Annotated in this window: 42 protein-coding genes (1 of these 42 running past the window's edge); 15 read left to right on the top strand and 27 right to left on the bottom strand. The window is 38.5% G+C overall.

The window, feature by feature from the left end:
* The first annotated feature begins 85 nt into the window (after positions 1-85).
* The 6 genes from GSQ74_RS07495 to GSQ74_RS07470 are packed head-to-tail and all read left to right on the top strand — an operon-like array spanning position 86 to position 3,905.
* Complete coding sequence (locus GSQ74_RS07495) at positions 86-706, top strand: hypothetical protein (protein ID WP_158991725.1); 621 nt, start codon at positions 86-88, stop codon at positions 704-706.
* Between the two features lie 17 nt (positions 707-723).
* The gene (locus GSQ74_RS07490; RefSeq protein ID WP_158991723.1) at positions 724-939 is read left to right on the top strand and encodes a PRTRC system protein C; all 216 of its coding nucleotides are present in this window, start codon (positions 724-726) and stop codon (positions 937-939) included.
* A 51-nt stretch (positions 940-990) separates the two neighbouring features.
* Positions 991-2,106, top strand: a complete 1,116-nt coding sequence (locus GSQ74_RS07485; RefSeq protein ID WP_158991721.1) for a hypothetical protein — start codon at positions 991-993, stop codon at positions 2,104-2,106.
* Entirely contained in the window at positions 2,081-2,830 is a 750-nt protein-coding gene (locus GSQ74_RS07480) for a PRTRC system protein B (RefSeq protein WP_158991719.1), read from the top strand. Before GSQ74_RS07485 ends, GSQ74_RS07480 begins: the two co-directional genes overlap by 26 nt.
* The gene (locus GSQ74_RS07475) at positions 2,827-3,648 is read left to right on the top strand and encodes a PRTRC system ThiF family protein (protein ID WP_158991717.1); all 822 of its coding nucleotides are present in this window, start codon (positions 2,827-2,829) and stop codon (positions 3,646-3,648) included. Before GSQ74_RS07480 ends, GSQ74_RS07475 begins: the two co-directional genes overlap by 4 nt.
* 26 nt (positions 3,649-3,674) lie before the next feature.
* The gene (locus GSQ74_RS07470) at positions 3,675-3,905 is read left to right on the top strand and encodes a hypothetical protein (RefSeq protein ID WP_158991715.1); all 231 of its coding nucleotides are present in this window, start codon (positions 3,675-3,677) and stop codon (positions 3,903-3,905) included.
* A gap of 165 nt (positions 3,906-4,070) precedes the next feature.
* Here the strand turns inward: GSQ74_RS07470 and GSQ74_RS07465 are convergent, their stop codons facing one another.
* Positions 4,071-4,802 carry a caspase family protein gene (locus GSQ74_RS07465; protein WP_158991713.1) on the bottom strand — a complete coding sequence of 244 codons (732 nt, stop codon included), beginning with the start codon at positions 4,800-4,802 and terminating at the stop codon, positions 4,071-4,073.
* Positions 4,799-5,590 carry a hypothetical protein gene (locus tag GSQ74_RS07460; RefSeq protein WP_158991711.1) on the bottom strand — a complete coding sequence of 264 codons (792 nt, stop codon included), beginning with the start codon at positions 5,588-5,590 and terminating at the stop codon, positions 4,799-4,801. Before GSQ74_RS07460 ends, GSQ74_RS07465 begins: the two co-directional genes overlap by 4 nt.
* Before the next feature lie 199 nt (positions 5,591-5,789).
* Between GSQ74_RS07460 and GSQ74_RS07455 the strand changes: the two genes are divergently transcribed.
* The 6 genes from GSQ74_RS07455 (at position 5,790) to GSQ74_RS07430 (ending at position 16,998) form a co-directional block, all read left to right on the top strand.
* On the top strand, positions 5,790-10,277 hold the full coding sequence (locus GSQ74_RS07455) for an SMEK domain-containing protein (RefSeq protein WP_256366284.1): 4,488 nt from the start codon (positions 5,790-5,792) through the stop codon (positions 10,275-10,277).
* 284 nt (positions 10,278-10,561) lie between these two features.
* Complete coding sequence (locus tag GSQ74_RS07450) at positions 10,562-11,377, top strand: C1 family peptidase (RefSeq protein WP_158991707.1); 816 nt, start codon at positions 10,562-10,564, stop codon at positions 11,375-11,377.
* A 28-nt stretch (positions 11,378-11,405) separates the two neighbouring features.
* Positions 11,406-12,092: a hypothetical protein gene (locus GSQ74_RS07445; RefSeq protein ID WP_158991705.1), complete on the top strand. Its 687-nt coding sequence runs from the start codon at positions 11,406-11,408 to the stop codon at positions 12,090-12,092.
* 859 nt (positions 12,093-12,951) lie between these two features.
* A complete protein-coding gene (locus GSQ74_RS07440; RefSeq protein ID WP_158991703.1) occupies positions 12,952-14,178 on the top strand; it encodes a hypothetical protein in 1,227 nt (408 codons plus the stop codon).
* Positions 14,179-14,180: 2 nt separating this feature from the next.
* Positions 14,181-15,185, top strand: coding sequence for a hypothetical protein (locus GSQ74_RS07435; protein ID WP_158991701.1), 1,005 nt, complete (start codon positions 14,181-14,183; stop codon positions 15,183-15,185).
* 1 nt (position 15,186) lies between these two features.
* Positions 15,187-16,998: a metallophosphoesterase gene (locus GSQ74_RS07430; RefSeq protein ID WP_158991699.1), complete on the top strand. Its 1,812-nt coding sequence runs from the start codon at positions 15,187-15,189 to the stop codon at positions 16,996-16,998.
* 503 nt (positions 16,999-17,501) lie between these two features.
* On the opposite strand, the gene GSQ74_RS07420 is transcribed toward GSQ74_RS07430, so the two are convergent.
* The 17 genes from GSQ74_RS07420 to GSQ74_RS07345 form a co-directional block, all read right to left on the bottom strand.
* Positions 17,502-18,851: a hypothetical protein gene (locus GSQ74_RS07420; protein WP_158991695.1), complete on the bottom strand. Its 1,350-nt coding sequence runs from the start codon at positions 18,849-18,851 to the stop codon at positions 17,502-17,504.
* A gap of 23 nt (positions 18,852-18,874) precedes the next feature.
* Complete coding sequence (locus GSQ74_RS07415; RefSeq protein WP_216846691.1) at positions 18,875-20,026, bottom strand: abortive infection family protein; 1,152 nt, start codon at positions 20,024-20,026, stop codon at positions 18,875-18,877.
* A 93-nt stretch (positions 20,027-20,119) separates the two neighbouring features.
* The gene (locus tag GSQ74_RS07410; protein ID WP_158991693.1) at positions 20,120-20,308 is read right to left on the bottom strand and encodes a hypothetical protein; all 189 of its coding nucleotides are present in this window, start codon (positions 20,306-20,308) and stop codon (positions 20,120-20,122) included.
* Positions 20,309-20,313: 5 nt separating this feature from the next.
* Positions 20,314-20,583: a hypothetical protein gene (locus GSQ74_RS07405; protein ID WP_158991691.1), complete on the bottom strand. Its 270-nt coding sequence runs from the start codon at positions 20,581-20,583 to the stop codon at positions 20,314-20,316.
* A 10-nt stretch (positions 20,584-20,593) separates the two neighbouring features.
* Entirely contained in the window at positions 20,594-22,999 is a 2,406-nt protein-coding gene (locus tag GSQ74_RS07400) for a hypothetical protein (protein ID WP_158991689.1), read from the bottom strand.
* A complete protein-coding gene (locus tag GSQ74_RS07395; RefSeq protein WP_158991687.1) occupies positions 22,978-24,225 on the bottom strand; it encodes a hypothetical protein in 1,248 nt (415 codons plus the stop codon). The genes GSQ74_RS07400 and GSQ74_RS07395 overlap by 22 nt, the downstream gene beginning before the upstream one ends.
* 459 nt (positions 24,226-24,684) lie before the next feature.
* A complete protein-coding gene (locus GSQ74_RS07390) occupies positions 24,685-25,224 on the bottom strand; it encodes a hypothetical protein (RefSeq protein WP_158991685.1) in 540 nt (179 codons plus the stop codon).
* Between the two features lie 361 nt (positions 25,225-25,585).
* Entirely contained in the window at positions 25,586-26,050 is a 465-nt protein-coding gene (locus GSQ74_RS07385; RefSeq protein WP_158991683.1) for a hypothetical protein, read from the bottom strand.
* A gap of 40 nt (positions 26,051-26,090) precedes the next feature.
* Positions 26,091-26,786: a hypothetical protein gene (locus tag GSQ74_RS07380; RefSeq protein WP_158991681.1), complete on the bottom strand. Its 696-nt coding sequence runs from the start codon at positions 26,784-26,786 to the stop codon at positions 26,091-26,093.
* A complete protein-coding gene (locus GSQ74_RS22865) occupies positions 26,783-26,908 on the bottom strand; it encodes a hypothetical protein (RefSeq protein WP_256366283.1) in 126 nt (41 codons plus the stop codon). Before GSQ74_RS22865 ends, GSQ74_RS07380 begins: the two co-directional genes overlap by 4 nt.
* A 214-nt stretch (positions 26,909-27,122) precedes the next feature.
* On the bottom strand, positions 27,123-28,079 hold the full coding sequence (locus GSQ74_RS07375; RefSeq protein ID WP_158991679.1) for a hypothetical protein: 957 nt from the start codon (positions 28,077-28,079) through the stop codon (positions 27,123-27,125).
* Positions 28,072-28,521, bottom strand: a complete 450-nt coding sequence (locus GSQ74_RS07370) for a hypothetical protein (RefSeq protein WP_158991677.1) — start codon at positions 28,519-28,521, stop codon at positions 28,072-28,074. Before GSQ74_RS07370 ends, GSQ74_RS07375 begins: the two co-directional genes overlap by 8 nt.
* 2 nt (positions 28,522-28,523) lie before the next feature.
* Positions 28,524-28,802 carry a helix-turn-helix domain-containing protein gene (locus GSQ74_RS07365; RefSeq protein ID WP_158991676.1) on the bottom strand — a complete coding sequence of 93 codons (279 nt, stop codon included), beginning with the start codon at positions 28,800-28,802 and terminating at the stop codon, positions 28,524-28,526.
* Between the two features lie 150 nt (positions 28,803-28,952).
* Positions 28,953-29,906 carry a hypothetical protein gene (locus tag GSQ74_RS07360; protein ID WP_158991674.1) on the bottom strand — a complete coding sequence of 318 codons (954 nt, stop codon included), beginning with the start codon at positions 29,904-29,906 and terminating at the stop codon, positions 28,953-28,955.
* 3 nt (positions 29,907-29,909) lie between these two features.
* Positions 29,910-31,256 (bottom strand): site-specific integrase, encoded by a 1,347-nt coding sequence (locus tag GSQ74_RS07355; protein WP_158991672.1) that lies wholly within the window; start codon positions 31,254-31,256, stop codon positions 29,910-29,912.
* Between the two features lie 296 nt (positions 31,257-31,552).
* The gene (locus tag GSQ74_RS07350; RefSeq protein ID WP_158991670.1) at positions 31,553-32,452 is read right to left on the bottom strand and encodes a flavin reductase family protein; all 900 of its coding nucleotides are present in this window, start codon (positions 32,450-32,452) and stop codon (positions 31,553-31,555) included.
* A 266-nt stretch (positions 32,453-32,718) separates the two neighbouring features.
* A complete protein-coding gene (locus tag GSQ74_RS07345) occupies positions 32,719-32,946 on the bottom strand; it encodes a hypothetical protein (protein ID WP_158991668.1) in 228 nt (75 codons plus the stop codon).
* Positions 32,947-33,221: 275 nt separating this feature from the next.
* Between GSQ74_RS07345 and GSQ74_RS07340 the strand changes: the two genes are divergently transcribed.
* Positions 33,222-33,677 carry a DinB family protein gene (locus GSQ74_RS07340; RefSeq protein WP_158991666.1) on the top strand — a complete coding sequence of 152 codons (456 nt, stop codon included), beginning with the start codon at positions 33,222-33,224 and terminating at the stop codon, positions 33,675-33,677.
* 72 nt (positions 33,678-33,749) lie between these two features.
* On the opposite strand, the gene GSQ74_RS07335 is transcribed toward GSQ74_RS07340, so the two are convergent.
* The 6 genes from GSQ74_RS07335 to GSQ74_RS07310 form a co-directional block, all read right to left on the bottom strand.
* Positions 33,750-35,912, bottom strand: coding sequence for an alpha-galactosidase (locus GSQ74_RS07335; RefSeq protein WP_158991664.1), 2,163 nt, complete (start codon positions 35,910-35,912; stop codon positions 33,750-33,752).
* Positions 35,913-36,155: 243 nt separating this feature from the next.
* On the bottom strand, positions 36,156-37,817 hold the full coding sequence (locus GSQ74_RS07330; protein WP_158991662.1) for a RagB/SusD family nutrient uptake outer membrane protein: 1,662 nt from the start codon (positions 37,815-37,817) through the stop codon (positions 36,156-36,158).
* An 11-nt stretch (positions 37,818-37,828) separates the two neighbouring features.
* On the bottom strand, positions 37,829-40,921 hold the full coding sequence (locus tag GSQ74_RS07325) for a TonB-dependent receptor (protein ID WP_158991660.1): 3,093 nt from the start codon (positions 40,919-40,921) through the stop codon (positions 37,829-37,831).
* 327 nt (positions 40,922-41,248) lie between these two features.
* The gene (locus GSQ74_RS07320) at positions 41,249-43,066 is read right to left on the bottom strand and encodes a right-handed parallel beta-helix repeat-containing protein (protein WP_158991658.1); all 1,818 of its coding nucleotides are present in this window, start codon (positions 43,064-43,066) and stop codon (positions 41,249-41,251) included.
* Positions 43,067-43,166: 100 nt separating this feature from the next.
* Positions 43,167-44,603 carry a hypothetical protein gene (locus GSQ74_RS07315; protein WP_158991656.1) on the bottom strand — a complete coding sequence of 479 codons (1,437 nt, stop codon included), beginning with the start codon at positions 44,601-44,603 and terminating at the stop codon, positions 43,167-43,169.
* Positions 44,604-44,625: 22 nt separating this feature from the next.
* Positions 44,626-46,605: a hypothetical protein gene (locus tag GSQ74_RS07310; protein ID WP_216846690.1), complete on the bottom strand. Its 1,980-nt coding sequence runs from the start codon at positions 46,603-46,605 to the stop codon at positions 44,626-44,628.
* A 425-nt stretch (positions 46,606-47,030) separates the two neighbouring features.
* On the opposite strand from GSQ74_RS07310, the gene GSQ74_RS07305 reads away from it, so the two are divergent.
* Positions 47,031-48,047, top strand: a complete 1,017-nt coding sequence (locus tag GSQ74_RS07305; RefSeq protein WP_158991654.1) for a GntR family transcriptional regulator — start codon at positions 47,031-47,033, stop codon at positions 48,045-48,047.
* 3 nt (positions 48,048-48,050) lie between these two features.
* Positions 48,051-49,649, top strand: coding sequence for a solute:sodium symporter family transporter (locus tag GSQ74_RS07300; RefSeq protein ID WP_158991652.1), 1,599 nt, complete (start codon positions 48,051-48,053; stop codon positions 49,647-49,649).
* 183 nt (positions 49,650-49,832) lie between these two features.
* Here the strand turns inward: GSQ74_RS07300 and GSQ74_RS07295 are convergent, their stop codons facing one another.
* Both GSQ74_RS07295 and GSQ74_RS07290 read right to left on the bottom strand, forming a co-directional pair.
* Positions 49,833-52,574, bottom strand: a complete 2,742-nt coding sequence (locus tag GSQ74_RS07295) for a DUF5703 domain-containing protein (RefSeq protein WP_158991650.1) — start codon at positions 52,572-52,574, stop codon at positions 49,833-49,835.
* Positions 52,575-52,658: 84 nt separating this feature from the next.
* On the bottom strand, positions 52,659-52,661 hold the 3' end of the coding sequence (locus tag GSQ74_RS07290) for a tetratricopeptide repeat protein (RefSeq protein WP_158991648.1). 2,073 nt of this gene lie beyond the right edge of the window; the window shows 3 of its 2,076 coding nt (coding positions 2,074-2,076); its start codon lies off the right edge, out of view; it ends in the stop codon at positions 52,659-52,661.

Here is a 52,661-nt window from a genome sequence, read left to right as displayed (position 1 = left end):
ACTGGTCAATTTGACCCGGAATAGGTGGTCAGTTTGCCCCGGAATGCCTGGTCAATTTCCAGCGGAATCACTTTACCCTTTACCTATGAATCTCTGGTCAATTTCAGCGGAATATCCATTTATAGGTAACCTCAACCTCACCATTGGTAAACAGGAAAATGGTGAATTAGCTGTAGCGGTCTTTTTAGCTAATGATAAATTAAGCGACATGGCAGGGAAAGCAGTCCCGCCAATGCTGTTAAAAGGATTAGCCACAGAGTTGGACGAGGGATTTTTTAATGCCATTGCCTCGCCCGTAATGGCGACCAACGTGCTATTCTCCAATATGAATGACTATCAAAAAGGCTTGGATAAGGCGAAAGAACAGTCGAAAATCGAACAGGATAAAAAGACCAAAAACGGCAAAACTAAAACGACAGAGACAACCGATAAGGATAATGCGGACGATGTGGATGAAAATAATGAAACAGAAACGCTTTTCACACAGCCCCTTGACGATAAGTTAAAAAAAGAGGAAAGGAAGCAAGCCTATGATGCTTTAATGAAACAGGTAAGCGAACTCAATCAGCAATGCAAATATGAGGAAGCTATCGCACTTATGCCGACAACCGATGATTATCCCGAAAAATCCGAAGAAATCACCCGCAAACTGGCCGACCTGAACAAGCGAAAAGCGATGTACGATGAATTGAAAAAGGAGTTTTAACCTAAACCATTATTAAAATGATAGTCAACACATTGAGCAGGATATTCCTGCATAAGGAAAACGGGCAGGAAGTCCGTTTAGCCGACCCCGGTAAGGATTACAGCACCGAAGCGGTTTTGAATTTCTATTCCAATACCTACCCTATTCTGACCACAGCCAAAATTATCGGGCCGGAAATCAGGGATGATGAGGTGAGATACCGCTTTGAAACGACAATGGGAACGAAAGGGTAATATGAAAACGCAAAAAAACAGAACCGTAAAAATCACTAAGGAAACCGACCAATGGAAAATACAGCAATTATTCGGCAGCTACGTAGCAAAACTCGACCGTCTGCCCGATGCAGGCGAGGTTCAGCGAAACCCGTTAAGGAGCGCACCGAACGGATTGGTGGCAATGGTTTTCTAAACCACCAGTTTAAGCCGTTTTGGGCTTACAATGGTGACAGGAATGGCGTGGAAAGGGAGTTTTTTAACTCTCTTTCCAACCTCTGCGGGTATTTTGACTTGGCCTTGCCTGATGTGTCCGCCTATGCCTTTCCGCAGAACATCTATAAGTCATGGGAAATGGCCAACGGGCAAATCAAGAAAGCACATAAAAATCTGGACTGTATCATTGGACAGGATGCACAGCATAACTCGACCCTAGCAACCGTTAGCTGCATGGACACCGGGACAACCTTATATTTCATCCCGGTAAGACCCTATTGGCGATGGGCGCAATGCAGTCAGCAACAAACTATTGCAGAATTAGTACTGGTGATTTTTGCTTATCTACATCAGGTTGTCAAAATACCTTTCTATACCGAGGACGATAGTTGCTTGAACGGTCACTATGAAATGATAGAACAGTGGATCAATGATACCTATGGCGAGGAAGATAATGAACAGGAATATCAGGATGAACAGTTGGACGATCTGTACACCTTGAGAAATGCGGGTACGCATATCTACCGCCAATTAATTCACCCTCATTGGTTAGCGCAAATGGAAACGGTTATCCTGAATTACCGCCATACCGATAAATGGGAATTGGAATGGGAACTACTGGCATTAGAGTTTTTACAGCTTTACAGGCAATATCCCAACACCTCGGTGTTTGATAATATCCACCCCGACCTTTTTCATCCCGAAGAAGAGGAACGTATCGGTGCAGAGGAATATATCAGTTTCTATTGGAGTGGCAGGGATAGCATTATCGACACCTTAGACGAAGTAATCAATAACCGTTTTCAGGAAATGACGGTCATGGATGAACCTGTTGCCCTGCAAAAATTCGACCACATACCCACCGAAAAAAATACCGGATTTGATTTTGAAACCCGCCTGTTTGACCTGATAAAAAGGTTAAGCCAGCTTTTAAATGATTATGACAATGAAGAACGTGAGCAGGGAGTTTAATCAGCAATACGTGCCATATAAAGCGTTGTTGATGTACAAATGTGTGGAAGAAGACAATCACACCAACCAATATCAAAACGATACAGAACCACAAATCTATGTGGAGAGTTTTGATATTGGCAAGCAGGGTAAGCCCATTAATGCGCACCCCCTGTCGGTGAAAGAAATGCTCGGTCTGAGCGAGTTATTGCAAAGTACCCAAGAAATCAAAGGCGGCTATTTGAAAAGCAGGGGCATTATGCCAAACAAAGTATTGTATATCAACCCGCAAAACAATGGTCATGCGATATGGTACACCCCACCGCAGGAGGTTAACTTATTCTTTATAGACAGCTTAACCATCCCATCAGGCAAAGCCAAGATACCGGGAATGGTATGGAAAGCGACTAAAGAAAGCATACAGGTATTTGCCATAAAAGGCAAAGCAAAACCTACCGAAAAGACCGTATTGTGCCATGCGCCCTATTTCAATACGTCCAACAATGGCACTGTATGCATGGGAACAGTAACCATTAACATTGACCGCAATACCGCTTTGGAAGATTTTATGGCGCAATGGGAAAGCTATTTCTTCGGTAGTTATTTCAGCCACTCCATCGGTGGGCACAGCAACTCTAAAGTGAATATCGTACAGTTATGGCAGGGACAGGCCGGGACTGGCAAGAACTTCCCGCAGGAAGTATTAGTAAACAATGGCATGAACCTTAAACAACTGATGCAATGAAAATCAAGAAAAATCCAACTCCAAAAACAGCAGTTCATATTATTGAAAAGGAGCTGTTACAGCCTTATAACCCCGTTACCGTAAACCTGATTGGAGCAGGAGGTACAGGTAGCCAGATATTGACCGCTTTGGCAAGGATAAACCACTCCCTTATCGCCCTGAATCATCCCGGCCTCACTGTCAGAGTATTTGATGATGATAAGGTGGAAAGGGCAAACCAAGGCAGGCAACTGTTTGCCTCAGCAGAATTAGGGCAGTATAAAGCCGTAGTTTTCATTAACCGCATCAACCGTTTTTTCGGCACGAATTGGAAAGCAATTCCCGAAAAGTATGATAGTAAGTATCAGGGCAAAGCAGATACAGCTTCCGCCATCATTACCATATCCTGCGTGGACACGGTAAGCGCAAGGTTTGAGATAGGTAAGATATTACATACACAGAACAAAACAAGCGCTCATTACCGTAACCGCCCGCTTTACTGGATGGACTTCGGTAACAGCAAGGATAGCGGTCAGGTTGTACTGTCTACCATTGGTAAAATTAATCAGCCATTATCAACAAAGTATCAGACAGTAGAAAACCTGCCTTTTGTCACTGATGAATTTAAAGAGCTGCTGATTAGCTCAGAAAGTACCGACAACACGCCAAGCTGTTCATTAGCGGATGCCCTTGCCAAACAGGACTTATTTATAAACTCCTCATTGGCGAATCTCGGCGCATCGTTACTTTGGCAGATGTTCCGTGAGGGAATGATATTTAACAGGGGCTTCTTTCTTAACCTTAAAGATTTCAGGACAACACCCTTAAAAGTGGCTTGATAACGTATGCTAAACAAATTCTAACCATGAAAAACGCACTATATTTTATAATTACCTGCCTTGTTTCAACGGGCGCATTAATAGGGGCTTTAAACGGCAAAAATCCATTCCCCGCATTCGGCGTAGCGTTCGGGATATGGGCAATATTCGTTTGGGGCTACAACAGGCGATCCAAACGAAAAGCCGAAATGCGTTACCGGGGAAAACCTTTTGAGGATTATAGGAGGGCAAAACTGCGAAATAACCAGCGTAACTGATTTTTGCTATGTAGTAATAGCAAAGCCGGGCAAATTCCCGGCGGCCCCGGCATACCGGGGCCCTTTTCGCCACCTGCTTTATGTTGTTGTTACAGGTAAAGCAGTTGGCGGTTAATTTTAAAGGTTTCCTTGGAGAAATGGATATTCCTCCCCTGTTAATTATCATTACCCACGGATGCTAACGAATTTTACACCAAAGGGAAAATATAGTCTTCGCCTTTCGGCTATCATTATAGGATTTTGCGTTGTGTAAAAATGATTGGATAAATATTGTTTAGCAAATCCATGTGCCATATTTAAGCGTAATACCAAATCTCGCCGGTCTACTTCCGACCAGATCTCCGCTGCTTTTATCAGTGAAAACAGATAGCCGCCGCCTTGGGCCGTATCTATGGCTGATTCGTCGACATCTGCAGAAAAAAGTATGCTCCAACCGGCTTCCGCGCTCATGACAGCCTGCTCAAATAATTCTCTTGTCGAAGCTCCCGAGCCAAGGAAGGAGGATTCGTCGATGCCTTTTAATATCTCATTATTAAATGAATGAAACCCCCGGCATGCATCCATAATAATAGTTTGCCTTCTAGCACTTGTTTTTAAGTCAAAGAGTAGAATATCCCCTTCAGATACCTCCAGATACTGAGCGCCGGTTTCTGTTCCAGTACATCCATGACCACTGAAAATAATAAATGTATAATCCGCTCCATTAAGAAAATTAGCTATTGCCTCTTTTATCTTTAATGCGGTTGGATTTCTTAGTGATTTAATTTCACTGTCATGCCATCCTCCACCCAGGTCCGTTTGTAAATACCACCGGTAATTTTCGTTATCGGCGATTGTCCCCTCTAAAACACCGCTTTGCGTATTATCGCAATAGATGATTAATGCTCTTCTGATCATTTTTCTTTTGAACCGTCAAATTTTTTAATAATAGATGGCGCTAATCGCTCGCTACAGCCGGAAATCAGGCCTCCGAGTATCATCGCCGAATGGGTGGATTGTATTTTACTGAAGATTGGCAGGATAATCCCTGTCTTAATGCATAGCGCGATAAGCAGCCCCGAAATCATACCAGCCATAATCCGGCTCGCCGCTTCCATATAATGTAAATGTTTACTGGCATTAAAATCGAGATTAGTCTTACCCATTCTGAGTATAACGGATAAAAAAGCGCCTAATACCCCGGCTAGGAAAGACAGCAGGCAAAAAAACAGGGGGTCACCTGTCAACCCAATGAGGAACGGACGAAATAACCATAGGATTAAGCCAGTAACAGCTGCCCCTAAAGCAGCGACTGCGCTCGCATAAAGATACATATACCTCGACTGTTCGATATTCCTGTTAATGATAAATTCCTGGGCATGCTTGATCATTAGCTTGGCGTTCTCAAAGTCTTTTTCAAACGCGCGCACAAGTGATTCCCCGATCTGTCGTTTGAAACTGATGATGATATGTTTTGAGATATCATGACAAGGATAACTTTCGGCATGGGCCATTTCGTTCAGGATATAATTTAACTGTTTTTTTTCCTCCTCGGTTTGAGGCCGCTGGTCAAATTCATCCGTGGTCGACCAGTCAACGTCATATTCATTGTCTAAAAAAACGATGAAATCATTGTCCGCCAATATCAAGTGCCTGATGGGTAAATCGGGCCAGTTCTTTTCGTAAGCCCTTCCGTCTTCCTGCATGCTGTGTTAAGGTTTTGCATATAAATATATAGTTATTTTGATATTTTTGTTGTTTCACCAAAAATATTTGATCATCACCCGGAAATCTCGCTGCGAACTTTCCAATGTGGTACCCAGAAAAATATTTGCTCGAATATTGTTAGTTTTTACCAATAAAATATTACTACATTATTCCCCTAAATCTTAAGCAGCGTAACCAATGAGGTCCACAAGTTTGATTTCCGATATAAGAACATTGCTATTTCTAATGGCCGAGGAAATTCAGGATGCCAATAGCAGTGCCTTGCCCAACGATGCTTTCCAGGCGGAGAGTTTCTTTTGCGAATTACTAAATATGATTTTCGGCTGGGAACTGGCAAAAGCAAAAATAAATCAGGACGGATTTGATCTCTTCGATGCTAAAAATCATTTGCACGTCCAGGTTACTACCACCTTATCCCATCAATTAAAATATAAAAAGGTTATCAAATTTTTAGAGAAACATGCAAGCAGCAAAAAATACTGCACTTTCATTCTGCTATTTGTCTCCAAACGTGTTGACACTGGTATTTTGAAAATCCGGTCAGTTAATGAGACCAACTATGAGGGATTTGATATTCCACGTTTAATAAAGGAAATTATAGATAAAAAGAAGACAGCATTAAAACTGCAACCGATCTATGATATATTAAAGGCAGAAATGGGCTATGATAATTCCACAACAACCAGGAGCATCGCTGAACCGAAACAAAAGATCAGTCCCTTAAATAAAGATAAATTCTACGTTCACAGGGCAGATCTCATAACAGATCTATACACATTTACGCAGAAAGATAATGGCTTAATTACGGGAGGCCCCGGCTTTGGCAAGAGCTTTATCATTGAAGAGTTACAGCGATTATATAACCAGCATAAAATACCATGTTTCATCATTCGGATAAATGAACTGATCCAGGGTAGTAAAGAGGAATTAGCAACTGAACTTGGTACAATTTCCGATTGGTTGCAATCATTGGAAAAGGTAGTTGTGAGTAACAAACATCGGAACCTACTGATCTTTGACGCGTTTGATACCGCAAAAGAAGAAAACGTCCGGCTTGCTATCCTAAAACATATCAAGACCGCCATCGATACATTAAAAGATGGATGGAATATTTGCGTGAGTACCCGGACTTATGATGCCCAAAAATCACAAAAGCTAATTGATCTGTTCCCACAAGCTAATCTAACCAGGGAAATTACCTGCCGGTATATAGAAATCGATGAACTGACCGATAGGGAGATCGAAATAACCCTTTTAAAAAGCAACCGCTTAAACCAGGCCCACGGCAGATGTAACCCCTCACTAAAGAAACTGCTTCATATCCCCTATTTTTTTAGACTTTTTGATCAGTTAATACAAGGTACCGGGAAATTGCCCTTTTCAGTCATTTCAACGGAAGAGCAATTGTTAGCCCTTTATTGGAAAAGGTTCGTAAATAAATCTGAAAAAGAATTATTGCTTAATCAACTCACGAAAGAGCTGGGGAGAAGGGAACTACTAAGCTGCAATAAGTTTGATGTACTAAATAAGGATAACACGGAGGTTTACGAAAGTCTATTGAGCGATGGCGTACTATCTGAAACGTCTTATACCAGGCAAAATATCGGGTTTTCCCATAATATTTTATTAGAATATGCCCTATATGTTTACGTTTTGCCACCCTCACCAAATGAAATGATTTCATTTATCCGGATAAATAAACGTCATCCTTTTATATTTCGCAACAGCTATATTTATTTTTACAGTAACCTTTGGGGGCATTCACGTGAGTTATTTTGGGAACATTATTTTAAAATCAAAGACGAAAACTCTTCTGTGTTTCGATTATTTTACCAAACGATACTCAATTATATATTTAGCAGTTCATTTAGCTCAATCGCAGATTTTCAGCCGGTTCAAAACATCATTGACCCTGACGAAAGATCAATGACTACCAAAAAAATACTGGAAAGCATTCGTTTTATCAGGCCGGAGGATTTGACAAAACAGGACGTTGCTTTAATAGAATTGGCATCAAAAGATTTGCATCAATTCGTAATTTGGGATTTAGGTAATCTTATAGAACATGCTATAAAACGGTTTGCAAATGTTCCTGTACAACTTAACAAATTAGCCGTTGCCTGTTCCAGATATTTAGATTATGTCATCATTTCCAGGAATAATCCGGAGATCAAATTAAATGTGGAGAATAATGGCTTCCATTGGGGAATAAATAATTATTGCAAAACCTTAACCTATCAGAAACAATATAAGCGGCCAATCAAAAAGATCCTTGAAATATTAAAAGAGGAAGATTTTCCAATTAATTTCTTTTACCATCTGGCAAATAATATAAACTACATTGCAGCAAAGGATATCGATTTTGCTCTTCAGGTCTACACAGCAATCTACGAAACTAACGAGAACAGTAAGAAACAAACAAGTCTCGGAAATAACGTGGTCATGCCCTTAAGCAGCAATAGAAAACAAGATTTTAATGGCGTCCATCACGAATTGGAAAGAAGGTACAAACAACTACTTTGTACAAACCCTGCAGCATCTATTGCAGCCGGATTAAGAATTGTCGATGCTATTTTATTGAATAAACACACCTATTGGAAGGAAAGAGAAACCTTTCCTATTGAACTGTTAGACATTCAAACAACGATGGTCTATGATCATTCGGTCTATGATTACAATATCGAAAAAGACTATGGTACTTTAGCACATATAAAAAACATTTTCGCTTATTTCCACCAGCTTATCGAAGACGGGAAAAAGGAGGAAATCTTAAACCTCTTGAAAATTTATATTGCCAATGCCAAATCAACCATTTTATGGGTAAGGCTAACGCGATTTCTGGAAAAGCGGATAGACATTTTTCATGAAACTGCTTTTGAGTTGCTTAATTCTGTGGGTATTTATTGCAGCGATTATACGCTTTATAACGCCGGCGAGCTTTTAAAAGCCGGCTGGAGCCATTTTAACGCCTTCCAAAAAGAAAATATTGAACGCACTATTTTAGCCAGGCCACTTACGGGATACCAGGATGAAAACGATCTGGCGAAAATCAAAGTCCAGGTTTTAAGCTGTATCCCTGAAGGAGAGGCTTTGCTTGAGCAGTCGAAACAGTTACTTAATCAGCATGGGAGGGTTGTAAATAAGCCCCCTTACGATTACAGCATATCACATGGCTATTCAGCCAGGCCGGAGGAATTAATGATCCGAGCCGGTGTTTCAACCGATGTACCGCAGGAAGTTACGGCCTACAACCTGATCATTAAACTTTCAGAATTTAATGAGCCGCATTTATACGCCAATAAAGCGAAGAAGGTAAAGCCACCTTATCCGCCGTATGTACCAATCGCCGAAGAATTAATAGAACTAAAAAATCGTTCCGGCTTCAATGCTACCCTAAATATTAACTGTGATGACGAGATTAGTAAATTCTTCAATGTTATATCATACAAGGTAAATAAAGGCGAGAAAGCATTGATTAAATTAATGGAGGAAACTGCTTTACAATATATTGATGATCCTGCGTATCTAACCGTTTCTGAAGACGGAGATCTTAAAAACGAAAGCACATTTTTTTCCGCATCTCCACGAACATTTTCTACCAGCGTTATCATTAATTTAATGATCCTAAAAAAATCCGATCGGTTAAAAAATAAGCTGGTGGAATTGATCTCGGACCCGACACAAAATGTTCGGTTGAAAGCGATCAGGGGCAGTTTAATTTACATCTGGCATGCTGATCATGAAATATTCTGGCCTATTGTACATGCAAGGTTAAAAATTGAAACCGATGCACTTTGCTATCAGGGCTTGCTAACGTCATTTAACTATGATAATATTTTGTCAGCCGATCTGGAGCTGGCAGAGGAAGCTGTTGGATTTGCCAGTCAGAAAATCAGAGAAAATGAAACAAATGACGACCTTGACCATATTTATGTCAGTCTTCTGCTACGCCTATTTATAAAATTCAAGAGTGAGAAAGCACAAAAATTGCTCTATGAAAATATGCATGTTAAATCAATTTGCAGGCAAATACTAATAGAATGTTTTGAAATTATCGACCCGCATAACAAAGCTTCGGAATTTCGGGCTATCTATTTCCCGGAGGTCTCCACTTTGCTCAAAGACCTGCTGGCGTTAACTTTTTCATCAGTGGAAACAAAATCTCTTAAAGACCCTACGGTAAATGATGAGCTGGAAACAATAGATTTTTTCATCCAGCAGATGTACTTTAGCATCACTAATGGTCGTGGTGAAAATCGGGGAAACCTGATAGATACCAATAAAAAGATCGCTTACTATAAAAAAATCAGACTGCTTATAACCCAAATTATTGATAGCTCAAAAAATTTACAACAAGGTTTTATGGTTGCTCATTCTGGCTACTATATGATGCAATTACTAAATTTCGTTTTACCATTTGAGCCTTCCTACGTACTTTCTTTAGCAAACGATACGGTTTCCTGTGCGGCTTCCAATAATTTCACCTATGATTATACCACCATGACGGAAACAATCAAATTAACCGAACGGGTTTTTGCGGATTATAGAAGCATTTTGAATAAAGATGATAATTTTAATAAGATGCTAACTATACTTGACCATTTTTCCGGTTCCGGATGGATGGAGGCTTTAAATTTGACATGGAAGTTAAAAGACATCTTTTAAAGATGCGGAAGTCCAATAATTCCACATAAATTTTAGTCACCTTAAAATATTTACACCAATATTCGGCGGCATAATTTATACAAATGTCTTATATAAATTATGCGGTGTAAATATCATCCTTAAGATAGACGCGATCCTTATTCACTCCTTTCCTCTGCCTGTTCCATCCAGATCTGGCGACAAATGATCAAACCTACAATAAAGGCTGAAAAATTTACTTTTATTTCAAATAATATTTATATTTAACTATAATTCAGAACCTTATAACCTTATTCACCAATGTCATGAAAAAAATCATATTCATATTATTTAGCTTAATCATAGCAAATAATTCATTCGCTCAACACGCTTTAGGCGCATTACTTTTAACCAGTCAGGAATATGCCGCCTTACCGCATCTTAACTTATCTGCTGTAGGGCTTAAAAAATTACTGGCACCATTGCCACCAGTAATGACGATCACTTCTCCCCCTGTAGGAGATCAGGGAAGTGAAGGGGCTTGCGTCGGATGGGGTGTTGGCTATTCAACGATCAGTTCGCTGTGGGTATATCCAACAACTATTTATAACTCATCAAATGAACTTAGCCCAAGTTATATTTATAACCAGATTAAACAAGGCAATTGTGCCGCAGGCTCGTATGTCAAGGACGCTTTAAATCTAATCGCAAGCCAGGGTGATTGTTCAATAGGAAGTATGCCTTACGTTGATGGGGACTGTAATACCCAGCCAAATTCTAATCAACGCGCCGAAGCACATACTAAAATTGTAGCCGGCTGGTTTGCGCTCGCTCCCACGGATGTAAATGCAATGAAAATAAGTATCTGGAGTAAGACTCCGGTGATAGTCGCATTTAACGTTACGCAGGCCTTTGATACTATGTGGGCGAATGGTGGAATATGGACAACGAATGGCGGCACTGCCAGGGGCGGTCATTGTGTAGCAATTATCGGATATGATGATACAAAAGGCATGTTCAAAGCGCAGAACCAATGGGGAGTATCTGGTGGAGACCATGGATTTTTTTGGGTAACCTACGCTTTGGTACAAAGTGGTTGCTTTCAGGAAGCCTATTCATTCTCAGATGCATTTAAATATTAATATTATTTTCAACCTTACTTCATAAAAGATGAAAACTTTAATTCAATTTATATCCGCTTTTACCTTAATTCTTTGCTTTGGATCATGCGCTATTTTTAAACCTCAACCACCTAAGATAATAGCGCAGATCCCTGTTAAACCTGTTTTCGCTACTATTTTCAGTGACTTTGAGGCTGCGCGGAAAACGATAAGCGATCTATCAGGAAAAAATGCTCCCCATACTATAGAAATCACGGAGGCGGATGTGGCTTTTGATAATACGGTAACCTTTCTAAACCAGGATTACCTGAGTTTATTGATTTTCAAAGTTGGTTATTCTTATACCAAAAAAAAGGACAATACACTAACTTATTCTTTGATGATTACCCCATCATCTACGATTGCCGGAAATCTTTTAGACCTTGCCCAAAGGACATCTGTGGATCGGCAGGCGAAACTGGTTGCAAAACATAAAATTGCCCCGGGTAGCACACCTCCTTCAGATGGTATAGCAGATATGATTGTTCAGGCTGCAAAACAATTTATAGATGTTTATATTAATAATGCAGACGATAAAGTAGAAAAAGACCTAACGGTTAACATCGCTTTTTCCGTAGACCAAAATGGTAGTGTGGAATTTACAGGCCCCATAGGTGAATTTACGCCTGACCTATCTGTATCAAGAGATGTACAAAACACGCAAACGTTAACCTTAAAAATGGTAATAGACAAATAGCATAGTTTTTAATCGCTTTAATCTATTAGGTTGAAAAACCTTCGTGTAATTTTTTATACAGAGGTTTATTTTTTTCAATAATTACTGTAGCGTAATCAGTATTATTTAGATAATGTAGTTTAAGAAATGTTAGATAGTGAATCAGCTGTCCATAGATTTTAATAACTGTCGGCTGTTGTTTTTGCTTGTAAACAAGTTTTGACTATTTTCTTCACATCCATTTACCCAATGTCTTAACATTATATATTTAGCATCGAATTCTCCTCTAAATTTCTCCTTTAGATGGAAATACTCTAACACTTCCGCCAGCGATGCAGATATTTGTTCATCGTTGACTTTATATTCCGGCAAGCACTCTTGAATATAAACTAAATATCTTCAGCAGTAGATAAACCTCTTTTTGCTCATCCGTTGCGATGCTTTTATATAAGCCCCATCAGTACCTGAGACTTGTTTAAAAGCGGTCTTTTTTAATCATCTAAAAAACAGTTCGAGATTTGACCAGTATGGGCTATTAGACTGAAATTTCCAGCATGTTTACCGCGCTGATACCATGCCAATTCTCGGCATTTGAATGGTATCAAAAGATTGTTTCAAGGATGCGAACATTGAATAATAAATGCATTCTTATTTACACACGGCACCAACAATTTATTATTTCAAAATTTGCTGTAACTAAGTGAACAAATCGGCTTCGGATTTCCTGGCAACCCGTTTTCGCAATGCGAAAACATGCTTCCTTAATTATCCACTATTATATATGGTGGCTTAATATTTCTGTAAGTTAATCTGAAATTTCTCATGATCTAGAGTTTATTTGTATATTTATTACTTTATACCTCAACTTATCAATATATCATTGTCCTTAGATAACGCCATAAGATTAACATTAAAAAACGGAGGGGCATTTACCTCTTTTCGATTTTATACGGAGTTTTTGCCTGAGCTGACTATTTTTTATCGTTCAAGGTATAAAGGTGAACCACCATATTTCGTCATTGACAGAAATTTAAAACTAGAACCCTCGGTATTGCCATTGTTAATTGCTTTAGGTGTCTATTTAAAAAATTATCACAAACAAAGTATTTTTCTAGACATTGAAAATGATTTTACGGATAACGATGTTATTCGATTGCTTTTAAGATCTGATTTTTTATATATTATTGGCAATAATACAAATCCTACATTTCCAATTGGAAAACGCATATTTCAATTCGATCAAACTAAAATTGGTGCACTAACAAACAAACAAGATTGGAGATCAGATCATAAAGTTAGAATTTATTCTATGAATGATACTGGCGTAATTGATGTTAATCATATTAAGGGAGAAGAAGCCAAACGCGATTTTTTGATTGAACATTTTTCTTTTGTAGTTGTAGAACATTTTTATAGCTTATTAAGTGAGATGGGCGTATCTGAAAATGCCAAAAATAATCAAGTTGATATTCTTTCTGAGCTTATAACAAACGGTTTATACCATTCCGGATCCGATGCATATGTAATGATGTTTAACAGTCCCTATAAAACAATATGTTCCATTGCGGACAATGGTATTGGGCTACAAGCAACAATAAAAAACAAAGAAGCAAGTGCTTATTATGAGCCATATAGCATTGTTAAGGAATTAACTGGAAAAACAGGGATAAAAGTCTCTGAACAAATTCAAATATGTATTCTATCAATTTTTGAAACTTTCTATTACAGTATGCTCAAAGAAAGGCAGGGGCTTTTCGACCTTATGCTTAACATCGTGGTCAATTGTCAAGGATATTTTAGGCTGCATTGCGAAAGTGTACAAATAATTGTTTCTGCAAGAATGATGGAGGAACTTAATGAACTTCAAATAATTAGGAATGAAATAACCCATTTACACAACACTTTTAACCTCGGCCGCATTCAGGAATTGGAGTTTACCAACCGAATGATTCCTATCTCACAAAATGCACGCACCTCAATTATCAAACTAGCTCATAATATATTTAAGAAATATACAGAGGACGTCCGCTATTCTGCGCTTCGTCTTTTAGAAACAAAATTTAACGGAGTACACATTGAAACTGAAATACCTATTCAAAATAATTAAAAATGGTTATATCAGCAATACGTAAACAAGATATCATATATGTGATGGCTCACGCAGAGCAATCATATACAGGTACTTTTTTAGCTGATAAAGGCGATCCTAACACTCATATTAGTCAAGGGATACTAGGGGTTGAGTTGACTAGGGAGACATTGTTGAATATAGCCGAATTTGTCAAAAATCAACCGCAACCTTTTAGCTTAGTGATCGATTTTAGCAAAATAAAGGACATACAATCAAACCAGCAAAAATGGGTAATTGAATTAAAAAAGCGGGTTCAAAAATTGATTTTCACTAATATTTCAGATTTTATTGTAAAGAAATTAAATATCGACTTATACGATCATAATGAAATATCAGGAGATGCCTACGCTGCTTTTTACCTTACAGATGCTAAAGAGCAAATCCAACTGGAAAACTTAGACGCTTTATTTGAAGATGCCTTTGTTGCCCGTTTACAGAAAAGTGTGATTGAAACAAAAACAGAAGACGGTTATCGTAGTAATTCTCCGATTTACATTCCAAAATTTGTAGATATTAAAAGTATTATTGTTGAAGATCCTCATTTCTTCCTTTATGTAGTCTATCGGCTAGCCACAACTATTAATCTTAAGCGCGAATGGGCGGAACACGCTGTTAAGCCTATACTATTCTGCCAAAATTTGAACGGTGCATACATTGCATCCATATTATCCAGTTTTCTCAAATGGAACTTGTTATCAATGGATCATATAGGACCAGTAAACAAGGTTTATACAAATATAGGAAGCAAAATAAAATCTGACGCCCGTTATCTGGTTGTATCAGATATGATATGTTTAGGCACAGAATTACGGATATGTCAAAATATTATAAATTACTCTGGTGGACGATATATCGGAAATGCATCAATTATTAAGGTTAACACACTAATCCCGGAACACCAGCCAAAAGACGCAGTAAGCGTTTATGAAATATCTAAAGGTCACAATCCAATTGATTTTAAAATTTTAACTGCGCTTGATTAATATGGCCGACAAAATAATTCTTCATTTATCAGATCTGCACGTAACACAATTAAAAGAGGGTCAAACTATTGATCAAGCCGGCTCTTGGTTGACGACTGCAGATGACACGATCCAGCTGAGAAATTATGCAGATGAATTTGTTCGTTATGTACAAAAAGCCTTCCCGGATCGGCAGATATTTTTAATCGTCACCGGTGACATCGCAGACCGTTCATTGAGTAACGAATACAATAGCGCCAAAATATTTTTAGAACGGATCACAATCGAACTTAAAATCGAGAAAAAAAATATAATGATTATCCCCGGCGATCATGATGTCAACAGGATTAACGCAGCCTATGCCGCTCAACAAGCAGGAAGAGACGCATTTTCATTTGAATTTAACAAAGAAAAATATAGTTTTTTTTCAGATTTCTATAAATCTTTTTTAGAAAGAGACTTTTCATTTGAATCTGCGATAACTGAAATTATGGCTTTTGAAGATGAAAAACTTTTATTGATAGGAATGAATTCCAATTACAAAGTCGGGGCTCAAGCCGCCAGGGGATATATTGACACGGATCAATTGAAAACTGAACTAAACGCATTATTGCCTGGCTATAAAGAATATTCTAAAATCGCAATTTTTCATCATAATCTAGTAGGTGAGTTTGAAAAAGATCCAGATGGACAGTGGGATTCAGATAACAAAATAGGGTTTCTTCGTATTCTTGAAGAAAATGAATTTAAGGTAGTCATTTATGGTAATGAACATATTTCTGTGAGCAGAACGGCCAACCAAATGGTAGAAATTGCTGTCGGATCGTTTGGCGAAAGAAATACACATCCTAACTTTAAAGTCTATGAGATCGAATCAAAAGACAGTATACTTTCTCTAAAGCATAATCGTTATCAATGCATTAGCGACGGATCTCACCAGTCATACCCATTTGGTAACTGGTCTGTGGTAGAGATAAACAATCAATACGAGCAATTAATAATAATTGAACTTCGTAAACCAGCCTTAGAACAAAAAACTTTGGAGACTTCTGATATAATTCAACGATCTCCCGTAACTTCAACTAGTAAAGATGACGCTCAACTTCAGTCAGAGGAATTAAGCACTGGTAATGAAGCAGGATCAACTTTACAGTTGAGTTTTAAAGAAAGCGAATACCACGATAAACTATTTAAAATTGTCAAAGATCTTGACCTATTTAAGTGGGGGCATTTTCATTGGAACGACTCTTCCAAGGCACACAATTGGATAGATGTTCCAATGCTGCTATCTGAACGTGATCATGTATTTCTCGCGCAAAAAGCAATTATGGACGTGGTTGCAAAAAACGCTCTCGAGGCGGATTTTATAATCGGACTTGGCATTGAGGGGAATATCTTAGCGAGTTACGCCGCTCTTAGATTAGATAAGCCATACTCATTTTTGCCTTATTCTTACCGTTACAATGACCACGAGGACTACGAAAAAAAGCTTTCAGTTAAGAATGAGGGAAAATTTAAAAAAATCTTAATTATTACTGACGTGGTTAATAATGGGCATACTGTTGACCGCCTACTGGAGAAAGAATCAGCATTCTTTTCCGAAGATAATGTTGAACAAATCAATGTCGTAGGGTTATTTTACACTGGTGATCCAGAAAACAAACCTTTAAATCCAGACCCACAAAAATACATTCAGTTTTATTATGTGTCTCACCTTAAGGTTGAACGTTGTCCTTATGGTGAGGACTTTAGGCAGACCTGTATGATATATCGAGAAAAACTATCATGTGTTCATGAATTTTATGATGCTGACTCTAAATTTGAAAATTCTTAAAAATAGAGAGCTTAAACGTATAAGTGAGCTTTTTAATCGACAACCTATTTGTATTATTACTGGCAATAAACAAGTATAGTTTTTACGCAGGTTGCTGTAGTTCGACTGAAAAGGTCTTTCCAATTTGTAATGTATTTTAATGCAGTCTGAGCGAATTCAGCTTGTTATGCAACCTTGGAGTTTAAGATTTTGTAAAAATTTGCTTTATACCAGTTGGAACGTATTTGTTTACTATAGTTGCTATTGGTACCGCATGATATTCAGCGCTATTAAATGTTGGATTCTCAATTTGTGAATCATGATCAATACGAAAAATTTGTAAGACATTTTCGTAAAACATCTGATAATAATAAATTTTTATTGCAAAATGGATCATTAAATCCCATCTTCGAATCCCCACTCTCTCATAAGAAAGTTGAGCGGTAATACCGTTCAACTTTCTTGCTTTGTGTGTGTCTATGACCAAATAGGTGCCCTACTTTAGGAATGTTGATGAGCAAGTACTACAATGGCTGTGGTTTAAACCAATGCATGTTGTTTTCTTCTGTTTTATCAAAAGGAATAATTAAAGATGTGTGTTTAAGCGGTTCCGGTACGTTCAGCAAAGTATTATTAAAGCGAACCAACGATTCATCAAATACCCAGCTTTGATCTGGTGGGGCATAAGATTGAAAAAAGTGTACATAGATCCAGGTGAGGTTTTGGTTTTTTATCTCCATGCCGTTTACGGTATGATTGATTTTTTTAAACCGTTCTACTTCTACATCCAAACCATCGTAGGTTTCAATGCCCACATGTACTACAGAATGTTCGTCCATTGGCAATTGGGAAAGGGCTTTTTCCAGGTGCTGCTTAATATCCCTGGCTTTCTTATCTGTAGCTTTAGGTGCGTCACAACTCCAAAACGCGCCAAATGCTTTACCAACCTGGTCTGTAAAAATATTATTGCCGATGCCAGGGCCTAATCGGAATACCTGCGCCATAGTCCCGGAAGAAAACCCCTTGTTATCGTCTAACTTGCCGGCAATCAGTTTATTTAATTGTGGAGAGGGCGACCGCACCGAAAAGTCCTCCAAGTGCTTGTTAACGGCCTGATAATCTACAAACCAAACCTGACAACTTAACAAGCTATTGGTCACAACCCAACCTGGCGTTGTGACTAATTTTAATTTTTCGAAGAGTTGGTCAAATAGAAATGTATCAGGCAGTTTTTCCAGTTCTTTATGGATGGTAACATCTAAAACCATATCCCTTTCCATTAGCAAATTCCTGATATAGGAAAGCATTTTTAACCATTTCGCTTTTTCACGGGCAGAATAATCAGGTGATTTAGATAAGCGCTTACATTCGATAAACCATTCTTTGCCATCTTTAATAGCTTTAATATCCGGCTGCCTGGTATGCTTTAACTCGGGGATGAAACTCACGGTGTATCCATTTCTAACCCATACCAAGGCAACCAACAACTCAAACAATACGGCATCAGCCTCGGTCGGGTCATTTTTGATCAATCGTCTGACTTTTTTGTTGACACCTTTTATTGCGCTCAATTCAGTAAAACATTCGCCCAGCCTTTTAAAGATTGAAAATAACCTTGCCCCCGCAACCGGTTCATAGCACGAGGCAGCGTTCATACAGGTATCCATTAAATACATATACCAGCCGATCTTATCTTCATTGAAACTCACTGATAATGTTGGCGCCTCAGCTTTGTCAATGCCATAACCCACCATGATGGCGTGCTCTATATAATTCTCAATTTTAGCACGGCGTTCTAGCCATTCACTGGGGGACATAAAAGATCTAAACCAATTAAAGCAGCGTTCAACATCATCGTCGTCGTAATTTTCCATAGCCTGTTTTAAATTCCTGCGCATCATTTTGTTTCGGGTCTCGATTCCTGTGAAAAGTCGTAAGTCTGTAACAAGAAACTGCACATAGATCCGGCAAGGTTCACGGCCAGTGCCGCATGCCGCGCCGAGGGCTTCACTTTGTTTTTGCTTTTCCCATGAGCATCTCCCAATTTATTTCTAAGCGCGCCAAGCCCTTCAACCACCGTTTGACAGCCGCCAAGTATTTGTTTAAATACGGCTTCAGTGTGCTGATCAGGCGCAAGATTTAATATGCCTGCCGCTTGTTTATACAATTTTGGTAGTTCCAGACCATCATCATAAACCTGGTTTTGCGAGTCAAGAATATGCTTGCAAACAACTTCAACTAATGCCCTTGCAGAGGTGATAGCCGCTTCGGGATCGTCCTGCATCCGCTGCAAAGCCTTATTCCAAGTTTCCGAAATATATCGCTCGTTAACGGTTTGGACAACCTCATTGACATGGGTTTCATGTGGCGAATGACCGTTTAATTCCAAAGAAGCTTCAACCAGGGCCTCAAAAGTTTCTTTAATGAAAAAGCGACGCTCTGCGTAAGATGGCAGGTGATGTTTAATAAATTGCCAATACTCATATAAGTTATTGCTTTTTTGAATGTATTCCGGGACAAGCGCCTTTAGCTTCGGGTGGGCCAACAAGTCTTTGCGGATAACCTGGAAATATTCCTCGTTTCCATCACCACCGGTTGCCCTGGACGTAAGGAGACTTTTTAAAACTGTAACCTTTTTGTAATAGTTTTTGGAAACCTCGTTCCACGAGGCCATGATACTATCTAACTGTTCTTTGCTGGCTCCCAAAAGCTGGAGATCCCGTTTTAAATCGTTAATCGCGGTGATAAAATAGGTAAAGCCAATACATTTACAAATTGCCGGTGTCAACAGATCTAGCAACTGGGTCGGATCTTCACTGTAAAGCCGGTTTAAAAAAACAGCCAAAACATCCTGATAAGAAATCCCATCAATTAACCCAAGCCAGTTTGTTTGTTGTTTGGCGGTGACTTCATTTACAGATTCCGCATATTCATTGGTAAAGCCGGTGTCGTTGGCGATCCGAATAAACTCATTATCTTCCATCAAAGCCGGAAAACCTATGGTTATCAGATCATCATAAAGTGGTTTAATGCGGGCTATTATATCCATTGAGAAAAGAGTTTAGATAATATGTAAATATACACCCGGCAGGAAGCATTCGAATTATAAATCTAACTCAAGATAAGGTTTATAAAATTAAGATTATCTTCTTTGCATGATGGGGCTGTTTTCAAAATAACGTAATAGCGCTTCGGCATTTTTTACTTTCACATCAGTTTGTAAAATTGGGCTTAACCCCTTCAAGTCCAGCAAGTCTTCGCAACCGGCTTCTGTGAACAATTGCACCAAAGTAGGATTATCAGCTATTGCAAGACTAATGAAGCCAGTCATAGTATCTATATCCAAATATTACTTATCCAATTTTTCAATTTTGTAATTTGGGCAAGTTTGCGCCCCTCCGGTGTGCCATCATTGGTGAGGAACAGAAAGGTTCTAATAATCAGTTTGTCTTCCAACACATCAACAATGATGTAGCCTAATTTCTTACCCATGATTTGTAAGGGCAACAAGTGACCATCCACAAGTTTCCGTAGCAGCCAAAGTAAAAAGATTATAATACTTTGCCACCATGTTTTGCGAGGCACCTTGGCTTCTGCTGATTCCATCTTGCTCCATTTAGCGTTGGACGGTGTTTTCGTTCAAAATCTCACCGTAACCCAAAATGTATTTTTCAAAAAACAATCGTTGTTCCTTTGGCAGTTCATAAATTGCGTTTTTATTACCATTAAGCACATATTGCTCAAATGTATTGATATACAATTGGGTAATCCGTAGCTCCGGAATACTGCCCATCATTTCCGCAGTAGCATTCCGTAAAAAGGCTAGGTCCTCATGCTGCAGTTTTATTTTCTTGTAGGTCAGGATATGGGTGATCCATTCTACCATATTTTCATTCAATTCCCCAACGTAAGACTGCATATCTGATTGTAAAAGAGCATAGAGCTGATCAAACAAATAAAAATGATGCAGTGTAGAGAATGCTTTCCAGATTGCCAATCTTTGCTGCAGTGTCAGCTGGCCGAACTTTTCCAGGAAAACTTTGATATTAAAATGTGTATCCTGAAAATAAACACTGGCGAATGATAATGCGCCCCCCCAAATCCCATAGAGTCTTTTATTATTATCCTGATCATAAGCAGAAGCTAGTTCCAGATGAGCGAAACCTTTGTCGGCTAATTCACGATCCTTATTTTTCATAGCCAGTGCGATCTCCCATTGTGCCAGATCGATCAGGTAGTTTTTATGAGTGGGTGCCAGTTCGATTGCTTTTTGTATCAGTTTGAAGCTCCGATAATAATAGGTGTCGTCGTCTTTTAAATCTGCTAAAAAAGCAAGTGAGTGAGCCAATCCGGAAAAAACAAACTCAGGATTATCATTATTTTTCATAGCCTTTTCATAATTCGCAACGCTCAACGAACATAACTCTTCATCCTTTTTGAGTTTTGCCAACCGAAACAGACCGTAGGCGCCATGTATATAAAGGTGATTTTTTTGAATATACGTTTTGTCCAATTTTAAAAATAACTCTACACCTTCCTGAAACTGATCATTCAGAAAATAAAGTCGTAGTAACAGATCGTCATATTCCCCTTTAGCTATATTTTCCTTTTCCCGAACAAGCAATGCCTGAGCCTCTTGGCATTTGTCCTGATCAATCAGTTTGTTTATCTTCTTGAGTATCGTACTGGTATCTATAATCTGTACACCTGTAGATTTTTTTAATTTCAGCGCCTTTTCAATAGCTAGTATCTCATATTGAAATTCTTTTTTCTCTGACAGATTTTGGCAATTATTTAACAAGTCTGTGAACTTTAATATTTTATTGGTCAGTTCATTTTCATCGTAATAAATCGCCAGAAAGTCAACAAATAGTGCAGTAATACCTTCCTTGTGCTCCCCAACCTCAATACTGATGCGCAGCAAAGGTTCATTAATGTCATATAACTTATTCCTTTTATCCGTCTGATCGGTTATGGGCTCTATTAACTTTTTGCGAATCAGCTCGCTCAATTGTTTACTTAGCGAGGCTTGTTCAATAAAGCAGTTTTTAGAGATAGAGGTTCCTTGCTGCGGCCTTCTGGATAGGGCAATATAGCGGACAATCTTCTGCTGTTGCGGCGGAAGATAGCGGATAAAGGTCTCATAATACGGTTTAAGGTCATTAATCGTCTTAATGAAATGGTTCGACAGTTTAGCCAGCGTATCACTTTTCAGAAATTCATAAAAAGTCACCAATAAGCGGTGGTTGCCCTTTACCAGCTCATAAACCGCTCTAACCTGTGACCTTCCCTTATGCTTCAAGTGCTCAACAACGTCAAGCCTACCATCCAGTTCGGCAAGAGAACTCAGAAAATTTAGCGAATCTTTAAACGATAGGGACTTGAGGTAATATAAATTAAAAAAACCATAAAACGGCCTGTCCTCTCTGTCAAAATCATCGCTAATAGACTGGCTGGTAGCAATAATATTAACGCGGTTATTTTTGTACATCCAAGCCCTGAGCTTTCCCTGCTCTTGTGACCCAATGGCATTAAGTATGTCGCCGAAATTTTCAGCCAGGATTAACAGGGGCTTGCCTGCCATGTAATCTTCGATGATCTTTTCTGCAAAAGAAACTTGAGTTGCTGTACTTACGTCTTGAAGCGCTGTTAATTGCTCCTCCAAATGACTCTTATCCGCTACTTCCCAGCGAATCAGCGCGTAAAGGATACGTATCAAAAAATCAAAATAATTGGCGACACCGTATTCTTCTTCCGCGAAATAGGCGACAACCAGTTGTTTATTTGCGATAAAAGGTTGACAACGGTGATAAAGGATGCGGAGCAAATGGGTTTTACCCATGCCACGCTGCCCGATAATCAGTATTTGCTGATTATTCCCATTGTTGACAATTCCCTCTATTGATCTGAACAAGTACTCCGCATTACGCTCTCTGCCGATCAATAATCGTTCTAATATATCCGGGCTAACACTTTTAGCGCCAAAGGATAATATGGAATTTATGCTCTGTTGATCTTCCACCACTCTTTAAATATTGGATATTTGAAAAAATAAAATCTTTTTCCTTCTCTGAGTTCCCTGACAAGGTAATGATCTCCATACAACGTATATAAGCTTTCTTTTAACGACTCTTTGTTGTCAATATCGAGTTGTGTATGTAAGGAATCTTCGTCAATGAAATCATCCTGCCGGGATATTAAATTCAGCAACTTGATCATTTCGTCCTTTTTATCGTCAGGATAATATATTTCCAGCCTGTCAATAAGCTGTTTGAAAGCCTTGTGATGCCTTGGATCATTAATGATCAGCCGATATGCTTCTCTTATGGTGGCCTCATCTACCTGATAATTAAAGTCGGTCGCCAATAAATTAAATAGCGTTGACATATAAAATGGCAGCCCGTTACTTAAGTTGTAGACCAGTTTCAGACTCTCTGCTTTCCCCTCTTCCATAATTTTGAAACCCGATAGGATAAAGCATTCACAAAGAAAATTTGATTCAGCTTCTGAAAATGGATTTAAGTTGAATTCTACCATCTCGTTTGTAGGTTCACCGGTATATTTGAAATCCTTTCTAAAAGTATTGAGGACCACTTTTATGCCAATGGATCCGCAATAAATAAACCGTATTCCTTTTTTTTCGAGAGCTTGCCTTCTTTCCCGTAGAATGTCCAGCAGTTCCATTGCCTCTTCATGCTTGCCTTCTTTATACCATTCCCATAACATGATGGGTAGCTCATCAAAGATCAGGATCAATCGCCCATCTGCCTTCTCCTGTGCAGTTGAAATATCTTCCAGAGTCTTAAAAAAAATATCCTTCCATGATTTTTTATACTCTGGCAAGTTCAGATGAATTTTGGCTTCACCCACCGAAATTTCCGGCGCGGCGAATATGCCCCTTACAAATTCATAGGTCTTACTGAAATCAATCTGGTACCAGTCTTTAAAGTCCTCAAGACCTTCCATTAACAATTTGATGAGCTGGCCGAGATCCTGCTGTCCCTGGAAAGAAAAATATTTAGCTTTGAAATTATCCTTCTTAAATTCATCTGGCAAAAGCCCCTTATTGCACAAGTAGGCAAGCTTTAACAATAGCAACGACTTCCCCATACGTCTCATTTCTTCTACTGAAATGCTTTGTGCGCGAAGCAAGCGGAGTAATTTTACAATATCATCCTCCCTCCCTATGATCTGTCCCTCTGGAATTGTGCCTATTGTTGGCACTAAAGGAAATGGTGTTTTTGCCATATTATCTTACGTTTCATACAAACGTAAGATAATTTTATCGTAAGACAAAATTATCTTACGATAATATTATCTTATTTATCGGTTTGTCAACATTTATAATACTTCCTTTATTGAAGTTTGTAATAGATAGGCTACGTTGTATCAAAATACTTACTCTTAATCGCTGTTAATTCGTAATATCATCGGAAATCTTGCACTGAATTAATAACTATATCAGCAATAAAATGTATATTTGGATATAGCGTTTGCAGCTACCAAAGTAAATTAAAAAGTGGTGAGTAATTCGGTGAGTTAGAATTTCAAACCCTCATAAGATATTAAAAATCAAACCGATACGGAGCCGATACAAATCCCTCCGGCTCCACAATTAAAAAGCCTAACTAATTGTTTTTAAATTAGTTAGGCTTTTATTTTTACAAATGGGTGCAAAAAAGGGTGCAAAATATTAACTTTTCATTATTACTTTTTCACATTCAACATGAATGCTGCACATTTTTCAACTTGCTTTCTAAGCCGCTCTGTTAAAAAGGGTGCATCCACTCCCGTATAATCAGATGTTAAGCCTAATCTAATTACATCTATTTTATTTGTCATCAAAAATTTAAGCTGGTTGTCAGTAATTTCAGCACCAATGCTTAAAACGGCACCCATACCTGAGCCACCTTTTTTGGAAAGAATTGTATCGGCCTTAAATCTGAAAACACTGTCATTATCCATCTTTAATAAAATCGAGCATTTCTTTATATCGACTGTATTAAAATCAAAATTTCCGACGTCAGCCCCGGATAAACTTGGCATCCATATAAGCGACACATATTTTTTTCCATCCGTTTCGGCAAATCCAAACATTTGTCCAATGTTATTGAACGTCCCCCCTAACATGATTGTTGCGGCTTTGATTTGTTTTCCGCTGAAAGCGTCTTTTTGATTTATTAATTGTTGGGCGTGCCCAGTTAGACTTAGGATAGTGACCAATCCTAAAATGGTTAAGGTTTTCATAGTTGTCGTATTTATGAGTAATAAAAATATGGCGTAACTAAATTTATCCTTAGCTACTCAGGGTTACGACGCCCCACACGCATAAAGATACAGTTACGCCATGACAGCGTACTACATCGTTTATATTGCGTGTGCTTAAAAGTCGTAATTTGAGCAGCAATAAAAGGATAGTACAATATTTTAAACATTGCTAAATTACAGTATTTAAGTCATTACCTAAAATAAGGCGTCTTATATTTAGCTATAATTCCAACGATAGATTTATAAAAAAAATACTAATAATTTGTCTTTATAGTAAAAAAAGGCCGCCATTAAATGACGGCCCCAACTCAATTAAAAACAAAAACACAAAAATTCTTTATTATTTGATAACGTCTTTTTCTGAATCAGCAAGCGGAATACCAGTGCTAATATGTTCTACATAAACGGTTTTAACCATAAATTCACCTGTGCTATATTGCTCAATTCTTTCAGTATAGCCACGTCCTTTACCCTGTGTTTTTAAATAAAATTTGACAATATCAGCACGTATTTTTTCTGATCCGGTGTGCATTAACGATATTAAAATTTCTTCAGCGTCGTCAATCGCCGCGGCTCTAATTTCATTTAATTTATCCGGGCTTCGCTTTGCCCGGTCTTCAACTGCTTGTCTACTAAAAGAAATTCCATACTTTTTTTCGATTGCGCGGGCCGTTCGTGCAAGTATGCCAGCATTTGCCTTTAAAACATCAAAAAACTCTTCATCTGAAATTTTGTAATTCGGTTTTAACTCGGGCTTCGTGGGTGTATTTACGGTAATTGTCGTTGTTCCTTTTTGCTTGCTCATAATTATTATTGACAAGGTTTTAAACAATGGTTGTCAAGGTTTAAGACACGGTATTTTTAATGGTTAAAAAGTATTTTGGATTGACTTTTAGCGACCGGGTTTCTTTAGATAAATCAACCGTGGCAAAACTTTCAATATCAAACCTTTCTTTATACATGCCCTTAAATATCGTTTTTCCAAATGCTTCATCACTAAAAACAGCGAATTTTTGTAAAGCCTTAATGGCTGAAGACATTAATTCATAGGCTGTAATTTCCGCATCTGTCTCAGCGAACAAACAAGCTTTATTAATTATGTCATCATAACAGGTTGTATTTAGTTTGACTTCGCAATTTTCATCAACTTCAAATGCAGATAATGGCACACTTAAATGAGGTAGTTTTAACTTAACTGTGCTTGCAGCCTTTAAAAATGTTCTATTGTCGGGTAATTCAAGCGTTTGCAAGTACGCCTCTTTGCTAACTTTGAAATGCCCCTGTTGTACTGGTTCAATCACTAAAACAGCTATACAAGCATCATAAAAAACAATCGGATTTTGTACTGCTTTGTTCAAATCCGATGTGTTACCGATTTCCCCTATTTCCATTACATTAAAATAATCAATAACATCTTTTAAAGCGGTTTGCAACCAATTTGCATCGCTTTGAATAGTTGAAATTTGATCCTCGTTTCTTGAAATCAGAATACGCGACAACTTTTCTTTTTTTACGCAATTTTTTTCTTTTAAATTTTTCATTTTTTATTGTTTTTAAGTTGATTTGCTTTATTTGGATTAATGGCATTAGCCGTTGTGTTTTTTAACGCAATTGAAAGTTTACGTTCTTTTTTATATGCTAATATTTTAGATTTTAGAGACATGTTTTTGAAGATTTAATAAATGGTATGTTACCTATTTATATATTTTAATAGAGTATATTAATTAGAAAAGTATATTAATTAATGGTGCTGTTAATGATGTTGTTAAAGTTGTTGTAAGCATTATTCTTTTAAGGTGGTTTCATTATTAACGCGCTCATATTTTATGGTGTGTAATATTAATTTAAGATGCTTTACTTATTAAAGGTGTTGTACTTTACTTAGCTGTTAACTCTCTAATTTTTTCTATTGCAGCCCGCTCCTGTGTTTTAATCTTGAAGTGTATATTTTTATTTTTTTTGCTTTGTAGATAATTTGCAACGGCTATTGGCAGTAAATTATAATCCAAATGACACGATATAAATAGTCTTGATTTTACACCAACCGCCATACCTATTTTAGCAGAAATGAAATTGCTTTTTTGCAATTCGATTAATAACTTATCAAAATGGTACCGCTTGTTATACCGTTCATACACATTACTAATTGCTGGGTTATTTAAGCTTTCTTGTAAGGCGACCTGTGATTTAGCGCCGACCATTCGCATTACGATAAACGACTTTGTTGTTGAACAAAAATCCTTTTTACCAATTATGCTCTTTATACCAACAAAGGCAGCCAATAATTCAAATTCATAAATTATTTTGTCATCATTATTAAATTGCAATAGGGTTTCGATTTTCACCATAAAAGTTGCGTCTTTTCCAAACCGATCTTCATATTTTAATATTTGCTCATTTATAATCTTTGCATTATTAATAATTGCTGTAATATCTCCGGCTAAGTTTAAGGCTTGCATAGCTTTTTTAAATTGGTAATACTCAATACAAACCATTTCAAAATCAGGATAACATAATGCCACTTCAGCTAATTCTTTTCTTTCAAAAGATGGATCAAATGCTTCGCCATTAAATCCTCTTAATCCTTTATCGGGATTAAATTGCTTTGCCTTTATAAATCCTTCAAACCAATTATTTAAACCTGGGCTTAGATTATTATTGTAATAGTCATAAATAACGCAGTTTAAAACTGCATCACCATTACTGACAACTCTAATGGCATAGTTAGATATAGCATTGTGTAAAATGGCTGTAATAGCCTCTTTGGGGTTGATATGCAATTTTCTGATTAGGCATAATGAGCATAAACCATATTTATCATTTTGGTTAACCATTTTTTAGCCTTTCAATAAAATCAACTACTGTTTTAAAATCGCGGGCAACAATATATAAGCCACCTGCAGCGGAAACTTTTTGCCGCGTTTTTCTCTGATAATCGCTAAGCTTGTCAACGCCAATTTTAACTTCAATACTAAGATGTTTTCCAAATAATACAGCGTGTATGTCAGCCGTTCCTAAATCAGTAATGCCGGGCCTAAACATTTGCAACTTTTCATCCCATATTCCAGCTGTATTGATCCGGGTTGCATACCCGCCAATAAACTTTATATAGTCAATTAGGCACCGTGTTAAACCATTCGCTGTTTTATAGTTATAACTATATACATGAATGTAATTTGGCGGTATATTTGGATGCTTAGCTATTGAATTATTTTTAGCCAATTCTTTCAGTTTAGCAATAGCCGCGTTATTATCTATTTCAGCCTGTGTTTTCACAATTAGGCTCCTTTCTTTTTGCTTTCCAGCGCAGCGATGACTTTAGACTTCTGAAATAGAATACGACTGCCTATTTGCATAAAAGGGATTTTGCCTTTTTTGCGCCAGCGTATAATCGTAGGCTCTGTAATGCCTAAGAATTGGCATAATTCCTTAACAGTAATAGGTTGCTCGTTTTGGCTATCCTGTGTTATAGGGGTTACTTTTTGAAAAGCGGACTTTACAGCTGTATCAATCGCTATTTGTAGTTCTTGTGGGGTTGTGATTAATTGTAATTGCATAACATATATCGTTTAAGATTATGCTTGCAAGATCATAACAGAGCAAAAAAAGGAGTGTTTACTAAATGAATTAATTGCAATTGAAAGTCAATAGCTTATATCTTTTTTTGTTACGTTGTTTACAATGATTTCAGCGCGGGTAAGCGATTTTTATTTTATGATAGAATTTTCTGAAGGAAACATGTTATCTATTTTTTCTTTAATTGAGTATTTAAGTCTAAATTTTCCCATTTCAATATTTTCTTTATTTCTTTTTACAAGATTTCGATATACATCATTTCCAATATCAAAATGACTTTCTGCAAGTTTACCGTTGATCTTTATTCTATCTAATAAATAAGCCATGTAAGTTTTACTGTGATATTCAGGTTTTATTCTTGGTTGATTTGCTTTATCAAAACACGCATAAAAATCAGGTAGTAGCATTTTTTTCCAAAAGACATTTTTTTCGTTATACTCATGCCATAAATCAACTATTTTGCCAATAGGAATAAGATAGTCCTTGCTGTTATCATGCCGTGTGATAAATTCATTTATTTGCTTACTATTTTCATTAATGTTAATTGAGTTTAGTTTGTCAAAAATAAATTTTCTATAATCTGTCACTACTTGAAATAACAAACTATCATTCCTAAAATCCTCAAATATGACGGGTAGATCATTAAGCTGTTTATTAATAAAAGTATCTTTAGTTAAGATAACTCCGGTTGTTTCTAAATCATTGTATTTAAGTAAATCGCTTTCCTCGCTAATGTCATCGATTTTTTGAAGCGTATCAGCCTTTAAAGTATCAAGCCTCTTTAATTTTTTAACGGCTATTTCTTTAGCAATATTGATGTTGATCTTATCTAAAATTAAATTTAGGTTTGCTTTTCTGTGATCTTCTCTTAGTGAAAGGCTTGCGCCAATAAAATCCATGTAGTCGCCGTTTTCTTTGGATAGTATGTCCTTGTTTTTTAAGTAGCCACTGTTATAGGTTATAAATTCTGTATATTGTTTGTTAAAAAAAATCTCAAAGTCTTCATCCGACGGATCAGCCAATGAATCTGTAAATTGTGTAAATTCAAGTTGCAAGGCCTTGAATTTTTCATCTTCTGTTAGCATAAATTAAACAGCTTTTAGATTTGACACCTCGCCCCATGCCTTTACCATAACTACTTTAGCAAGCTTTTTGGAAACATCAACATAACGTTTAAAGCTTTTATAATCGGTATGCCCGGTAATTGCCATAACCTGTTCAGCGCTCATGCCTCTTTCGAGTGATAACGTTACGAACGTTTTACGCCCGGTATGAATATGGATCAATTTATATTTAGGGTAAATAATAGTTTCACGTTTTGGCCCTCTAAAGCGGACAATCTCTATTGGATCATTAATTTTTGCCAATTCACATAAATCCTTAATGTATTCGTTCAATTTTTGACTGCTTATTAAAGGTAGGGGTTTGTTTTGATCTTTGTATTTATTCAAAATTGAATAAGATATTTTATTTAGAGGTATTGTCAACTCTGTTTTAGTCTTTTTGACAATTAAGTTAATCTCATCATTTTTAATATGTTCTCTTTTTAATTGCTCCAAATCAGACACACGCAAACCGCTTGCACAACTAAAGCAAAAAATATCCCTCACTTTATCCAGTTTCTTGTTTTGCGATAGGTCAATGTTTAGCAAGGCGGTAAATTCATCTTCATTAAGGGCTATAACTTCTAATTTTTCACGTTTAATAGAAAAGTCTTTATAACTGTCATTAACTTTTATACCGTGTCGCCGGGCATACCCTAAAAACGTTTTTAATGTGCTTAATGCTTTTGCTATCGTGGTATTATTGAGTAGCGGGCTAACTTCGCCGTTGTTATTAGTTTTGGTTCTGCCAATTAAGAAGTTTTGAAAACGTTGAAAAAATGCATAATCAATAGTTTCAAATCTTACTTTATGTTTTGTTTCGGCTTGATAGGCATGCAAATGATTTTTGATTGACCTGTAAACACCCAAAGAACCCTTTTCCCGTGTCAGTTCATGATCTTTAATGTACTTATCCATAAAATCAAACAGCAAGTCCCTATGTTCTTCCTTCTGCGTTTTTTCAGATTTGTTATTTTTAAATCTGTCAATTACCATTTGAGCGGTATAGGGTACTTTATCCAGTTCAAACCTTTTTTCAATGTCGTTTATATCTGATTTTACTTTCGATATGCTATTATTAACTTCTTCAACTTCGCTATCCATTAAGATAACGGCATCCAAATTTTTATAAGGCTGGGGAAATATCTTTTTCGCTTTAATAGGTGTGATATAAATAGCCGTTTGACTTTCAGCATCCCAATTAATAGCATTTAACTTGCTGTCAATAAAGACCTTCTTTCGCTGCCCGGAAATTTGATAAATTAATTCCAGCGGACACTTTAACGATTTGCCTATTTTATCCGTCCTTAAAGTAAATCTTAGCGTACCCATTTTTCAATTATTAAGCTTTATCAAAGATAAGCTAATTAAAATAGGGTGCAAATTAGGGGGCAATTAATTTACAATACAGGTTGGGTTTGTTTTAGCTTGATTAATAAAAACTCTAATTTTTAGCTAAGAATGGCACTTTTAACTAAACACAACAATGCAACAATAACATAGGTTCTAATCCCTCCTGCTCCACAAAGTTCAATGTTAAAACAGACTAAAAGCCTGCAAATCAAATGATTGCAGGCTTTTTTTTAGTCAAATGACTAATTATAAGCCCGAAGGGTTTAATAAATAAACTACATCAACAACACTTTCCAGGCATCCATTACCCGGCCGTTATCTAACAATTGCTGGGCTTTTAAATGCAGGTGTAGGGTGCGGGTGTGGCTGTCACTGATGGTAGCATCAACCAGTTCTTTCATTTCATCGGTTCGACCAAAAGCTCTTACCTCCTCATCGGATGGTAGAGTTTCAACAAGCCCCAATACCCCCAGATTATTCCCGGTTAATACTTTGGAGTATTTAACCTCTTTTGGAAAAGCATCTACGCCGATACCTATTCCGGCACTGCCTATTGGTTTGGAAATTTTAAATAAATTATCGCTGATTACCCTGCAATACCAATCGCCGCCTAAACGAGCCACCAGATCTATTTTATGTGGGTCTATTTTACCATTAGCATCCAAAATAGCTTCACTGATATGAATCCGTTTCACCTCAGCAATAACCAAATTACCTGCGCCCGCGTTTTTTCCTAACGATATCACATCATTCACTACACATTCCAATTGAACGGTCGATTCCGCTACTCTCGGTGGCTTTACCGTCTCCGAAGCCAATTCAGTAAAACCCGCTTTCGAAAATTCATTTACTCCTTTTTTGTAATCCATACTGGTCAAATAGGTCTGTTGCACCATCTCGTAGTTCACAATATTAATCACACATTCAGGCACTTCCAAAACGTTTTCAAGCGTGTGTTTAGTGGTATTATCCCGCGCCCTGCTTGTCGGTGAAAAAACACATATTGGTGGATTGATACTAAAAACATTAAAAAAACTAAACGGACTTAAATTAACCTCGCCGTTTTCGTCAATAGTGGATACAAAGCATATTGGCCGGGGTGCAATGGCATAGTGCAAATAAACTTGCATTTCGGCCGGTGTCAACGATGATGCATCAATAGTTCTTAACTTCATTCAAATTTTTATTTAAAGCTTAATCAGTCTAACAGCTATTTTCTTTGATCCAGTATCGACCATTTGGTTTGTTCTTTAAAATAGTATTACTTAACAAGCCTAAACTGATAACTTCCATCTCAACAATATCGCCGGGTTGTAGCCACGGGCTCAACTGGTCGAAGCTTATAACTTCGGCCTAAAATGAATTAAGCTTACAGCTTAATTGACTTAGACGCTCACATCCATCTCCGCTCAAGCAAAAGACATTTCAACTGGCGGAAGCATTATTTATAAATAAGAACTACCAATTCCAAAACCTTAACGTAACTCAAAACAATTTTTGATCGTACATCATTTAATTGCTTTTTACAGATGCGGAAAATGTTCCAATGATTGGCACTGTCCTTGTCTATTAAGTCATAGCACTCTGTAACTTCTTTTACAACGCTTTTCCGGATCTGTTCGTTGAGCCAGGTTTTGACCTTTGCATCGAACGCTGCTTTACTGTACATTCTGCTATAATTTTTTAAATATCCAATAGCTCTAATATACAACTCTTTGAAATGTTCATTCAATATTTTAAAATAACAATCTCAAAAGATTGAAAACACACTCGAGCCGAAAAAGGAGTTATAAATAATAATATTGTTTTTATTCATCTTTCTATTAGATATCCCCGTTTAATCGTTTTTTTTAATTTATGTAGCAACTAAGATGGCCTTCAAAAATGCCTTTGTATGTTGATATTAAAATCAATACTTTAGTCGCATAAACTCAATTTGCTATCATGTTTGTGTCGATATTAAAAAAACTTTATTTGCGCGATTTAGCTAAACTTCGCACTGAAATCGAATTGTATCAGAATGAGCAAAAGCTCTGGTATACGGAAGGCGAAATCACCAATTCGGCCGGTAACCTTTGTCTACATTTGGTGGGTAACCTGAATGCTTATATTGGTGCAGTATTAGGCAATACAGAATATGTTCGCAACAGACCACTGGAGTTTTCGTTACGTAATGTGCCTCGCACCGAGCTTTTAAAAAGTATAGATGACACTATTGATATGGTGGCTACAACACTCGACCAATTAAATGATGATATCCTAGACGAAGAATATCCACAGATAGTCTCGGAGGGAAAGGTAACTACAGGTTATTTTTTAAGTCATCTTTCATCACACCTTATGTACCACCTTGGGCAAATTAACTATCATCGTCGCTTGTTAGACAACGATCGGAATTAGTCTCCACACTGTTAGTAGGCTCTGTATATGAGTTATCTATGCTTGTAGCCTGCGACTACTGATTAATTGCCTTTAAATGGCTTCCAACTGCAATACCGAACTCGTCTTTGCACGTTTCAGATACCACTTCAAGCCCTGTTCCATTAACGCTTCACCGCTAAATATCTGACCGTTTTCGGGGAATGTTGCTTTGTCGCCGGTATTCAAATTTATTTCAGTAACCCTGTACTTCTTATTTGGGTCAAGGCCATTCATTTTTAGTTCAGGATAGGTATCCGCTTCAAAGCTTTCCAAATTATAGGCAAAAACCACAGCCTTGCTCTTTGTGCTGTCTACGTACATCAACGAGGCGAAATTTGTTTTGTACGGCGATACCAGCCGGTACAAATCGCCATAATTTATCACGTTTTGCAGTCGTTTATAATTATCAGTTACGGTATGGCTTAAGGCAATATCACGCTCACTCATTTTTTTAACCATAACATCAAAGCCCAACTTACATGACATGGCCACATCCAGTTTGTACTTTAACGATTCGCTTCCGGCAGCGGTAACATGCGCGCAGATAGCCAACGCGGGGTAAAAATAGGAATAGCCCCATTGTATCTTTATTCTGTCCATTGGGTAGGTATTGTCGCTAGGCCAAAATTCCTGGAAATACTTTAATGCACCATACTCTACGCGGCCGCCGCCACTCGCGCATAACATCATATCCAGGTTTGGATATTTTGCGCGCACGCGATCAAGTACTTTATAAAATCCCTGTGTATAACGTACATACATCGCGTCCTGATTTTTTCCCATATAAGGGCTGTACACATTATCCATTGAGCGGTTGCAATCCCACTTCATGTAAGATATACCCGATGCTTCCTTCATCAGCTTATCAATAACTCCGAATACAAAGTCCTGAACGGCTGGATTAGTAAGATCGAGCACTAATTGTGTGCGGTAAAGATGCTCTGGCCGATTCGGCGCTTTCAATACCCAATCAGGATATTTTTCATATAACTCACTTTTAGGGTTAACCATTTCGGGTTCTATCCATATCCCAAAATTCAACCCTTTTGCTGTCGCTTCTTTCACAAGGTAGCCAACACCATCGGGGAGCTTTTTTTTGTTCGCATCCCAGTCGCCTAATCCTGCCCGCGAATTATCACGCGGATATTTGTTGCCAAACCAACCATCATCCAGCAAAAACATATCGACACCTAATTTTTTAGCTCCATCGAATAAATTCACAAGTGTATCCTGGTTAAAGTTAAAGTACGTAGCCTCCCAATTGTTCAGTAATGTTTGCCGTTTTTGATGCCCGTTCCATATACCATAATTAATGGCCCAGTTATGGAAGTTACGGCTTACCTGCCCTTCGCCTTTTGTTGTATAGGTGAATATAAAATGCGGTGTTTCAAAATCTTCTTTCGGTTTTAAGGGATATGATGATGCATAGGCATTAATACCCGGGATGATCTTTAATGAATTACCCATATCTACATTCAGTTTTAATGATTCGAACTGAATATCGAAGTTGCCACTGTAAGCAAGGGTTCCTGCAAAAACTTCTCCCGAGTTTTCGGTAACGTCGTTATTAGGTGATACCAAAAATGAGGGGTTATAATTGCATGCCGTTCTTACCCCCAGCTTTGATTGTATGCTGAATATTCCGGGAGGGAGTTGAAACTTATGCATTTGCATTTCGTAATCATGCTCGCCATAAAAATGGGTAAGATAATTTTGTTGTGAGGTGATATTGATGAATGCCGACGCATACCGGTTAAGTATTACATCTGCTTTTTCAGTGTGACTAATACTTGTCCATGTTTCAATAATATTTTGCTTTTGATAAGCCCGGTAATGGAGCGTAACGTAAAATGGATAAGCCGGATCTTTCAACCTGATGTCTGTGTTTATTACATTAGAATTTTCATTCCTGATGTCGCAGCCAATGTAAACCAATACGAGCGACATATTACCATCAGCATGTTTTACTTCTAAGGCCGGTTCGTTTAGATAAGTAGACCCACCAGTAGCATACGCCGGGTTAAGCGATGCATTAATGTTTCGGTATTCGGCAGTGTCTGATAATTTTTTGCCCAGGTAAATTTGCTGTAAATGCCCATCTGCATCTGGCTGGTATACAATTGCAAACGCTCCTGTTCCAATTACAATTTTTTGTGCAAATAGATTAAAAGGCAATAAGCTTGAAAGTATAATTAGGTACAGAAGTCGTTTCATAATGCAAATACAGATTTTAAAAACAAAACAAATTATAGTATTAGTTTTAGAGCTTAAATTTACAATAAGTCAGTTGCGTACCATTCTTGAAATTGGTGAATTATAGCTATATTTTAACCTTATTACTATTTTGGCCGATATTAATTGATATATATATATAATTTAGCGCAAATTGTTGTTAAAAAAAAGATCAGTGAGCGCTTGTGGCTGCTTCACTGATCTGTTGAAATTATTATTAAACTATTAATTATAACCTGGATTCTGTTTTAATGCCGCATCATCCTCTAATTCTTTACGAGGTATAGGGTATAGATAGAAGCCTTGCTGCCATGTCCTAACCTGCATGGTATCTACCTTATAAGTAAAAGAAGTATTTGCAGGCGATGTTGGAGTAATAATTATTCCCAGGCCGTTTCCATTACCGCTTTGTGCGATACCCCACCTCCGGAGATCAAAGAAACGATGCCCTTCAAAGCATAGTTCGATTCTTCTTTCATGACGGATTTTATTGATCAGGTCAGTTTGTCCGGATGAAGTTACATCAGGCATACCAACACGTTCCCTAATCATATTCACATACGTTAAGCCAGTTGTTAAATTACCTAGTTCCGCCTCAGCTTCGGCATAATTTAAAAGTATTTCGCTATAGCGGAACGCTACCCATTGACAAGAGCTGTAAGGCTGAATGTTAAAGTTGTAGGTATCATCAACCATTTTGTGTATAGTATATCCGGTTTTTGAAGCATTCCATGGCGATAGGGTACTTTCTTTTGAATCTAAACCACCTTCATAAAACTGCGCGTTACGCCCCTGGAACGGAGCGCCATTATACAGCACATCAACGGCAAACCGTGGATCCCTGTTGGCATATGGGTTTGCAGCTTCAGCAGGATTGCTCCAACTAAATGCGGTACCATCATTCATATCAAAATCTTCAACCATCTGCTCCAATACATTATAAGCCGAATAGCCATTATATCCATTAGGGCTTAAATCACGGTATAGCGTATTGTAGCGGTCTTCATAGTTTGTGCCATTGTATACCCTCGAGAAAATAACCTCCGGATTAAAAAAATCAAGAAAAATATGATTGTAAGTGCTTGCATTGCCGTATAGCGAATACACACCTAAATCCATTACAGCTTTAGCAGCATCCGCTGCGGATTGCCACCTAGTCATATCATTTGCAGTATTATATTGAGGGCTGGCTGCATATAATAGCAGGCGTGATTTTAAAGCAAGCACAGCACCTAAGGTAGCTTTCCCCTGGTCGGCACTATTAGAATACGTTGTTGGAAGCACCGCAGCGGCGGCCGTAAGGTCAGCAAGAATAAAATCCCTAGTTGCATCCCACGTAGTCCTTGCATCATTAAAGCTTTTGTCATCAACTGTAAAAACTTTAGTAATTAACGGTACACCGCCAAAGCGTTTTAGTAATTCAAAATAGCAAAGTGCCCTTAAAAAGTGTACCTCGCCTTTTAAATTAGTGAGCTGCGGACCGTAGCCTACCGTATCAGCCTGCGTGATATTTTGAAAGAAAATATTTTCCTTGGATATTGTGCTGTACAATGTAGTCCAGTCGTTCAAGGTTGCACTATAGTTTAATGGAAATGAACTGCTTTGATTATCGGGCGTGGCCAACCCCTGCACATACTCATTTTCACTGCACCAATTGAAATTACTGTACAATTCATCAGTTTGCGAGCCCCAGCCGAAGCCGCCGTCCTTAAAAGCGTAAACTGACTCTTTATAGATTTCGTTTACATATAGCTGTATCAGGTTTGGATCCGTCCAAACCGTAGTCGTACTATAACTACTCTGTGGCGTAAGGTCCAATACCTTTTTACATGAAAGATCTGCAAGCAGTACCAACACTACCCCAAATAACATATATAATTTTTTCATGATTTTCTTTATTAAAATTTAATATTTGCTCCAAGGTTGATGATTCTCTGCTGCGGGTAATAACGTCCGTTTATCACATTGTTACTAGAAGCGGCTTCAGGATCGAATGATGGGCCGAGCGAATCAAAAGTGAGCAGGTTATTTCCACTAACGTATACTCTTAAGGATTGTACACTGATGCTCTTTAACAGTGCGCTGTCAAAGGTATATCCTACTTCAACGTTCTTCAACCGCACATAGGCATCGTTTTTAAGCCAAAATGTTGATGCATAAGTATTTGATCCGTAAGTAGAACTAGTTGGCCCGTTAAACGTGCGCGGGTAGGTATTATCACCCGGCTGTAGCCAGCGTCCGGTAAAGAACTGCTCCGCCATATTTAGGCCGTCAGGCTGTACCAAAACTTCAGCACGTGCCTGTCCCTGTAAGAAAATGGTGAAGTCCCAGTTTTTCCAGCTACCGCCAAGCGTTGTACCGAACATAATTTGAGGAGTTGGCGACAATGTTGTCCTCACCTCATCCAATGCATTTATTTGGCCATCTCCGTTAATATCAACATACTTAATATCACCAGGACCAGATCCATTTGGATGCGGACTAGCATTTACCTGAGCTTGTGTTTGATAAAGCCCATCTGCTTTGTAAAGTAACCATGAATCAACCGGGTACCCGGTTTTTTGTTGATAGCTTGGCACGTTAGCCGGTTCATCTTCATACAGCACTTTATTAACCGCATAAGTCATGTTACCGTTTATGTGATAGCTAAAATTTCCAATTTTATTTCGGTAGCCCAGGTCAATTTCAATACCTTGGTTCTGTACCCTGCCCAGGTTCTCATCTGGCAAACTAATACCGGTATAATCAGGCGTTGACAGGGTGGGCGGTACAAGAATATCGTAACGAATCTCGTGAAATACATCTACCGTAGCGGTTAGCGAATGCCATAACTCCGCATCGACACCGATATTGAGCATTTTAGATCTTTCCCAGGTAATATTCAAGTTTGGAGTTGCACCCGGAGTTAAACCTGCCTGTTGCGTAGCATTAGGACCATAATAATAGCCATTCCCCTGGCCAGTACCTAAAGCATAGGTTTGCAGATATTGAAATGGAGATGCAACCACATCATTACCGGTCAGCCCGTAGGAGGCGCGAAGTTTCAGATTGTCAACAATTGAATTTTGATTCCAGAAACTCTCCTGCGAAATTCTCCAAGCTGCCGATACCGATGGAAAAAAGCCGAAACGTTTTCCTGAAGGAAAATTCGAGGAACCATCATAACGCATATTATAATCTATGATATAACGGTCATCATAATTATAGGAGATCCTGCTGATATAATCCTGACGAGCGAACTGCGTAGTTACTGAATTATTTGTTTCACCTTCCGAACTACCTGCAGACAGTTCGGTTATCTCGTTGCTCAAAAAGCCGGTTCGGTAAGCATCCAGTTCGGTATAAGTTTGTTGTTCCTGCTCATAAGCCACAAACGCGCTTATCGAGCTTTTTCCGAACTTATGATCATAACCCAATTGTAAATGAACAAGCTTGTTAATTTGTTGCGTGTTCTCTAAAGTAAGGCTCCCGGGTACTGTGGATGTATATTCATCATACTGCTGCGTTGTAGTGTTGTAACTGTAGGCAGGCGGTGGTATGGCATTATAGCCTTTAAACTGATCCCAGTTATCATCATAAGCAAAGTAACCGTCCAAATGCAAACCCGAGGCAATTTTTGGCAATGCCCAGCTAAAAGATGTTTTGGTTTGCAGGAAATCATAGTTATTATGCGTATAGCCAAGGTCACCATTTAATACATAAACCATACTATTTCCGGGGCCTCCGCCTATACCAACACCAACCTTACCATTTGGATAGGTTGGCACCAAATAAGGATAAGCATTCCAAAGTTGATTAAAGATACCATTGGCATCATAACCAGGAGCCTCGCCATTTTTATATTCATCACGGTACAATACATCAACGCCAATTTTAAAATTAGTGGTTGCTTGCACATCAAGGTTAACCCTGCCATTGCGATTGTTATAATAATCAGTTCCACTATTGTACATACTGTTTTGGTGGAGATCCTGACCAGAAATGAAATATTTGATCTTATCAGTTCCGCCGCTTAATGATAATACGTTGTTGGTTTGACCTGTCCAGGTATTCATGAGCGCTTTCCACCAATCTGTATTTGGATGTCCAAGCGGATCAGATCCGTCTTTATATTCCTGAATATCCTGTGCAGAATATTGTGGTTGCTGCCCTATTAAATTATCATATTCATTAACCGATTGCGCGTACTGCCATGAGCTCAGCATCTGGGGCACCCTGGTAGGTTGAGTAAGCGCATAATTTGTAGTAAAGGATAAGACAGGCTTTCCAGCTTTACCTCTTTTGGTGGTAATTAAAATAACGCCATTAGCCGCACGTGCACCATAAATAGCCGCGGACGCATCCTTTAACACAGTAAAAGACTCAATATCACCCGGATCCAGGCGACTGAAGCTACGGTCAGGAACACCATCCACTACAATTAGTGGGGCCGTATTTGAACCACCACCTAACGTACCCGCCCCTCTGATCAGGATAGAGGCATCATCGGCACCTGGTTCACCGCTGTTCGTATTTACAATTAGCCCGGGTACTGCACCCGCTATCGCATTTGATAAGTTAGCCACAGGCGATTTTTCCAGTTCATCACCCTTAATGGAACTTACTGCGCCGGTTACATTAGCTTTTTGCCGAGATCCGTAACCGATAACTACAACTTCCCCAAGCGAGCCGGATTTTTTATCTACCGTCAATATAGCATCGCCATTTGAGGTACTCGTTACCTCTAAAGTCTTGCGCTCATAACCCATATAGGAAAACACAAGCGTTGCACCGTTGGAAGCGCTGATTTTATAAAATCCGTCCTGGTCTGTAGTAGTTCCTTGTGAGGTTCCCTGTAGTAATACACTTACTCCGGGCAATGTTTGTCCGGCAGCATCGGTGATGTGCCCGCTAATGCTTCTGGACGCTTGAGAAAAAGCCTGTGATTTACAAAGCAGCAAAAAGCAGCAAAGAAGTAACAAGCCCATTTTTGGTGGTACTTTTCTTTTCATAATTGGTTAGTTTAAATTAGGTTATTCTAGTCTGGTCTGTTTTCGAATGTAAAAGTAGTAACATTATCGATACATCCAAATTTCATTGATGAAAAAAAAATAAAAAACTATTTACAGCGCAATAACATGTTGCCAAGAAGCTGTCTAAAAGCCGATTGAAAATTTTTGTATAAAACAAAGCGTCATAGCTTAATACCTCGCAACGACGATAGTTTTATCATTTTTAGATAGATTTTAAGAAGCTGGCATTAAATTTTACAGCGAGCTAACTGAATAAGAGCATGTTTCTACATATTCCTTTCATTGGCATTACCCAGTTATCGAAATTTATTTGGAGCGGTTCAATGTATCCGCAAGGATGACCTTATTCTTTCCTGTAGAAATGCCTGAACAATCATAAAAACTTATGCAGCTATCGATGCCATAGTTTTTATTTATAAAGATTTTGTTTGCAGTAAAGTTGATATTGTTGGTACTTTTTACGCTTAGCGCCATCCTGTTCTTTAAATAAAATGTATTATTTAAAATCCTTATATTTTTGTGGACTGCACCCGTGCCCCGTTGCGTGTTTTCAGGATGAATATTGATAACCGGTTCACCACAATCCAAAAATGTATTGTTATCAATTTTCAGATCAGTAACTTCTCCGGATTCATACCAGCTTGCCGCATCGTCCGAAACCAGCACACCACTCATATAAGTATGGTTTATAAGATTATTTTTGATAATAGACTTGCGCCGGGTAGTGATTAGTATACCTCGTGTTGGTATTCGTGTGATTGTATCGTTATGTATCCACACGTTGGGCGTACGGGTGATATTTTCAACTACGTTGTTTAAGCCATGCTGAGGAACACTGTGCTTAAGCGTTAATGCAATATTTTTACCGTCAAGCATTTTAACTGATGTTATGCTATTTGTGGCAAACGCCTGTAGTGTTAAAGGATCGATAAAACTGATGCTGTCCCCTTTCATGAATGCATTAAAACCATAGGTCTGTCCCTGCATAAAGCGAACAGTTATTCGATTAGGGTCCGTGTTCTCCACTATTTTCAGAAAGGTCCCGTGGATGTTGATCGCATCATCATTTGCCGCTGATAAATAGCTGTTTTTTATTTCAATCAGTCCACTACATCCCGAAAAGTGAAGAATATCAGCCCAGGCCGCACAGGTACGCCCGGATTTTTCATCAGGCTTTACACTAAGGTGGCTCACCTTAATATTTTTACAATATTGGCTAACTACCCCCATTCCATGCATGAAATAAATACGAACATGGTCAATGGTGATATTCTTGCTATAGGCAAATAATATACCTGCGCAATCTCGAAGGACATTGCGGTTTTGATAGATTAAACCGGTGGTAAAACCCGGGTTATTTTTAAAATAGAACCGGAGCTTATTCTTTCCCAAAACAACACAGCGAATGTTATTAAACGGGATGTCTTTACGATAAACATAATCAGCATCATATACTTGCCAGTAACTATCCGGGCGGTAAGACCATCCTTCACCCCGCCACGTTAATAAACTATCCTTTACCGTATACCAGGAATCCGGATGCACCATAACATCGGCGAATCCTCGCTGTACATCTACCACTTTTATTTCGGAAACTGTTGGCCTGTTATAATTATAACTGATACCATGTAAGGCAACATTTTCAGATTGATAGACGCAGGTTTCTATAGCCTTTCCATGCAGAATAATATTTGCACCGGTAGCGTTTACGTTTAAAAAGCGGCAATTAGCTAAATAAATTGCGATGGCTTTTGGCTCATCGGGCGTATCATTGGTATTAGAAATCGCCAATAGCCTTTTATAAAAATGATCCGGGTAAAAATTATAATTACCGGGTGCAAATTGTATAACGACAGGTGCATGCGCCGTTCCTTCCGCAATAGCAAATAATGACTCACGGAATGCTCCTGGAGATAATATTTTTATCTTATCTCCAGCTGATAAAATAATTTGATTGATATGATTAAAAGTCTTCCATGCCTGTTTTATACTTAAACCAGAATTTTGATCTGTCCCTTTGTTAGGGTCAATATAGTAGGTGATATTTTCAGTAGAATGTTTACGATGATTTATAGACAGATAGTCGGCATGGCTAGATTGGGCAACAGATAGAACAGGCGACAAAAGAAATAGGACTACATATGTGACAATTATATAATACCCCTTCATTTTTGTAATATTCAAGTCCTTTTCTTAACTCTTTAAACTAATACCAACCGGTTATTTATTTTACCAAAGCTGTTATTTTTTGTCCAGCTTTCAAACTCACATCGGCATAAGAAAACTCGTTACCCAGCCAATCCCTTTCGTGCATGGCCTTAAAACCCTTCCCGTCAATAAATATTGAAGTATAATTACCGGCAAATTTAGGTTGCCATTGAATAGTGACATTGCCAACATTTGTGATGGTCGAGGTTTTTCTATCTTCATGCGTCAGATCAATAATCGTATTGAGCACAGGTACGGACGTAAGGGTAGAACTAACATCAACTGTATTGCGATACAGGGTAGTTAGTTGATTATAGCGTGCATCGGCCGAGATGCCCATCAAACCCTCGGTAAACCCTTTTATCACCCCAAAGGAAACTTCCGGATACTCTCTCCTATCCGTTTTAGGATCGGTTAATTTTAGCATATAGGCATATGCCTTGTCCGGGTATCCGTTAACATATAGGATATATGGAAAATAGGAAAGGTTCTCCACGTTCCAATTTTTACTAAGCAAGTGTTGAATTGTTTTCTGCTTTCTTACCGAATCCGTTATGGCGTTAAACCATAGCAAGAAAGTTTCACCTTCCGTTTTACCAAACTTATTGTTACTGCTTAGGTAGGTATAATAAAGCTGATCATTTTTATCCCACCACTTGGAATCCAACGCCTCTCGGTATTTCTCGGCTTTTTTTGAAATTGTCAATGCCTTCGCGGTTTCTCCGTTAATTTTCAAGATCTCAGCATAAGAAAGCAGCCCCCTATAAATAGCGGCAATCAAATCGGAACCCATTTTAATATTTGGCACCCCTTCTGAATAAGAAGGAAGACCACGACATCGTTGCATTGCATCGGCGGGATTATAAGGAAGCGTAACATTGGGATGTGCTGGCCTTGTGAGCAAAGAATCAGGCTCTAATATCCAGACCTTTATATATTCATTGGCAGTTTTTTCATAAAAACTCTTAAAGGCAGCTCCTTTAATATACTCTTGGTCACCAGTCCACAAATATAAATTCAAACAAGTATTCAATACGTCAAAATTCGCATTCAGATTGAACCAAAAATGCTTATCATCTCTGTAATCTTCAGGGGCCGGTTTGCCGAAGTGGTTGATTTCCCAGTACGTACACCAGTCTTTATTTGCAGATATATTTTCTACAAAACGAGTAAGCATATTTTTGTTTTCTTTATCGAGACCAAGCACCTCTGCGCCCAAACTCTGGTGCGAAACATCACGCATACAAAAAGCAAAACGCGGTGGCAATGCCGATTCATACCAGGGGCCTACGGGATCGTCCGACTTTCCTTTATAATGTAAAGCCATGTCTTTTGCCCGCTGAAAAGCGGTTTGTAAAGCAGTGTCAGCAGATTTAAACTGTAAATTATTGTTCTGTGCATGAACCAGCGCGCAGGAAATAATTAAAACCAGCATTAAAATAGCCTTTCTCATTGTTGCTCTATTAATCATATAATTATAGTGTAATATCCACGGGTATTTTATTATTAAAGGAATATGTTTTTATTTTACCGGTTGATTCTTTAATAATAATCTTTTCACCACCTTTTTCATCTCTTAAAACCCGAATTGTAAAATCGCTATTGAAAGCTTTCACATGCTCAAGCTCCATCTCATTCCATCCTTTGGGTAGATAAGGGGTTATCGAAAAGGAATTAAAGCCAGTTGGCTGTAAGCCAAATAAACCTTCTGTAATACATCTGCAATAAAGCCCGCTTTCGGCTGAAAGCTGTCGCTGATCGCCCTCAGGCCAGGCTTCAATAGCATAAGGAACGTGTTCCCCTAAAAGCCTTTTTCCTGAATAATATTTCAGATATTTCAAGGTGCTATCTGTGGCACCCGCGTAAAATGATCCCCTTAGTGCATAAAGCAGCGCACGGTCCCAATAAGTATCCGATCCCGATTCTGTAAGCATACCTTCTTTTGTCCATAAAAAAGGTGAATAAAGAGCCTTAAGGGTTTCCTGCTTTCTGTCAAGTATCCCCATCACCAATGGTAGTCCAATCCAGGATCTTAACTTGGTACCGCCTTCGTAATACTTGTACGTATTAAAACCCTGAACATTGCCACCAAAGTATTTGCCAATCGCTACCTTCAGTTTAGTAGCGCGCTGTTTTAGATCCAGTGCTACTTCATTCTTGCCTAATGCTGTAGCCAAATGCGAAGCACTGATCATCGCGCCGTAGGCGAGGACATTAGTAGAGAGATTTACTTTGCCTGCAGGGAATCTGCCTTCCAATTCGTCTGCATCGGAAGCGATTACGCCATCCAGAGTTTTCTTTTTTTCCAGATATTCAAAGCACCAATTGATAAGCGGCCACAATTTTTCTGCTTCGGACACATCGCCATAAGCCAGCGCAAATCTCGATGCGCCATACGCGATCATAGCCTGGTCGCCCCTATCTCCTGCACCTGCCCAAAAACCAGTTCCTTCAGCAATTATTGAACTGGGTATCGGTTTAAAATCTTTATTCATATAGCCTGCAAATAATCTGAAAGCGTTTATTGCCGATTCATTACCGGCACCGTTACCCAAAAAAGGAAAAAATGGGTTAACATACTCTGCCTCATCATTTGCCCATATAGCAGCATAATAAGATCCACCACCGGGGCTGTGCATCAAACCGTTTTTAGTGTCATAAATACTTTCACTCGCCCTTATTTTCGAAAAGTTAAACATCGCGTTTAACGTGTCATCAGGCGTTTTTAAAACCAGTTCATGGTTAAGTTCTTTCAAAAAATCCATTCTTTTGAGGTACTCATAATTTGCAGAGTAGTGATAAGCTTGTTCACATACCTTGTAGCCGGATATAATAACCGAATAAGTGTACTTGCCTCCGGGTAACAATTTGGCTTTACCTGCACCATATAACTTGTTTTCCAGAACATAAGCGCCATAAACACCTTTAGTGGCATCAGTGGTATCTTTGTGATCCCACTTAGGCACAGAAATATCAACGGGCTGCTTACCCTTATTACTGATGATACATTGTTCAATAACGGCTGCCTTATCAAAAGAAGGGAATATATTATGTTCAATTGTTATACCCTCACCGGCCGTTGATACCATATGTAGGATACCATTGAAAGAAAATGCTACCGGTGATTCAGTAACCGCCCGGCCGTTGATCATAACCTGCGTGATGGGTTGTTTAAAATCTCGCTGAAGATTCCCCCTGGTATCATTTGGAATGATCCGCAGCATCGGAAATATCACACTTTTATGAATGACAGCATGACGAAGACTATCAATACCGTAAGTAACAATCACCGAAACCTGCCTTCCACTCATTTCCACATGATCCAAATGCTTTGCTGTATGTTTACCTATACTCCACTCTATTCCCCCACCTGCAGTCAAATTCCAGCGATATTGCTGCGCAAATAAGTTAGACGAAAAAAAAAGAAAAATCACCAATATATATCGCTTTATCATAATTATTTTGAGAAGAATAAAGACCGCAGTCAAAACAAGCCAAAGAATGCCACAGTCGTAGATGTGGGGAAATATTCTTCAATAATTATTATGCTATTCTGGTCTATTCTTAATTCCGTAAAGAACAATATATTTTCTGTTATATCAAATTATTTACGAAAAAAGTTGTCTTTTTTATCGACCACGTTAGCGCTGACAGAAGATCATAAACAATTACGGCAGCAAGGTATACTCTAAATTAATATTAATTAATTTGACCGTTTAGCGTTAATTAGTTAAGTGAAATTATTAACGCTTTTTATTGTAAACAGAATAGAACAGGCTATATTTACACCTAACATTATTACCAAGATAATAAATATGACTACGACCAAACAGCTTTTTGCGGTTAACATTTTGAAAACCCATAATCTACACAATCGCATATGGTAACCATCTATGAAAAAATACTGGAACTGGAACAAATGCCGTCCTTCTCTAAACACGATCAGTTTGTTAATGGCATAATAAACGCTATTAATGAAAGTATCGTTTCTAAAGGTGAAGCGCTTCCCTCGGTAAATACAATGGTTAAGAAGTTAAGCTTCGCCAGGGCAACCATAATGAAAGGTTATAAAGATCTGATCAGCCGGGGAATTGTTCAATCAAAAAACCGTTTGGGCTTTTATGTAGCAAACGAAAATACCGATCAGACACTTAAGGTTGCCTTAGTGATGTATCTTATGGATTCTTTTCAGGAACAGTTTTACCGTAGTTTCAGGGATGAATTGGGCGTTAATGTTCAGATAGATGTATTCTTTCACCATGGCAACATTACGATATTTGAAAGCATTATGGATATGGTTAAGGGGAAATATGGGATGTACGTAGTATCTCCGATCCCCCATCCCAAAACCAAACAATTGCTGGACCCTTTGCCACGCAATAAGTTCATTATGTTTGATCGTTTTGAACCCCTAAGCGAGGAATTCAACTATGTAACCCAGGAATTTGAAACCTCTTCCTACGAAGTATTCTCGGCTCTGGCAGAAAAAATCAAACTATACGACGAAATGATCTTCTTTCATTTACCGGGATCACTTAATCCATTGGAAATTATAAGGGCGTTTAAAAAGTTTGTTAAAGATTTTGATATTAATGCAAGAATGCTTCCTGAATACATTCCAGGATCGGTAGAACAGGGGAAAGTTTATTTTTCCTTGAACAATGCAGAAATTTGGGAAATATTGAAGGATTGTAAAATAAAAAAGCTGAAGCCGGGAAGAGATATCGGCATTTTATCCCACAATGACGAAGTAATTAAAGAACTGATCGGTGGCGGTATAACAACTTACTCTACAGATTTTGTGCAAATGGGAAAACGGGTTGGTCAGGCTATAATTGGGCGTGAACAAGTGCAGGAGGTAATTCCTACCGTATTAAAACGCCGGGATTCGCTTTAAAAAATGAATGGCGTAGCTTTAATTAGTTTCCTGGCAGTAATCATTGCCATTATTGCTGTATCAGTTTTAAATTCCAAAAAAAGCAAAATAAAAAACGTTGCAGGCCTGTTTTTTGCCAACAGGAAACTAAGCTTTGCCGCTGTTGGCTGCGCCTTGTTCTTCACCAATGTAAATGCCGCTGAATTCCTGGGTGGCAGCGAAGCCGCTTATATCAATAATATGACTACTATGGCTTGGGGCGTGAGCTCCGTATTTGCTATGGTCATCGTTTCGGAGTTTATTATGCCTATTTATCTGCGTGGCGGAATTAATACGACCCCGGATTTTTTGAAAACCCGTTTCGACAACGGAACAAAAATGTTGGTGAGCGCCATCTTCCTGATTGGTTATATGGTAAACCTTTTGCCTATCATCCTTTATACCGGCGCAGTCGCGCTTAATGGTATGTTTCGGATTTCTGATATTTTCCATTGCTCCTATTTTGGTGGGATCATTATCATGGTAGTTTTTATGGGCATAGCAGGGGGCACCTATTCGGTATTGGGTGGACTGAAGATCATTGCCGTATCTGATATTTTGTTAGGTGTTTGCTTATTTGTAGGAGGCGTTTTCCTCACTTATTTTGGTCTGCGCTATATTGGGCATGGTGATTGGAGTTCCGGATGGCATCAATTATTGACTACGCATAAAGAGCATTTAAACGCTATTGGCAGTGCTACGGATGCCGTACCCTTTTCGGGCATTTTTACAGGAATGTTACTGGTTAATTTATTTTATTGGGGAACAGAGCAGGTTATTGTCCAACAGGCACTCTCTGCAAAAAACCTGGAAATGAGCCAGAAAGGTATCGCCTTAACCTGTTGCGGAAAGCTGGCAGGCCCGTTTCTTTTTATGTTACCGGGTATTATAGCCGTACACGCTTTTGAGCATATGCCCCAAACCATCCAGGTATTCCCTAAATTAGTCAGGGACCTTACCCCCCCAGCCATTTGCGGATTTATAGCAGCGATAGTATTCGGAGCGACTATAACTTCGTTCTCTAAAGCCTTGAATAGTTCCGGCACACTCTTCATTTTAAATATTTACAGGCCTTATCTAATAAAGCATAGAAAAAGTTTTAATGATGCCACATTGTTATTTGCATCAAGAAAATTTGAAACAGTAGCTGCGCTGATCGCAATATTATTAGCCCCGATGATCATTTTTGCCAATAGTAACTTCTATACTTATATGCAAAAAGCTAACGCAACGTTTAGCATCCCTATTTTTACGGTAATGTTTGTTGGCTTTATCACCAAAAAGGTACCTCCAATAGCTGCTAAGTGTGGAATCATATTTTGCGCCTCCGGATATCTGCTAACCCAATTTGTATTTCACACGGGTATAAATTTTCTTCATATCTTGGCACTCTTGTTTATTGCTACCACGGCATTAATGTTGATTATTGGCAAATTTGCTCCAATGAAACCTGTTAAACGCCCGGTAAAAGTAATTAATAGTTACCTGACACCCTGGCGGGGACGTCATTGGGTAAATGCCCTGCTAATTGCTGTTATGGTAGCATTGTTTGTGTTATTCTCAAAAGCCGGACTCGCTGGTTAATAAGATCTGCAATTAATATGTACAGAAAAAGTGGTGAGTATTTCGTCGAATCTCCACTAAATTTGCATTAAAAAAAACAAAAAGCCTGAAAATAAACTCATTGCAGGCTTTTCGTTTTTTGATTAAACAGCTATAATATTCATCAATCCGTTTAAATTGTACGTTATAATTTTTATACCTAATTTACTTCCCTTCGATAACCACGTCAGCCATCCTGAAGGCAGGCGTGATCACCAAGCTTGTTATCTTCCCATTTTCTACTGTCCCCTGTACTGTTGTATTATATGGCGCATTTAGTTTAAAATCAGCACTCCATACTTTTGGCCAGGCGGGTAAAAGAATAATCTTTTTGCCATCAGTTTGCATCAGCATTTGTTGCAATCCATTTTCACCATTCCCTCCATTATCCTCATCAGGTGCATAATCATGCCCAGTTGCCCAAAATGCCGGAAATTTAAGCGTAGGCTCCTTACGGGTTAAATCAAAGGTAACATAGCTTTGGGCATCATCCGTCAGCCCGAGCATAGCGGCCTGTATAGGGTCTTGTACCCAGCAGCCTTTATCCTTAAATTTACGAACCTCGAATGTGTTCACGGCTAACGGCAGATCGGGTTTACCTAAGCCATAGAGCCTGAAAGGATAAATTGCATACAGTTCGGGGTTTTCCAGATTATGCCCTTTTATGGTTTGAGGCCCGGTATAAGGCAATAAAACAGGTTTCCCATCCTCATTACCAACAGGTAGTTCAGGTAATTCTTTATAAATCCGTTGCCAGTCTGCTTTCGTTTGTTTATCAACTAAATTATCCGGCAGAGCTATTAAACGACTTATCACAGCATGCAGGCCGGCAATATCCGGTGCCGGGTCATGCACTTTCCAAAACATTTCGATTGAGTTATCGGGGTCAAGCAACAGTTTTCCCTGCGCATCACGACCAAAGTGTTGGTCAAAAAATTGTATACCTGCCGATGCGATTGGCAAAAGCGTTTCTTTGGCGAATTTTTGATCACAGGTATACTCATAGTAATCAAGCATCATCATGCTTAACTCTAATATAGGCGTAAAGTAGTGGCCGGTCCAATTTTCCTTCACTTCAGGCCCCATGTATGATAAGCCACCCCAGAAAGGCGAAGTTTCCGCAAAATATGCTCCTCCATGATGATAGAAATTTTTTACCTGTTTGGCATTATCCGGCAATATCTGGGCATACATGTTAAAAAGAGGCAACATTTCATCAAAATCACCTGCCATTAACCGCGGCCAATACATAGCCCGTGTATTTTGCATCCAGTATTGTCCGCCCCATTCCCTATAATCAGCGTCTATTAAACTGGCCGGTGATTTTTCATTTGACTTATAAGCAGTATTGTCTACAACGAATATTGAGCCGTTAAACTTAATTGGATAAGCGCCCCGGCCTGCACAAGCAGTTACAAATCGCTGTAAAATATAACCTTTGGTTGTACTATCTGCTAATTTATTCCCTCTAATAAATATCCAGCTCCTGTGCCAAAATTGATCCCACCATTGCTGGTGCGCCAACCGCGTTTGTTCTAATGGAAGCTCTTCTATTTGCGCGGCCTGATTGTTAACTTTCGATAACCATTTTTTGGCGGATAGCTCTTTTGTAGTTAATGGATAAATAGAAATCAATTGATTGGTTACTGCTGTGTGTGATTCTAGTGTGGTATCATCTTTATAAACCAACTGACTCCCTTTAATAACCCCACCAAAGATAATCCTGCGCAAGTGCGAGTCTGCATCATCAGGATTTTGGTGATACCAGGTGATTTTATTCTCCCGTTTGGCCAGGATAGTGTCACCATTACCTATACGCCAGTCATCCAATGTAACCCTTACAGAAGCCGGTCTTACGCTTTTTGATTCTACCCTGATCACCGGATGATTAGCATCAACCCATACCCTAAGCTGCACAGCATTGTCTCCGGCACCTTCATTAACTACTATTTCGTTGTTATGCAGTTTAAGTATTTGCTGAAAGGATGCACCCGGATTTAATAAAGGATTAGGATTTACGGAAACACGTACTTTCCCTAATTTCATCAATATCCCCCCAGCCTTTATCCACGTATTTTTTTCTGTAGATGAAGCCGCACCCCATGCGTCCGTCTTCCCAATATAAAAACAAAGGTCGCCATTAGGTTCAACCCAAACATTCAGTCCTATATCGCCATTGCCAGTCGGCATTGATTGCGATGAGCTGGGTCCGGGAGTATCCCAGCTTACATTATAGCCATCCAATTGGCTAATGCCGGGTTTTGTATCGGTTATTACCCTATATACATTCTGGGCCATAATGCCTGCCCCTTCTATGTCAGGATGTATTTTATCAGGCATATTCGCCTCTTTATTTACAAATGGCGAATGCATATCTATCACCTCAACATGCTCCGTATAAGCTACATTTTGTATGCGCGGATTAACCTGCTTAACAATTTCCGAATCCCATATACCTGTAGTATCTTTTTCAAAAGATGGCATGGCCAGCAATAAAATAATCCGTGGGTGTGATGGTAACTGAGTGAAGGAATGAATAAAATCCCGGTAATCTTGTTCATATTCATCCAGGTGTATACGGTTAATTAGTTTGCTATCATTCCCGCCCAAGTCAATAATAACTATATCGGGATTATTGGCTAATGCATCTTTATATTGCGGGGTACGCCAATAAGGATAATCGCCCTTACGCAATAGCGTAGTACCGCTTACCCCATAATTTACTACCTGATATTTATCGCCAAGCATTTTTTGTAATTGTGCCGGATAACAGTTTTGTTCTCTGTTCTCCAAACGCGCGCCATAGGTAATACTGGCGCCTATACAGGCTACTTTTATTTTATCACCAGGTTGCCCATGAACCGTTACAGCAGTGAAAACAAGAATTAAAAAAAACAAGTATTTCATTATCAAAAATTTAAATCATATTACTAATCTTAACCTATTGGGGTTGTAAGCTATTAGCCAGTACACTAATACACATGCCACCATTTA

Origin of the sequence: Mucilaginibacter sp. L196, from assembly GCF_009765905.1 — a bacterium.
Taxonomy (GTDB): Bacteria; Bacteroidota; Bacteroidia; order Sphingobacteriales; family Sphingobacteriaceae; genus Mucilaginibacter.
Note: the sequence above shows the minus strand (reverse complement) of the source record. Positions and strands in the feature narration are given on the sequence as shown.

Bases quoted from the DNA above. Each gene is read 5' to 3' on its own strand.
- GSQ74_RS07490 (WP_158991723.1), top strand. From the start codon at position 724: ATGATAGTCAACACATTGAGCAGGATATTCCTGCATAAGGAAAACGGG.
- GSQ74_RS07410 (WP_158991693.1), bottom strand. From the start codon at position 20,308: ATGACTGGCTTCATTAGTCTTGCAATAGCTGATAATCCTACTTTGGTG.
- GSQ74_RS07450 (WP_158991707.1), top strand. From the start codon at position 10,562: ATGAAAAAAATCATATTCATATTATTTAGCTTAATCATAGCAAATAAT.
- GSQ74_RS07375 (WP_158991679.1), bottom strand. From the start codon at position 28,079: ATGGTTAACCAAAATGATAAATATGGTTTATGCTCATTATGCCTAATC.
- GSQ74_RS07390 (WP_158991685.1), bottom strand. From the start codon at position 25,224: ATGAAAACCTTAACCATTTTAGGATTGGTCACTATCCTAAGTCTAACT.
- GSQ74_RS07345 (WP_158991668.1), bottom strand. From the start codon at position 32,946: ATGTACAGTAAAGCAGCGTTCGATGCAAAGGTCAAAACCTGGCTCAAC.
- GSQ74_RS07350 (WP_158991670.1), bottom strand. From the start codon at position 32,452: ATGAAGTTAAGAACTATTGATGCATCATCGTTGACACCGGCCGAAATG.
- GSQ74_RS07395 (WP_158991687.1), bottom strand. From the start codon at position 24,225: ATGGCAAAAACACCATTTCCTTTAGTGCCAACAATAGGCACAATTCCA.
- GSQ74_RS07310 (WP_216846690.1), bottom strand. From the start codon at position 46,605: ATGATAAAGCGATATATATTGGTGATTTTTCTTTTTTTTTCGTCTAAC.
- GSQ74_RS07305 (WP_158991654.1), top strand. From the start codon at position 47,031: ATGGTAACCATCTATGAAAAAATACTGGAACTGGAACAAATGCCGTCC.
- GSQ74_RS07465 (WP_158991713.1), bottom strand. From the start codon at position 4,802: ATGATCAGAAGAGCATTAATCATCTATTGCGATAATACGCAAAGCGGT.
- GSQ74_RS07430 (WP_158991699.1), top strand. From the start codon at position 15,187: ATGGCCGACAAAATAATTCTTCATTTATCAGATCTGCACGTAACACAA.
- GSQ74_RS07435 (WP_158991701.1), top strand. From the start codon at position 14,181: ATGGTTATATCAGCAATACGTAAACAAGATATCATATATGTGATGGCT.
- GSQ74_RS07480 (WP_158991719.1), top strand. From the start codon at position 2,081: ATGAAGAACGTGAGCAGGGAGTTTAATCAGCAATACGTGCCATATAAA.
- GSQ74_RS07330 (WP_158991662.1), bottom strand. From the start codon at position 37,817: ATGAAAAAATTATATATGTTATTTGGGGTAGTGTTGGTACTGCTTGCA.
- GSQ74_RS07300 (WP_158991652.1), top strand. From the start codon at position 48,051: ATGAATGGCGTAGCTTTAATTAGTTTCCTGGCAGTAATCATTGCCATT.
- GSQ74_RS07295 (WP_158991650.1), bottom strand. From the start codon at position 52,574: ATGAAATACTTGTTTTTTTTAATTCTTGTTTTCACTGCTGTAACGGTT.
- GSQ74_RS07405 (WP_158991691.1), bottom strand. From the start codon at position 20,583: ATGGAATCAGCAGAAGCCAAGGTGCCTCGCAAAACATGGTGGCAAAGT.
- GSQ74_RS22865 (WP_256366283.1), bottom strand. From the start codon at position 26,908: ATGTCTCTAAAATCTAAAATATTAGCATATAAAAAAGAACGTAAACTT.
- GSQ74_RS07420 (WP_158991695.1), bottom strand. From the start codon at position 18,851: ATGGAAAATTACGACGACGATGATGTTGAACGCTGCTTTAATTGGTTT.
- GSQ74_RS07470 (WP_158991715.1), top strand. From the start codon at position 3,675: ATGAAAAACGCACTATATTTTATAATTACCTGCCTTGTTTCAACGGGC.
- GSQ74_RS07340 (WP_158991666.1), top strand. From the start codon at position 33,222: ATGTTTGTGTCGATATTAAAAAAACTTTATTTGCGCGATTTAGCTAAA.
- GSQ74_RS07365 (WP_158991676.1), bottom strand. From the start codon at position 28,802: ATGCAATTACAATTAATCACAACCCCACAAGAACTACAAATAGCGATT.
- GSQ74_RS07475 (WP_158991717.1), top strand. From the start codon at position 2,827: ATGAAAATCAAGAAAAATCCAACTCCAAAAACAGCAGTTCATATTATT.
- GSQ74_RS07360 (WP_158991674.1), bottom strand. From the start codon at position 29,906: ATGCTAACAGAAGATGAAAAATTCAAGGCCTTGCAACTTGAATTTACA.
- GSQ74_RS07385 (WP_158991683.1), bottom strand. From the start codon at position 26,050: ATGAGCAAGCAAAAAGGAACAACGACAATTACCGTAAATACACCCACG.
- GSQ74_RS07415 (WP_216846691.1), bottom strand. From the start codon at position 20,026: ATGGATATAATAGCCCGCATTAAACCACTTTATGATGATCTGATAACC.
- GSQ74_RS07315 (WP_158991656.1), bottom strand. From the start codon at position 44,603: ATGAGAAAGGCTATTTTAATGCTGGTTTTAATTATTTCCTGCGCGCTG.
- GSQ74_RS07495 (WP_158991725.1), top strand. From the start codon at position 86: ATGAATCTCTGGTCAATTTCAGCGGAATATCCATTTATAGGTAACCTC.
- GSQ74_RS07355 (WP_158991672.1), bottom strand. From the start codon at position 31,256: ATGGGTACGCTAAGATTTACTTTAAGGACGGATAAAATAGGCAAATCG.
- GSQ74_RS07485 (WP_158991721.1), top strand. From the start codon at position 991: ATGGAAAATACAGCAATTATTCGGCAGCTACGTAGCAAAACTCGACCG.
- GSQ74_RS07455 (WP_256366284.1), top strand. From the start codon at position 5,790: ATGAGGTCCACAAGTTTGATTTCCGATATAAGAACATTGCTATTTCTA.
- GSQ74_RS07380 (WP_158991681.1), bottom strand. From the start codon at position 26,786: ATGAAAAATTTAAAAGAAAAAAATTGCGTAAAAAAAGAAAAGTTGTCG.
- GSQ74_RS07445 (WP_158991705.1), top strand. From the start codon at position 11,406: ATGAAAACTTTAATTCAATTTATATCCGCTTTTACCTTAATTCTTTGC.
- GSQ74_RS07335 (WP_158991664.1), bottom strand. From the start codon at position 35,912: ATGAAACGACTTCTGTACCTAATTATACTTTCAAGCTTATTGCCTTTT.
- GSQ74_RS07460 (WP_158991711.1), bottom strand. From the start codon at position 5,590: ATGCAGGAAGACGGAAGGGCTTACGAAAAGAACTGGCCCGATTTACCC.
- GSQ74_RS07325 (WP_158991660.1), bottom strand. From the start codon at position 40,921: ATGAAAAGAAAAGTACCACCAAAAATGGGCTTGTTACTTCTTTGCTGC.